This window comes from Phormidesmis sp. 146-12 (assembly GCF_052939495.1).
Map to the genome: position 1 here is coordinate 1 of NZ_JBJPHS010000046.1, position 54,016 is coordinate 54,016.

The 54,016-nt window shown below is 50.1% G+C and carries 51 protein-coding genes and 1 pseudogene; 28 read left to right on the forward strand and 24 right to left on the reverse strand.

The genetic code is table 11. From position 1 onward, the window contains the following. Window positions 1-31: 31 nt before the first annotated feature. The 7 genes from ACKFKF_RS18975 to ACKFKF_RS19005 all read right to left on the reverse strand — a co-directional run bounded on the left by ACKFKF_RS18975 (window position 32) and on the right by ACKFKF_RS19005 (window position 6,530). Window positions 32-1,375 carry an NACHT domain-containing protein gene (locus ACKFKF_RS18975; RefSeq protein WP_446869138.1) on the reverse strand — a complete coding sequence of 448 codons (1,344 nt, stop codon included), beginning with the start codon at window positions 1,373-1,375 and terminating at the stop codon, window positions 32-34. A gap of 564 nt (window positions 1,376-1,939) precedes the next feature. Continuing rightward, window positions 1,940-2,434, reverse strand: a complete 495-nt coding sequence (locus ACKFKF_RS18980) for a DUF3368 domain-containing protein (RefSeq protein ID WP_446869139.1) — start codon at window positions 2,432-2,434, stop codon at window positions 1,940-1,942. Further along, the gene (locus tag ACKFKF_RS18985) at window positions 2,431-2,670 is read right to left on the reverse strand and encodes a UPF0175 family protein (protein WP_446856876.1); all 240 of its coding nucleotides are present in this window, start codon (window positions 2,668-2,670) and stop codon (window positions 2,431-2,433) included. Before ACKFKF_RS18985 ends, ACKFKF_RS18980 begins: the two co-directional genes overlap by 4 nt. Before the next feature lie 3 nt (window positions 2,671-2,673). After that, entirely contained in the window at window positions 2,674-3,078 is a 405-nt protein-coding gene (locus ACKFKF_RS18990; protein WP_446856877.1) for a hypothetical protein, read from the reverse strand. A gap of 11 nt (window positions 3,079-3,089) precedes the next feature. Continuing rightward, window positions 3,090-3,491, reverse strand: a complete 402-nt coding sequence (locus ACKFKF_RS18995; RefSeq protein ID WP_446869141.1) for a type II toxin-antitoxin system RelE/ParE family toxin — start codon at window positions 3,489-3,491, stop codon at window positions 3,090-3,092. Next, window positions 3,481-3,723 carry a type II toxin-antitoxin system RelN family antitoxin gene (locus tag ACKFKF_RS19000; RefSeq protein WP_446869142.1) on the reverse strand — a complete coding sequence of 81 codons (243 nt, stop codon included), beginning with the start codon at window positions 3,721-3,723 and terminating at the stop codon, window positions 3,481-3,483. Before ACKFKF_RS19000 ends, ACKFKF_RS18995 begins: the two co-directional genes overlap by 11 nt. A gap of 50 nt (window positions 3,724-3,773) precedes the next feature. Then, entirely contained in the window at window positions 3,774-6,530 is a 2,757-nt protein-coding gene (locus tag ACKFKF_RS19005; protein WP_446869143.1) for an NACHT domain-containing protein, read from the reverse strand. Between the two features lie 424 nt (window positions 6,531-6,954). Between ACKFKF_RS19005 and ACKFKF_RS19010 the strand changes: the two genes are divergently transcribed. Together ACKFKF_RS19010 and ACKFKF_RS19015 are read left to right on the forward strand one after the other, a co-directional pair. Continuing rightward, window positions 6,955-7,317: a hypothetical protein gene (locus tag ACKFKF_RS19010; RefSeq protein ID WP_446869144.1), complete on the forward strand. Its 363-nt coding sequence runs from the start codon at window positions 6,955-6,957 to the stop codon at window positions 7,315-7,317. A 225-nt stretch (window positions 7,318-7,542) separates the two neighbouring features. After that, window positions 7,543-8,880 (forward strand): hemolysin family protein, encoded by a 1,338-nt coding sequence (locus ACKFKF_RS19015; protein WP_446869145.1) that lies wholly within the window; start codon window positions 7,543-7,545, stop codon window positions 8,878-8,880. Window positions 8,881-9,051: 171 nt separating this feature from the next. On the opposite strand, the gene ACKFKF_RS19020 is transcribed toward ACKFKF_RS19015, so the two are convergent. From ACKFKF_RS19020 to ACKFKF_RS19035, 4 genes are all read right to left on the reverse strand, one after another. Then, window positions 9,052-10,701 carry an AMIN domain-containing protein gene (locus tag ACKFKF_RS19020; protein WP_446869146.1) on the reverse strand — a complete coding sequence of 550 codons (1,650 nt, stop codon included), beginning with the start codon at window positions 10,699-10,701 and terminating at the stop codon, window positions 9,052-9,054. 79 nt (window positions 10,702-10,780) lie between these two features. Then, a complete protein-coding gene (locus tag ACKFKF_RS19025; RefSeq protein ID WP_446869147.1) occupies window positions 10,781-11,362 on the reverse strand; it encodes a DUF1802 family protein in 582 nt (193 codons plus the stop codon). Next, on the reverse strand, window positions 11,359-11,709 hold the full coding sequence (locus ACKFKF_RS19030; protein WP_446856885.1) for a hypothetical protein: 351 nt from the start codon (window positions 11,707-11,709) through the stop codon (window positions 11,359-11,361). The genes ACKFKF_RS19025 and ACKFKF_RS19030 overlap by 4 nt, the downstream gene beginning before the upstream one ends. 754 nt (window positions 11,710-12,463) lie before the next feature. Continuing rightward, entirely contained in the window at window positions 12,464-13,423 is a 960-nt protein-coding gene (locus ACKFKF_RS19035; RefSeq protein ID WP_446869148.1) for an isopenicillin N synthase family dioxygenase, read from the reverse strand. 21 nt (window positions 13,424-13,444) lie between these two features. Between ACKFKF_RS19035 and ACKFKF_RS19040 the strand changes: the two genes are divergently transcribed. Further along, window positions 13,445-13,795, forward strand: coding sequence for a TMEM14 family protein (locus ACKFKF_RS19040; RefSeq protein WP_446869149.1), 351 nt, complete (start codon window positions 13,445-13,447; stop codon window positions 13,793-13,795). A gap of 197 nt (window positions 13,796-13,992) precedes the next feature. Here ACKFKF_RS19040 and ACKFKF_RS19045 read toward each other — a convergent pair whose 3' ends face one another. Beyond that, window positions 13,993-15,282 (reverse strand): ABC transporter substrate-binding protein, encoded by a 1,290-nt coding sequence (locus ACKFKF_RS19045; RefSeq protein ID WP_446869150.1) that lies wholly within the window; start codon window positions 15,280-15,282, stop codon window positions 13,993-13,995. Window positions 15,283-15,575: 293 nt separating this feature from the next. Here ACKFKF_RS19045 and ACKFKF_RS19050 point away from each other — a divergent pair, with 293 nt between their 5' ends. The 5 genes from ACKFKF_RS19050 to ACKFKF_RS19070 all read left to right on the forward strand — a co-directional run bounded on the left by ACKFKF_RS19050 (window position 15,576) and on the right by ACKFKF_RS19070 (window position 22,353). Continuing rightward, entirely contained in the window at window positions 15,576-16,427 is an 852-nt protein-coding gene (locus ACKFKF_RS19050; RefSeq protein WP_446869151.1) for a hypothetical protein, read from the forward strand. Window positions 16,428-17,219: 792 nt separating this feature from the next. After that, window positions 17,220-18,332, forward strand: coding sequence for a type IV pilus assembly protein PilM (pilM, locus tag ACKFKF_RS19055; protein WP_446869152.1), 1,113 nt, complete (start codon window positions 17,220-17,222; stop codon window positions 18,330-18,332). 1 nt (window position 18,333) lies between these two features. Beyond that, window positions 18,334-19,170: a PilN domain-containing protein gene (locus tag ACKFKF_RS19060; protein ID WP_446869153.1), complete on the forward strand. Its 837-nt coding sequence runs from the start codon at window positions 18,334-18,336 to the stop codon at window positions 19,168-19,170. After that, a complete protein-coding gene (locus ACKFKF_RS19065) occupies window positions 19,167-20,072 on the forward strand; it encodes a hypothetical protein (protein ID WP_446856892.1) in 906 nt (301 codons plus the stop codon). The genes ACKFKF_RS19060 and ACKFKF_RS19065 overlap by 4 nt, the downstream gene beginning before the upstream one ends. 85 nt (window positions 20,073-20,157) lie before the next feature. Next, window positions 20,158-22,353, forward strand: a complete 2,196-nt coding sequence (locus ACKFKF_RS19070; protein WP_446869154.1) for a secretin N-terminal domain-containing protein — start codon at window positions 20,158-20,160, stop codon at window positions 22,351-22,353. Between the two features lie 332 nt (window positions 22,354-22,685). On the opposite strand, the gene ACKFKF_RS19075 is transcribed toward ACKFKF_RS19070, so the two are convergent. Together ACKFKF_RS19075 and ACKFKF_RS19080 are read right to left on the reverse strand one after the other, a co-directional pair. After that, on the reverse strand, window positions 22,686-23,471 hold the full coding sequence (locus ACKFKF_RS19075) for a metallophosphoesterase family protein (protein ID WP_446869155.1): 786 nt from the start codon (window positions 23,469-23,471) through the stop codon (window positions 22,686-22,688). Window positions 23,472-23,703: 232 nt separating this feature from the next. Beyond that, window positions 23,704-24,429, reverse strand: coding sequence for a DUF1995 family protein (locus ACKFKF_RS19080; RefSeq protein ID WP_446856895.1), 726 nt, complete (start codon window positions 24,427-24,429; stop codon window positions 23,704-23,706). Window positions 24,430-24,581: 152 nt separating this feature from the next. Between ACKFKF_RS19080 and ACKFKF_RS19085 the strand changes: the two genes are divergently transcribed. Then, window positions 24,582-25,517, forward strand: a complete 936-nt coding sequence (locus ACKFKF_RS19085; RefSeq protein WP_446869156.1) for a class II fructose-bisphosphate aldolase — start codon at window positions 24,582-24,584, stop codon at window positions 25,515-25,517. Between the two features lie 331 nt (window positions 25,518-25,848). Here ACKFKF_RS19085 and ACKFKF_RS19090 read toward each other — a convergent pair whose 3' ends face one another. Then, window positions 25,849-26,616 (reverse strand): TerC family protein, encoded by a 768-nt coding sequence (locus ACKFKF_RS19090; protein ID WP_446856897.1) that lies wholly within the window; start codon window positions 26,614-26,616, stop codon window positions 25,849-25,851. Window positions 26,617-26,923: 307 nt separating this feature from the next. On the opposite strand from ACKFKF_RS19090, the gene psaM reads away from it, so the two are divergent. Together psaM and ACKFKF_RS19100 are read left to right on the forward strand one after the other, a co-directional pair. Next, on the forward strand, window positions 26,924-27,019 hold the full coding sequence (gene psaM / locus ACKFKF_RS19095; protein WP_446856898.1) for a photosystem I reaction center subunit XII: 96 nt from the start codon (window positions 26,924-26,926) through the stop codon (window positions 27,017-27,019). A 404-nt stretch (window positions 27,020-27,423) separates the two neighbouring features. Beyond that, window positions 27,424-27,888: a slr1601 family putative cell division protein gene (locus tag ACKFKF_RS19100; RefSeq protein WP_446869157.1), complete on the forward strand. Its 465-nt coding sequence runs from the start codon at window positions 27,424-27,426 to the stop codon at window positions 27,886-27,888. 501 nt (window positions 27,889-28,389) lie between these two features. On the opposite strand, the gene ACKFKF_RS19105 is transcribed toward ACKFKF_RS19100, so the two are convergent. Beyond that, on the reverse strand, window positions 28,390-29,787 hold the full coding sequence (locus tag ACKFKF_RS19105; RefSeq protein ID WP_446869158.1) for a hypothetical protein: 1,398 nt from the start codon (window positions 29,785-29,787) through the stop codon (window positions 28,390-28,392). Window positions 29,788-30,383: 596 nt separating this feature from the next. Between ACKFKF_RS19105 and ACKFKF_RS19110 the strand changes: the two genes are divergently transcribed. The 6 genes and pseudogenes from ACKFKF_RS19110 (at window position 30,384) to ACKFKF_RS19135 (ending at window position 34,825) form a co-directional block, all read left to right on the forward strand. Next, complete coding sequence (locus tag ACKFKF_RS19110; protein WP_446869159.1) at window positions 30,384-31,160, forward strand: LmeA family phospholipid-binding protein; 777 nt, start codon at window positions 30,384-30,386, stop codon at window positions 31,158-31,160. 65 nt (window positions 31,161-31,225) lie between these two features. Next, the gene (locus ACKFKF_RS19115) at window positions 31,226-31,870 is read left to right on the forward strand and encodes a MotA/TolQ/ExbB proton channel family protein (RefSeq protein ID WP_446857106.1); all 645 of its coding nucleotides are present in this window, start codon (window positions 31,226-31,228) and stop codon (window positions 31,868-31,870) included. Then, a complete protein-coding gene (locus tag ACKFKF_RS19120) occupies window positions 31,857-32,258 on the forward strand; it encodes an ExbD/TolR family protein (RefSeq protein WP_446856902.1) in 402 nt (133 codons plus the stop codon). Before ACKFKF_RS19115 ends, ACKFKF_RS19120 begins: the two co-directional genes overlap by 14 nt. Window positions 32,259-32,457: 199 nt before the next feature. Beyond that, window positions 32,458-33,630, forward strand: coding sequence for a M20 family metallopeptidase (locus tag ACKFKF_RS19125; protein WP_446869160.1), 1,173 nt, complete (start codon window positions 32,458-32,460; stop codon window positions 33,628-33,630). Between the two features lie 189 nt (window positions 33,631-33,819). Further along, on the forward strand, window positions 33,820-34,080 hold the full coding sequence (locus tag ACKFKF_RS19130; protein WP_446856904.1) for a hypothetical protein: 261 nt from the start codon (window positions 33,820-33,822) through the stop codon (window positions 34,078-34,080). Window positions 34,081-34,134: 54 nt separating this feature from the next. Then, window positions 34,135-34,825 (forward strand): annotated as a pseudogene (locus ACKFKF_RS19135) (IS1 family transposase). A gap of 250 nt (window positions 34,826-35,075) precedes the next feature. Here ACKFKF_RS19135 and trpB read toward each other — a convergent pair. After that, window positions 35,076-36,329: a tryptophan synthase subunit beta gene (gene trpB, locus ACKFKF_RS19140; protein ID WP_446869161.1), complete on the reverse strand. Its 1,254-nt coding sequence runs from the start codon at window positions 36,327-36,329 to the stop codon at window positions 35,076-35,078. A gap of 27 nt (window positions 36,330-36,356) precedes the next feature. On the opposite strand from trpB, the gene ACKFKF_RS19145 reads away from it, so the two are divergent. Both ACKFKF_RS19145 and ACKFKF_RS19150 read left to right on the forward strand, forming a co-directional pair. Continuing rightward, window positions 36,357-36,788 (forward strand): translation initiation factor, encoded by a 432-nt coding sequence (locus ACKFKF_RS19145; RefSeq protein ID WP_446869162.1) that lies wholly within the window; start codon window positions 36,357-36,359, stop codon window positions 36,786-36,788. A 161-nt stretch (window positions 36,789-36,949) separates the two neighbouring features. Beyond that, on the forward strand, window positions 36,950-37,309 hold the full coding sequence (locus ACKFKF_RS19150) for a hypothetical protein (protein ID WP_446869163.1): 360 nt from the start codon (window positions 36,950-36,952) through the stop codon (window positions 37,307-37,309). A 103-nt stretch (window positions 37,310-37,412) separates the two neighbouring features. Here the strand turns inward: ACKFKF_RS19150 and ACKFKF_RS19155 are convergent, their stop codons facing one another. Continuing rightward, the gene (locus ACKFKF_RS19155) at window positions 37,413-38,144 is read right to left on the reverse strand and encodes a carbonic anhydrase (RefSeq protein WP_446869164.1); all 732 of its coding nucleotides are present in this window, start codon (window positions 38,142-38,144) and stop codon (window positions 37,413-37,415) included. A 256-nt stretch (window positions 38,145-38,400) separates the two neighbouring features. Here ACKFKF_RS19155 and ACKFKF_RS19160 point away from each other — a divergent pair, with 256 nt between their 5' ends. The 5 genes from ACKFKF_RS19160 to cobT all read left to right on the forward strand — a co-directional run bounded on the left by ACKFKF_RS19160 (window position 38,401) and on the right by cobT (window position 44,469). Further along, window positions 38,401-40,203, forward strand: coding sequence for a glycoside hydrolase family 10 protein (locus tag ACKFKF_RS19160; protein ID WP_446869165.1), 1,803 nt, complete (start codon window positions 38,401-38,403; stop codon window positions 40,201-40,203). A gap of 261 nt (window positions 40,204-40,464) precedes the next feature. Further along, window positions 40,465-42,045 (forward strand): FAD-dependent oxidoreductase, encoded by a 1,581-nt coding sequence (locus tag ACKFKF_RS19165; RefSeq protein WP_446869166.1) that lies wholly within the window; start codon window positions 40,465-40,467, stop codon window positions 42,043-42,045. A gap of 129 nt (window positions 42,046-42,174) precedes the next feature. Further along, entirely contained in the window at window positions 42,175-42,552 is a 378-nt protein-coding gene (locus tag ACKFKF_RS19170) for a hypothetical protein (protein WP_446869167.1), read from the forward strand. Then, entirely contained in the window at window positions 42,545-43,297 is a 753-nt protein-coding gene (locus tag ACKFKF_RS19175; protein ID WP_446856913.1) for a DUF2232 domain-containing protein, read from the forward strand. Before ACKFKF_RS19170 ends, ACKFKF_RS19175 begins: the two co-directional genes overlap by 8 nt. Beyond that, window positions 43,294-44,469: a nicotinate mononucleotide-dependent phosphoribosyltransferase CobT gene (cobT, locus tag ACKFKF_RS19180; RefSeq protein WP_446869168.1), complete on the forward strand. Its 1,176-nt coding sequence runs from the start codon at window positions 43,294-43,296 to the stop codon at window positions 44,467-44,469. Before ACKFKF_RS19175 ends, cobT begins: the two co-directional genes overlap by 4 nt. Before the next feature lie 490 nt (window positions 44,470-44,959). Here cobT and ACKFKF_RS19185 read toward each other — a convergent pair whose 3' ends face one another. Next, window positions 44,960-45,328, reverse strand: a complete 369-nt coding sequence (locus tag ACKFKF_RS19185) for a hypothetical protein (protein WP_446856915.1) — start codon at window positions 45,326-45,328, stop codon at window positions 44,960-44,962. A gap of 584 nt (window positions 45,329-45,912) precedes the next feature. Between ACKFKF_RS19185 and ACKFKF_RS19190 the strand changes: the two genes are divergently transcribed. Together ACKFKF_RS19190 and ACKFKF_RS19195 are read left to right on the forward strand one after the other, a co-directional pair. Next, entirely contained in the window at window positions 45,913-46,551 is a 639-nt protein-coding gene (locus tag ACKFKF_RS19190; protein WP_446869169.1) for a phycobiliprotein lyase, read from the forward strand. Between the two features lie 20 nt (window positions 46,552-46,571). Further along, a complete protein-coding gene (locus ACKFKF_RS19195; protein ID WP_446869170.1) occupies window positions 46,572-47,732 on the forward strand; it encodes an extracellular solute-binding protein in 1,161 nt (386 codons plus the stop codon). Here the strand turns inward: ACKFKF_RS19195 and ACKFKF_RS19200 are convergent. Both ACKFKF_RS19200 and ACKFKF_RS19205 read right to left on the reverse strand, forming a co-directional pair. After that, window positions 47,680-48,336, reverse strand: coding sequence for a hypothetical protein (locus tag ACKFKF_RS19200; protein ID WP_446869171.1), 657 nt, complete (start codon window positions 48,334-48,336; stop codon window positions 47,680-47,682). The two genes, ACKFKF_RS19195 and ACKFKF_RS19200, sit on opposite strands and share 53 nt — an antisense overlap. A gap of 54 nt (window positions 48,337-48,390) precedes the next feature. After that, window positions 48,391-48,897 (reverse strand): late competence development ComFB family protein, encoded by a 507-nt coding sequence (locus tag ACKFKF_RS19205; RefSeq protein ID WP_446869172.1) that lies wholly within the window; start codon window positions 48,895-48,897, stop codon window positions 48,391-48,393. Window positions 48,898-49,112: 215 nt separating this feature from the next. Here ACKFKF_RS19205 and ACKFKF_RS19210 point away from each other — a divergent pair, with 215 nt between their 5' ends. Next, window positions 49,113-49,529, forward strand: coding sequence for a hypothetical protein (locus ACKFKF_RS19210; RefSeq protein ID WP_446856920.1), 417 nt, complete (start codon window positions 49,113-49,115; stop codon window positions 49,527-49,529). Between the two features lie 347 nt (window positions 49,530-49,876). On the opposite strand, the gene ACKFKF_RS19215 is transcribed toward ACKFKF_RS19210, so the two are convergent. Together ACKFKF_RS19215 and ACKFKF_RS19220 are read right to left on the reverse strand one after the other, a co-directional pair. Next, on the reverse strand, window positions 49,877-51,025 hold the full coding sequence (locus ACKFKF_RS19215) for an aldo/keto reductase (protein ID WP_446869173.1): 1,149 nt from the start codon (window positions 51,023-51,025) through the stop codon (window positions 49,877-49,879). Between the two features lie 141 nt (window positions 51,026-51,166). Next, complete coding sequence (locus tag ACKFKF_RS19220) at window positions 51,167-51,673, reverse strand: bifunctional nuclease family protein (protein ID WP_446856922.1); 507 nt, start codon at window positions 51,671-51,673, stop codon at window positions 51,167-51,169. A gap of 265 nt (window positions 51,674-51,938) precedes the next feature. On the opposite strand from ACKFKF_RS19220, the gene ribE reads away from it, so the two are divergent. Continuing rightward, complete coding sequence (gene ribE, locus ACKFKF_RS19225; RefSeq protein ID WP_446869174.1) at window positions 51,939-52,619, forward strand: riboflavin synthase; 681 nt, start codon at window positions 51,939-51,941, stop codon at window positions 52,617-52,619. A gap of 137 nt (window positions 52,620-52,756) precedes the next feature. Here ribE and hemC read toward each other — a convergent pair whose 3' ends face one another. After that, window positions 52,757-53,722, reverse strand: coding sequence for a hydroxymethylbilane synthase (hemC, locus tag ACKFKF_RS19230; RefSeq protein WP_446856924.1), 966 nt, complete (start codon window positions 53,720-53,722; stop codon window positions 52,757-52,759). Between the last annotated feature and the right edge of the window lie 294 nt (window positions 53,723-54,016).

Below are 54,016 nucleotides of genomic sequence, written 5' to 3' on the forward strand. Positions count from 1 at the left end.
AGATCGATGGCTTTCTTGTCGATTCCCTCTCCTAAAAATCGTCCGGACTATTGTTGACTTGGTATTCCTGTTTAATTTCTCCTGCCATTCGTGCGCCCAGCATCAAATCCACATTCAGCGCTAGCTTCACCACTCGCACCGCCTGCGCTTCATCTTCCAATAGCGCTAACATCAACGCCACAGACTCTGTCCACTTCACAAAGTTCAAAAACTCCCGCTTCAGTTGCTCATCGCCCAACTCCGGCAACTGCTCCAACAATGCTTCTGCCGCATAATATTCCAAAAACAGTTGGTGATGAAACTCAATCTGCTTTGGGTCGTCCGCCACCTGCAACAGATGATGCTCCAGCAAATCCTCTAACCATTCCTTCGCCGCCTGTCCCGGTGCATTCACTCGCCCAGTCAGCAACGCCTCCAATCTCTGCTCTGCTTCACGTCTAGGAAGCCTCAACTGTGGCTCTAGTGCCTCTCCTGCCAACATCCCAAACGCCAAATGCTGCAATAGCTCAGACTTAAACCGCCGAAAATCTGCCGAAACAGGCACCGTTCCCTTAATTTCCTCATACTTCTGGTCAAACGTGCGAAACAATGCTCCTCGACTGCGCGGCAACTCTCCCTCAAGCCGAAACACATCGCAGAGCATTTTCAACAACAGCGGCGTTTCTGCCAACTCTTTTAAGCGATCGTTCAACCGCCCTAAAAGCGCCTCTCCCTGCTCCGGCAAATACTTCCTGACAAACTCCTTCAACTGCTCAGAAGTCAAAGGCTGCATCTTCAGTTTTTTCTCAATGCCGATCGCTCCTCCCAATTCCAAATCACGGGTCGTAAAAACCATCGACACATTGCGATTATCGTCTCGAAACTGCTGCAAATTTTGCCGTAATGTCTCTTGAGGGATCTCATTCACCCCATCTAACAACAGCAGCAGTTTGCCTTCAAACAGCAGATCATCAAGATCAGCTTCCGTCAGTCGTAATCGATGCCGCCGCACCGTCTCCCGAATCAACGACAAAATCGGACGATCGGCTTTCAACTGCACCAACACCGGAATCGACAATGCTGCATCTTGCTGTGATTTCTTCGCCAACTCCAACAGCAATTGCTCTAACGCCGTTGACTTGCCCGACCCCGGACGACCGACTAGCAAGACGTGTTTTGAGGCATACTTCTGCAATCCCGCCAGCACAGGCAACCGTTCGATCTTCTCTCGTTCCTTTGGTCGATCGCGGTCGCCCGGTCTTTCTTCTTCTGCCGTCTCCACCATCAAGTCAAAAAACTGCTCTCGACCTTCCGCATCCGTTTGCGTGTAGAAGCTCGATCGCTTTTCGTAAGCGGCACAAATCGACTCAAGATAGGGCTGAAATTGAGAAGACATTGATCGCGCAACCTTAAAAAGGCTTGTTCTTTATCCTACACGTTCAAATTCTAAACACCGGGAGGCTTGAGCATTTCTTCTGTCCAGCAAGAAACTCAATAGGAAAGACTGCCGCTCGTATCTCCCTCACGTCACATTCGATCTCTTCTACGGAACATACGGAATCTTGCCGCGCTCATCGAATTTCCCCTGCATTCTATTTGATGTTTCTTTTGTCACATTCAATCTTTTTTGCGGAATCTACCGAATCTTGTTGCGCTAATTGAATTTTTCCTGCGTCGCATTCGATATCTCTTCCGTTCTATTCGATCTCCCCTGCGGAATTGACCTCAGTCGATCGCGTCCCTCAAATTCGTCCTGCATCTCATTCGATTTCCCTGCGGAATCTACCGAATTGCGGCGATCGAGGTGTCTCAAGATCTTCTTCCGGTTCAGCAACGAGGACGATTACACGAACTCGACTGTTGTAAGCGAGATTGAACGGTTCATCAAGGGTGAGTTGTCCTGTTTCGGTGAGGGCTGCGGTGGTTTCGATCTCTTCGAGTTACCCGCAAGGGGTCGCTTTCATGGCCGAGTTTCCTTTGCTTGTAGTAGGATTTGCGCGTAGAGTGCTGAACTGAGTCTGAAGGAGGCTTGTTGAATCAGAGCATTTAAGATGGGTTGAACTTGTGGGATCAATTGACGTTGCTTTGCAATCAATAGAACGCCAAGAATTCCGATGATTGGAATTCCTAATTTTGTGGCTTCTTGTCTGCCTCTGCGCTCATCCATCAGGAGTTCATCGGCTTGTTGTTCTAACGCCAGCACGATTGCATGAGATTCGCCTGGATCAAGTTTTTGATCTTGCTGTAGGGTGTTTGCCATTGCGAGATTGACGATCGCTTTTGTTTCAATCCATTCGAGTAATAGTACAGCTTGAATTTCAGGGCGTGAGGCGTTGCTGAGTTCTTGTGCAACAACATCGGGAATCAGAACTTTGCCATAAATGCTCTGAAGCAGCCAAAGGTGATTGACGATCGCTAAGTTTCCAATCGCGGAGGTGTCACTGACAATAATCATAGCCAACCGCGCTCTTGAAGATGCTGTATGTCTTGTTGGAATTCTTCGACATCGTAATGGATGCAGATGCCGCGATCGCTGATGAGTTTTTGAAAATCCATGACGTGTATTCCTGCGATTTTACTAGCACTACCGAGGCTGACGCGATCTTGTTGGAAAAGCGCGATCGCGAGTTCGGTGCGAAGTTCGGCTTCGGTTAAATTGAGAAAGTCGGGGATGTCGATCGTAATTTGCATAACTTAAGCTCCTTGATCAGGGGTTTCACTCAGTTTATCGAGATAGGTGACGACAGCTTTTGACCACACGCTTTCTTCGAGGTAATGTTTGGCGACTTCTGCAAAGGTAGCTTTGATGGCTTGAAGATGCCGTTCTGGATTTAGCAGTTGTTGGCGGAGGGTGACAAAGGGATGAGTTGTGGATTGCCGAATTTCGGTGAATTCTGCGTCGAGGACGGTGAGGGCTTGGGATTCGGTAGTGACTTGAGGATGTTGTGTTTGGAGTTGGGTGAGTAGAAGCGTGAGGTCAGCGATCGCTTTGCTAATTTCGGGATCTGTGGGATGGTTATTTTCGATGTAGGTGGTTACTTGCTCAAAGATTTGAACTTTTTGAGCGTTGGGGAAGTTGTATTTAGAAGAATTAGTCATCTGATTCCGGGTTATTCTTGGTCGAGGGTTTCGCGATTCTCTGAGCGATCGTCTAAAGAGTTGAATTGAGCCTCCGCACGGGTGATAATTTCTCGAACTTCATCGGCAGCAATGTCAGATTTGTCGGACTTGGAATAAATGGTCACAAGAAGAATCTGGGCTTCTGTCTTGAGGTAGTAGATGATGCGGTAGCCGCCGCTTTTTCCTCTTTGAACGTCACTGTTTTTGGCTCTGACTTTGAAGAGGGTATAGTTCATGCCAGGAATTTGATCTCCAGGCAGTTCACCAGATTCGAGTTGATCGATGATGGGTTGAATGTCAAGCCGGATACGGCGGTAGCGTTTGCCAAGTTGATAAACTTCACTTTCAAAGCGATCGCTAACTCTAACTTCGATGGGTGGATCAATCGACATCCACGTTCTCCCAAAGCTGAGTGACGGGTTTGGTTCTTCCGGCTAGGACATCTTGCCAGCCTTGATAGAGTCCTTCTCGAATTTCTTCAATTGGAGTATCTTCGAGGTCTTCTTCGGGTTCAGCGACGAGGACAATCACACGGACTCGACTGTTCTGGGCAAGGTTCAGAGGCTCGTCGAGGGTAAGTTGTCCATCTTCTGTAAGAGTTGCGGTGGTTTCGATCGCTTTCATGTGGATTCTCATAGGCTGGGTTTTCAGGAGAATGTAGGGTAAGTGTGATTCTATGATGGCGGATCTTTCAATCGGGGTGGAGTTTCGTAGTACTGATCGACGTTTTCAAAGATTTTAACTTCGGTGGCGTTGGGGAAGTTGTTGATTGTGGTGGGAGAGCGATCGCTCTCTTGGTGGGTTGAGCGATCGACGTTCTGTGCTTCCAGATAGGCTTGAAAGATTTCGTAGTTGTAGCATTCGCACTTCTTTTGGATGGCAAGCATAGCGCGGAGGGCATCTTTGCCTAATTCGGTAGAGATCAGAACGCGCAGCCTAGGCAAAGTGTGGGCTGCTGATGTGCCTTCAAACTGTCCCAGTGCATAAGCAGCTAGGTAAGAAATCTCATGGAGATCTAAACCACTGATGTTTAAATCACTCTTGAGGTTCAAATAATCCAGCATCTGAATCAGCCTTGGAACTGCTTCCTGACAACCAAATTTCCCTAAAACTAAGGCTGCACTCAATCGGGTATTATGATTTCCACTGTTTAGTTTAGGTTGAAGGAGTAAGATAACCTCTTCAGACGCAACATTCCATAGAATGAAAGCGGTATGCCAGCATATCAGTGGATCTGAATGCTCAAGCTTTGCAACTAAGGCTTGAAGGTGAGTTTCGTTGAGAAACTTCGCAATGTTTTCTTTGGCACTTAGAATACGTAGTCTACTTGCTGCCAGTCTACGTATATGTGGATCTGGATGTGAAATTATCTGGAATAGCCCACTAGCAATTGCCTCAGAATCAAACTTCTCTGAAGCTTCAACCGCCTCCCGACAGACAGGAATATGGGAATCCTGCATTGCCTTGAGTAATCCTGGAATTACCTCGATCGAATCGATCATACGTAAACTAGTAACAGCACTAAACCGCACCCCAGAGTTTGGATTCTGCTCAATGATTTGAATCAGCCTTGATATCGCTGACTTAAATCCAAGTTGTCCTATAACTACCCCTGCACTATGGCTAACCGACGATTCAGGATCTTCAATTGCTCGAAACAAAGTTGGAAGGCTCGTTTCGGATTTGAGACTACCCACTACTTCAACTACGCTCCATCGAACCTGCGGATTTGGATTTTTCAATAATGGAGCTAGTTCTAAAAGCACTTCATCAGAACTCAGTACTCCAGAAATCCAAGCATCATAGATAATTCTAATGTCAGGAACTAGATGCTCTATAACTTGTGGATGTAGTGGGGGTAACTCCTCGACTTTAGGATCTTTAGAAATACTCTCAATTACTTCTCGAACCCAACTAGAGCGCTCTCTGGGTTCACATCGTTCCGGCATAAATTCAGGAGCACGGATTAACAGGGTCAAGTATGCGTCGTCTCCAATCCTGTGGTCTGAATGATTAACCAAATCAGCCAGTTGGCGATGTGCCACTTCTGAATCCATTGTTCTCAGCGCCTTGAGTTTGAGCCAAGACGACTCAGGCGCAACCTTTTCTAATTCTTGTAAAGTGTCTGCAAGAGCATTTGACTGAAGCTTTCCTTTGACTTCACCTGCTAGCCTCGCTCCCAACATCAAATCTACTTCTAACGCCAGCTTCACCAATCGCACCGCCTGCGCCTCATCCACCAGCCCCAGCATCAACGCCACAGGCTCCGTCCACTTCAAATAGTTAAGATACTCTCGCTTCAGTACCTCACCATCCAGATGAATACGCCGATTCAGCAAAGCCTCCGCCGCATAATATTCCTGAAGCGATTGGTGGCAGAAACGCACTCGAGGATTGCCAGACTCACCATACGATTGAAGTAAATGACAATCCCGCAGAAGTCTCAATTTCCTTTCGGAGCCAAGTAGATTTTGAGCATCAGTTTCGGGAATATCTGGCTGAAAGTCTGTCGGCTCGTTCGGTTTCTGAGACTGCATCATCTCAAAAGCTAATCTCATCAGTCGAAAACGTGATTCAGTTAAATCGATCCCTTCTTTCGATCGCTCCACATACAGATTCGTGAACTTGCGATAGGCTTCTCCACGAGTCGCTGGAATCTCATTGCCAGTCCGAAAAATACAGTAAAGCATCCATACCATCAAAGGTGTTTGACCAAAATCTCGCACTCGATCGCCCAATTCTTGTAATCGAACGCGATCGGAATTCGGCAAACGTTCCTTCAAAAAATCTTTCACTTGATGTTGTGAAAGAGGTTGAAGCTCCAACTTTCGCTCAATCTCCCACCCATCTCCAGCATGGCGAGCCGTAGCGATCAAGGGAATGTTACGCCAAAAATTCTTCAAATCGGTTTGTGCTTGGGTTTGTGGTAACTCATTCAACCCATCGACCAGTAGAAGCAATGGCCGCTCTTTCTCTTTCAACAGTCTTTTCAAATCATCGCCATCTAAACCTGGATCATGGCTTTCCAAGCTGCTCAAAATCAGTCCTCGAATTCCTGAGCGATCACCTGCCATCTGATAAGCTTTCAACTCCACCAAAACCGGAATTGGAGACGTTCTATCCTGCTGTGCTTTCTCTGCGGCTTGCCAAAAGATTCGTGCTAGCAGAGTCGATTTCCCCGCTCCAGAACCGCCTACAATCAAGATTTTCTCGTTTGCGTTTGCATACTCATTAACAGCTTGAAGAACGCGCTGCGGTGGTTTGTCTGTGGGCTTTCCTCCTGGTGACTTAGGCTTGTCTTTGGTTATGCTGTTTAGCTCAAACTCAAACCAAGTCGAAGCATCGATTTCGTCCATGAAAGCATAGGCTTCCCACCACTTTTCATAAGTGGCACAAATCGACTCAAGATAGGGCTGAAATTGAGAAGACATGGATCGTGCAACCTTAAAAAGAGCTTGTTCTTTATCCTACACATTCAAATTCTAAACACCGGGAGGCTTGAGCATTTCTTCTGTCTAGCAAGAAACTCAATAGGAAAGACTGCCGATCGTATCTCCCTCACGTCGTACTCGACCTCTTCTGCGGAACATACGGAATCTTGCCGCATTTATCGAATTTTCCCTGCGTCGCATTCGATGTTTCTTTTGTCACACTCGATCTTCTCTGCGGAATATACATAACTCGATCGCGTTTATTCAATTCGCCCTGCGTCGCACTCGATTTCTCTGCGGAATTTGCTGAATTAGCGCGATCGTCCCCCATCTCAATAGAGATAATTTCAAGGCTTTTCACGGATTTAGCCACAAACAACTGCCGGGAATATTAAAAATGATCATCTAAAGACACACTTTTTTTATGCCCAGCAAACGTCTCTCCCGCGAAATCATTCAACAAGACGTAGACTCCATGAACGGACTCAATGCCGTCATCGGCTACGCCACCAGCCGCACCGAAGCCACCCCCGAAAGCCTACAGGTCGCCTACCAAACCATGTTGTCTAAACAACAGCTCGAAACCGAACAGCAAGTGATCGCCCGCGAAGCCGCCGAAGCCGCCCGCAAAGCAGAACAAACCTTCCATAGTGCCGTCCTCGCCATGAAAGAAGCCGTCAGAGGGCAATTTGGCTCAGATGGCAAAGAAGCCGTCGCCATCGGACTCAAACGCAAATCCGATCGCAAACTCCCCTCCCGCAAACTCAAAGAAACCGCCGCCAGCTAAGTCAGTCGATCGGTAGCTGCTCTAAAAAACCAGAGTAGCTACTCCCCGATAAACAGCACCATCCCACCCAAACCTTCGCCACCCTCAAAAACTTCAACCACAACTCCTCCCTCCTCCCTCCTCTCTCCTCCCTCCTCCCTCCTCCTCCCTCATCCCTCCTGACCATTCAGCGATACACTAAGACAGTTGATACCTTCCTGCCATACCAACAGGCAGTTTCAGGGAATGCCTTCCTTCAGCATTGAACTTCTGGTCATTTTGCTTTTAACGATCGCCAATGGGCTGTTTGTCATGTCAGAAATGGCGATCGTCTCCGCCCGTAAGGTTCGCCTTCAGCAGTCGGCAAATCAGGGAGACCGTAAGGCGAGGGTGGCGCTAGACCTGGCAAATGATCCGAATAACTTCTTGGCGATCGGACAAGTGGGGATCACGCTGATTGCGATCGTCTCTGGTGCTTTTGGCGAAGCCGCTTTGTCACGCAGGTTTGAGCCGTTTTTTGCCTCAATTCCGCTATTTCAGCCCTATGCTCAGGTGTTGGCATTTCTGATCTCGGTGATTTGCATTACCTATCTGACGCTGATTATTGGCGAATTGGTGCCTAAACGGTTGGCTCTGACCCATCCCGAACGGATTTCGGTAATGGTGGCGACTCCGATGAGTCTGCTGGCCAAAATTGCTGCCCCGATCGTCCTTTTGCTGGGCACCTCTACTGATATTGTCATGCGAATCTTAGGCGTTCGTCCCTCAGAAGAGCCACAGGTGACGGAAGAAGAGATTCGCGTCATGATCGAGCAGGGCACCGAAGCCGGGATGTTTGAGCAAGCAGAAGAAGACATCATGAAACGGGTGTTTCGGCTGGGCGATCGGCGCATCAGCGCGTTGATGACTCCCCGACTCGACATTATCTGGCTCGATCTAGAAGACTCCGCCGAAGAAAACCGCCGCGCCATGATGGAGAGTTCTCACTCGCGATTTCCGGTCTGTCACGGAGGCTTAGACAATTTGCTGGGGGTCGTGCAAGTTTACGATCTGCTGGTCAAAAGCTGGTCAGGGCAAGAATTGGATCTCACCAGTTCCCTGCAAACTCCTGTATTTGTCCCCGAAAGCACCCGTGCGCTCAAAGTGTTGGAACTGTTTAAACAGTCGGGAACTCAGATCGCTTTTGTCGTCGATGAGTATGGCGTGATTCAGGGATTGGTGACGTTTACGGATGTGCTGCAAGCGATCGTGGGCGATATTCCGTCAATCGAAGAACTCGAAGAACCGCAGGCTGTCCAGCGTGAAGATGGCTCCTGGCTACTGGATGGAATGTTGCCCATCTACCAATTCAAAGAAATTCTCAACCTGGAAGACGAAGAACTGCCGGGTGAGCAGCGGGGCACTTATCAAACCTTGGGCGGCTTTGTTGTCATGCACCTGGGGCGAATTCCGGCTCCGGCTGACCATTTTGAGTGGAGTACGATGCGCTTTGAAGTGATGGATATGGATGGCAATCGAGTTGATAAAGTGCTGGTGATGGTGGACGAAGAAGCCGAGCGGCGATCGCGCGATTATCGAGATTAGCGATCGAGGGTAATGACTCAAGAGCCACAAGAAATCGAGGTCTGCGAAGGCAAACTTGGCTCTTTTGAGCGCATTTCTAATCCAGATTCCCTTCTAGCAGAAAACTTGGAGACAGTTCGACTCCACACTTCAAGCGAAGAATTCTGTGAGTTCAAATTTATCGAATTCGCATTATCTCAAATCCTCAACTAGCCGCACCTCAAGCAGTTGACCCGGTTGAAGGGTCGCAGGCTTAGGAGAAGTCACATACGTCAAAGCTGCCCCCGCGGCCGCCCCGCCAAACACATTCCCGCCCGACAGACCGCCCAAAATTGCCCCCGCCAACGCCCCAATCCCTGAGTTGCGAAAGAGACGATTGTCAGAAACTTTGCGATTGCCGCCGCCGATCGGTTCAGATTGAGCGGCGATCGTCACACTTTGCCCCGGTAGCGAAATCGTCTGTGTGATAAATCGACTGCCATTGTTATCGGTTTCAAATCGTCCCAAAACGGTGGTGCCTTCGGGCGCAATCACGTTCCCATTCACATCCCGCAAATCGGCTGGCAGCACTAACGCTTCTTGACGAGGTTGACCGCCTTGTAACGACAATGGTTGAGTTCCGGGGTAGCGCAGATTAAACGCCGTCCCCGCAGGCAACAACAGCCTCAAGGCAGAACGGGTGTCGTTTGTGGGCGGAGAACCCAACTCCATGCCACCCGTGGGCAGCGGTTGACCAAATTCGATCGCACCCGATGTCCCCGATGAATTCTCGATACGCGCCGCAGGCTGCACAGGAGGAACCGTCATCGTCGCTGGATTCGGGATCTCAGCCGGAGGAAGCGGATTGGAATTAGCAGGGCGACGATCGATCGGAGGCACACTCACACTCGGAGCCGTCCCCGGACTGGGCGCACTCACCGGAGGCAAAGAGTCTGGAATACTCAAATTAGAACTCACCGCCGGAAGCTGGAGAGAAGGTTTGGCACCCATCGAACTGGCCGCTGGAGTGGTGGCACTTTCTAAAGCAGGCGTTGGATTAATCGAAGCCGTCTCTGGCACAACAGGCGCGATCCCCGGCGGAAAGCGATCGGGCGATGGCGGCACCGGGCCCGGACTGGTCGAAACCACCGTCGGAGGCTTAGTCGGAGGCAGACTGGTCGAAGCCGCAGGAGAGGGAACCCGTTGAACAGGCCGCGAAACCACGATGTCGATCGGCTTATCGGTTGGCTGATTTGTCTCAGGCTGATTCGATTGGGCAGTATCTGCGGGAGGCGCGTCGTCTTCTGAAGGAACCGGAGGCTGGGAACTGAGAGGCGGTGCGGTCTTGGCAGGCGCGATCGGGGGGCCAGCAGCAACTCTCGGCGACTCACTCACAGCGGTTGGTTTAGGAGTCGGTGCCTGCGCCAAAAGCGGCCGAAGAACCCAGCGATCGCTCGACTTTTCGGCATCTCCCACTTGTTTTAGCTGCGCTTGATCCCGCGTCAAGACTGTATCTGGCGAAAGCTCTAATACAATTCGCGTCACTCCTGGCTGAAACTGTGACACCCGAACTTGTCTGACCGCTCCGTCAAAACTCTTTTGCGTCGGCACCGTTCCTAACTCTGTTTCAGGAATTTCTAAAATGATGCGAGCAGGTTGCGCCATCAAAAAATAGCGGGGCTTGACCCCATCTTTGACAGTAACTTCTAGCTGATTTGCGGCAGGGTCATATTGCCAGTTTTGTAGCGGGGCCGCCCATGCCGAGGAGCTTGCCAAACAAACCGCAAACGGCAAAAGGTGAATGCCTTGACCAAACCCATTCGATGTCCGTCTCGATCGCTGGTTAAACTGCTTTTTAAACATGAGGTTGCCGCAAATTTTCAACCGACTTGGCTTTCTAGGATAGTCGCAAGTGTTGATTTTGCAGCAAAAGTTTCGACTTTTAAGACGACTGAGATTCGACCAGGTTCAATCGGTTAGAAATCTGCTCAACTTGCTGTAAATAAGCAGTGTCGTCGAAAACAGGGGTTACGTCCGTAACGTCAAATGGAGTCTCTAAATCAATCCACGATCGACAGCCTCCATACGCTTCTCGATAAGGAATCATTTGGGCTTTGGGCAGTCGAGAAACCCTTAGTAAAAGCACATAGAGCGGCGATTTTGGCTTCCATTGAAAGCGTTCTTCTGCGAAGTCAGCCGTCCAGATGTGAAAGGGCAACAAAGACTCTAAAACCGCTGCTTCAGTGACTTGAAAAATGTGAGTCATGTCAGCGAGCGAGCCAATTCTCACCGTTTCAGGATGCCACCCGGATGTAACAGGCTCAACCGATCGAGACTTGTCTTTCAACAAATGGGGCTGCTGATGTTCGTAAGTGGGATAGAGCAACACCTGATTTTGAGAGACGGTAAAGCGGCCGCCCTGTTCTCGAATGCCGCCTTTGCGAAGCAGCACGATCGTTTCACCCTGTTCGAGAGCTTGGACGGCGATCGCCCATTCTTTAAGCGCATGTCTGAGACTAGTCATCCAAATTCTAAGTTTGAGAAAAATTCAACACAAACCGTAAACAGAGGAAATAAAATGCCCGCTAACCCAATCCAGCCGCCAAATTGTCCCAAAAAGCTGTAGAGCAATCGATTGTTGTTGGCTCGTTCGTGAGTCATCGCCATAAATCGCGAACTGCTGCTGATCAAAAGCGCTCCCCCGATTCCCAGCGGAAGGCTCATCGTAAACCATGTTCTCAGTCTAGCGCCCGGATTAATCAGCCCCAACGAAGGAAAAAACACAAAGCTCACAAACTCGACCACGAGCCACAAACCTAATGCGATAAACAGGTCTTTTCTCTGTAACTCATCAAAGGAGAAGTTATTCATGGGGGAGAGAATTGGTAGAGTGCGGTTGGTGTTTGGTTGGCAGGTGCTGACCCAGGGTCTACCTGACAATCTTCAGGTTTTCTCAATCTCGAAAAAGCAAAAAATCGCTCTCTATTTAACTAGCATGGAATGAGGGACAAGTAACCGTGTTGGCTGACACCAGATTCAAATTCTTGTCGTGACGAAATCGTAACCTTCTAGAGAGAATACTCCATGACTACTCATGATCTGCTAATGCTCGTTTTGATGCTCTCTCCTGGCATTCTATTGTCGGTCTTTGTGATGGTCACATTTGCCGCAGGAGGTTGAGGAGGAGGGAGGAGGGATGAGTTTAAGATTTCTGGCTGGTGATGCAGAACGTAGGTTAACGCAAATTCAGTAAACCCCTTGACTTCGATCGCCACTCCAGAACGCCTCCCAAATCCCTCGCCCCTGAGAAACGTTGACCTAAAATCACGTGAATTCGATGAAATCCTTCGCTGCCGTTACAAATCCGGGCAGCCCCCTAAATCCTCCACGAGTGAGGGACTTTGAACGAAAAATATGATCTAAAAGTCCCCCAGATTGGGGGGGTGGGGGGCAGAAGCGCTGAAGACCGAAGCGAAAAACTTCCATCGAATTCACGTTAAAATCTCGTCTCAAAGTCCCCCAGAATTGGGGGCAGAAGCACTGAACACCGAAGCGAAAGAACTTCATCAGACTGACATTGGATTAAAACGCAAAAACGCTCTCATTTCTATCCAAGCCTCAGAACTCAGAACGCAAAATCTCTTTCATCCCTCCTCCCTCCTCCCTTTTTAAGTCCGATCTCTCGAAGACGTTGCTGTAAGTATTCGCCTGCGGTGATAGGCGGAAATTTTGCGACTCCTCCCGTTTGCTCAACGCAGCTAGGGAGCGGTGTCAGATCGATCGCTCCGCTCGGATGGACAAAAAATGGCATCGAGAACCGACGATCGCGATCGTTGTCCGGTTTTGTGACGCGATGGGTTGTACTTTTGAGTCGCCCGTTGGTCAGTTGTTGGAGCATGTCACCACTATCGACAATAATTTGACCCGTGACCGCGTGAATTGGTTGCCAGGTGCCGTCTCGCTGCAATAGTTCTAGACCTTCGGCGGTGGCTTCACAGAGTAGCGTGATCAGATTGATGTCTTCGTGGGGTGCTGATCGCAAGCTATTTGGATGGACACGATCGGGAATGGGCGGATAGTGAATCACGCGCAAAATGGTATCGCTGTTTTCGGCCATCTCACTCAAAAAATCTCTGGGCTGCTCCAGATACAGCGCACAGGCTTCGAGCAGTTTGGCAGCGCACTGATCTAACTGAGCATATAGCTCGTTCAGGGTGGGATGAAATTGAGGAATTTCTTGAGGTCGCAGATTGGGCAAGATTGCATCGCGTCCGACGTGCCAAAATTCTTTTAGATCAGGAACAGGATGATCTTTGGCGTGTTCTTGCCCAAAGCGAGTAAAGCCCCTCTGTCCGTTGAGTTTTGGGTCTTCGTAGCGCAGCTTGATCGAGTCGGGCAACGTAAAAAAATCTTGAGCAACTTGATACGCAGACTGAATTAAGCTTGCATCAACCTCGTGATTGACGATCGCAAAAAAGCCAATTTCCTCCAGTGCTCTCCCCATCGTTGATACAAAACTTTGTTGTTGCTGTGGCGAATCAGAGAGAAAATCCTGTAGATCGACGACGGGAATCGTTTGCAGCATTATCACAAGCAGGATGAAATTATGGATTTATTGTTGCCGCTTCTGGGCATCTGGTCAATTTTGGGATACGGAATCCTGGTGGCGATCGGGGGCATCATCGGCTATGTCAATTCTAGAAGTAAGGTATCGCTGATTTCGGGGTTGGCTAGTGGAGGGGTGCTGGCGATCGCGTGTTATCTCTGCTGGCGGGATCTCTTGCTCGGATTTGGTCTAGCCAGCCTGGTTGCCCTTTTGCTGTTGGGGGTGTTTGCCGTTCGGTTTTCCAAAACGCGCACCTTTATGCCTGCGGGTCTGATGGCGATTCTCAGCTTTTTAGCAACGGTTGGCTACGGGCTGCCTACGCTGTCAATGCTCAGTAGCAGACGTTTTTAACGTGAATTCGACGAACTTCTTCGCTACGGCTACGAACGCGGGAGAGCTAACTAAATCCCCTACAAGTGAGCAGCTTTGAGCCGGAAATCTTCTCTAAAAGTCCCCCAAAATGGGGAGTTGGGGGGCAGAAGAACCTGAGAGCGAAGCGAAAGAACTCCATGGAATTGACGTTAAATCGGAGTCAAGGCTTAAAGGAATTAGGATCGTCCATTCCAGCCTTGGGCAGCATCATTCACCGCCTGATCAACAGTCTTCTGTCCCAGCATCGCAGCTTGCAGATTTTGATAGACGACTTTTTGCAATTCCTTGACATCTTTCATCGCTGGAATCAACACTTCAGCCGTTTTTAATTGGCTGGCACTGACCATTCTGGCCTTGTCTACCGGAGTTGCATCAGCAGGAATGTTGGTGAAATAGCGATCTTCTGAAGCCTTGATCGTCGAAGGCAACACATTGGCCGCTTTGGCAAACGACAACTGATTTTGATCATTCGTAACAAACAGCGCAAACTTAAGAGCCGCATCGGGCTGATCGGTGTCTCTAGGAATCACTAAATTCATGACGGCAACGTTCTTTTTGCCCGTATCTCCGGTGATCTGTGGCGCAGAGGCAGACACCTTAGAAATCGAAGGCGCATTCTTTTCGATCGTCTTCAAAAACTCCGCGCCCGATGCCAAAATTGCGGTTTGTCCTTGCTGATAAAGGTCGATCGCATGGCGGTGTCCCTCAGTCAGCACTTCTTTGGGCATCAGACCATTTTTGTACAAATTCACCCAATATTGAAACGCAGCTTTCCCTTGGGGCGTATTGAAGGCAGCTTTTCCCTGTCCGTCTACTAACTGCACCCCCATTTGCACAAACGATTCGAGAACCTCACCAGAATCTTCAGGAACTAAGGTCGCAAAAAAGGCATATTTTCCCGTTTTGTCTTTGATCTGTTTGGCGGCTTGGGCCAATTCTGCATAGGTTGTCGGAGGTTTAGTCAGACCCGCTTGCTTAAGTAGATCATTGTTATAGATAGCTACTCGCGTCGTCAGATACCAGGGCAACCCAAAACTTTTGCCATCCAACGTACTCGACTGCCAAATGTTAGAAAAATACTGCTGTTTGACCTCGGCGGGCACTTTGCTATCGAGTTCGAGCCAGGCGTTTCGGGTGGCTAACTGAGAGGCAAAATTGGGATTGAGATTCACCACATCGGGCGCACTTTTAGCGGCAACTGCTGTGAGAATTTTGCGCTCCATCTCCGCCCAAGGCACATCGACCCAACGGATTTTGGTGCCCGGATTTTCGGTTTCAAAGGTAGCAATCAGTTGGTTAAAGTAATCGGTGAACTGAGGCTGTAGTTGCATCGTCCAAAACTCAACCTCCCTCGAACTGGATGCCTGCTGCCTGACTGCGGGCGCGCCACAACTCACCAACCAACTCAACACAATGCCCAACAGCGCAAGCACTCCAAATTTTTTCCAGGCTCTCATTTGACGCATCTTAATTTGATTCTTAACTTGATTTGATTCTTAACTTAAACAGCGATCGGTAGCTTAGTCTACCTGATCCTCTAAAGATTCAGTTTTGAGTTTTGCGGCTTGAAGTTCAAGATTTTCTAGCGGCAAAATGATCTAAAAGTTGGTTTTTTTAAGGTTCATACTGTTTAACCTGACCTATCAAAGTTCAAAACTCAGAACTGAGATATTAGCGTTCTCCTTTCTTTTGGTAGAGGTAATGGTCTCGGTTTTCGATCCAATCTGAAAACAGCAAACTTCCAAGGAGAGAAGACGACATGATCAGGGTTTCAAAACTGAGCGCGATCGCGAAACATTCTTCTGTCGGCCTTGCGTCTCTGGCGTTGGCTTCACTGTTTCCCGATGCTGGGTTGACTCAATCGACGACCGCAGGCTTTCCGCTTTTAATCGCACAGTCTTCGAGGGATCAACCTGTGACCAATCCAGGGATTTCTGGAGGAAACACACCTGCGTCAACGATTCCCTCGACGAGTGCGCCCTCAGTGCCGACGGGTGATCAGCCTGTATCTAATCCTGGTGTTTCGGGGGGAAATGCTCCCGCATCAACGATTCCCTCGACAAGTTCTCCCTCAGTGCCGACGGGTGATCAGCCTGTATCCAATCCTGGCGTTTCGGGGGGAAATGCTCCCGCATCAACGATTCCGTCTACCACTCCCGCAACAGGCTCTCCAACGGATGACCCCGCAAACCCGCCCAATGTCATCGAGCGGAGGATTATTCAAGGAGATGACGTGATCATTCCCAATAATCAGACCCCAAGACAGCCCAGAGTCAGAACGGCTCCAGCCCAAACGCCCAGTCAATCAACCACCCCGGCTCCAGTTTCTCCCACATCTCAGCCTCTTCCTCAAACCACAGGCTTTATCAGAACGGCGATCGCCAGTCAGCTAAACAACTCGACTCCCGGATTGGATGCTCAACTGCTCCAGGCGACCTGCAACCAAAACTGGCGAGGAGCCATTGCTATCGTGGATCGGGCCCTTGCGGCGGCTCCTGCCAGTCAGGGACTTTATCGATCGCAGCTTCGTCAATATCGGGGTCGATTGGAGTCTTTAGCCGCCGCCGGAACCGCCATCCCTAACTGGACTCAACGCTGCACAGGAAGCTAACACAGTTCGTTTTGCTCAGAGTTTTACTCAAAACAACCTAACCCAAACTTCTCCCATCTTTTTGCAGAGGCCGTGTTGCGATAGCGACATGGTTTTCCTGTGTTCATCTGTATTTATATAGAAGAAACTCTTTCACGCCTGACTTTTGTTATGTAGAGGATATCAAAGCAAACTTTACCCTTCCATACTCTGATTTTTAGCTACCAATATTTCAATTAGGCGATCGTGAATCGTCTGAGTTCTTAACCGATCGCTCTTGATTCCTAAACCCGCGATCGTTCAAAGCTCGATCGTATAATCCTGTTCTCCCTCTTTCCTCCTCGCCCCTCACCCCCCACTCCTCACCCCTCACGCCTCCACCCCACTTATCACAGCTTAAAAGAATTATTCGTCTGTTTTCTGAAATAGCGTGTACTATTCACTGAAGAGTGGTCAACGCTATCAAAATCGGTGAATTTTAAGCAAACAAATTCTCGATCGAAGCGTCTGCCAACTATCAGGTCAGTGCGTTTTACCCTGGAGAAATCAAAACCTTTTAGGTCTGAGATTCCTTTAGAATGACCTGGTTTGTTCACTGCTCAGTTTGGGGTAGTTTAAAGTCGTCAATCAAAATTTATTGCGTGAATGTACAATAAATTCCTTACATGATTCTGATGGGTTCGCAAGTTTGTATCCAAACGAGTCATTGTGAATTAAATTGTGTACTATGCACTAGCACCTGACTGTGTTGTGATGAATTCTGTCGGTAAACCGGGTTCCTAAACTATTTCTTAGTGGGCTAACAAATCTGTGGTGAACGGTCTAAAAGGTCTCTTTTCAAGAAAGTCGAAAGGGGTTGGCATAGAGTTAGCCCCCGATCGCATCAACATTGCCCAGTTACGCAAGCAGGGTCAGGGGTTTAAACTGACCAGCTTCATAACCGTTCCCGTGCCTGACGGGGTGTTTGAAGAAGGGCAAATTGTCGATCCGCCAGCGATGTCTGAACTGATTCAAACCGCTTTGGCTGATAACAAAATCAAAGTTAAACAAGCCGCGACGGCCGTTCCGGGAGGGCGCGATACCGTCACTCGAATCATTCCTGTCCCCGCCGAGCTAGACGATCGCGAGCTGCGAGAAATGGTTCTTAACCAGGAAGCCGGCCTCTACCTGCCGTTCCCGCGCGAAGAAGCCGACGTAGACTATCAAAAACTCGGCTTATTTATTGACGAAGACGGCATCGAAAAAGTCCAGGTTTTGCTCGTCGCCACCCGCAAAGAAATTACCGACGTTTATATCAACACCTTTCGCCAGGCGGGCCTGCAAGTAGACGTACTAGAGATTAGCAGCTTTTCGCTGATTCGCACGATTCGCGACCAACTGCGGCAATTTGCCCCCCAAGAAGCGGTCGCCCTCGTCGATATCGAGTTTGAAAGCACCGAAATCTCGATCACAGTGGATGGCGTTCCCCAATTTTCGCGCACCGTGCCGATCGGGTCGTTTCAGATCCAGAGTGCTTTGTCTCGCGCGATGAATCTGCCTCCGTCTCGCAGCATCGATTTGCTCCAGGGCATGACCATTCCCTCTAACCCGATGGATACAATGGGCAGTCCGCGAATGAGCAGTGGCACCAATCCCGGCACCGCCGCCATGCTGAGAGTTTTAGGAGAACTGGCTGACGAATTGCGCCGATCGATCGACTTTTACCTCAACCAGGGCGAAAACCTGGAGGTGGCCCAACTGCTTTTGGCTGGGCCAGGCGCGTCGATCGGACAACTGGACGAATTTTTTACCCAACGGCTGAGTCTGCCCTGCAATCAAGTCGATCCGGTGGCAGCCCTCTCGCTAGAAACGCCGCAAGAAATTCCCCTGACCGCGAGACCAGGATTGGGCGTTGTATTGGGCTTAGGACTGAGGGAGGCATGGTGAAATGTATAGTTTAGACATCAATTTTCTCAACGATCGCCCTGAATATAAGCCCGATGGGGCGAGGCGAGGCACCCGTCCTAGAACGGCTACGTTTGCGTCAAGCGATCGTCGTCCCCTTTACTGGGGTCTAGCCGCAGGCGTGTTTTTCCCGGTCGTGATGCTGGCGCTGTGGGGCATTCTTCAGGCAGAAAGTTCCAAACTCACCACTGAGCAGGCCGAGTTAGACAGTCAGCTTGGCAACTTGGAACAGCAGAAGAAAGAACTCGCCGCCGTCAACGAGCAAATCAAGCAGACCACCGACGAAACGCAAGCGCTGGCAACAGTGTTTAACCAGATCAAACCCTGGTCAGCGATGGCTCAAGATATTCGCGATCGCTTGCCACCGGGGGTACAAGTCACCGCCATCAAACAAGTGGCTCCTCCAACGACGGGGGCCGCTGCCCAGCCTGCGCCTTCTCCCGCTGCCGGGGGCGCTCAACCCGCTCCACCTGTTTCAGGCGTGATTCAAATCACAGGGCTTGCCAATTCTTTTAATGATGTCAATGACTTTATCTTGACTCTACAGCGCTCTAACTTTATGCAGAGCGACAAAACACGGCTTTTGGCAGCAAAACTAGGGACTCCTGGAACTCTACAAAGCCTCAATTTTCCGGGGTCAACTCCAGGTGGAGGGTCTAGAGAAACGCCAAAATTGCCGCCCCAAGTCGAATTTTCCATTGAGACTGCTTTGAATGAGGTTCCTGCTTCTGAGTTAATTCGTGAACTCGAACGCAAAGGAGCCGTTGGACTGGTGACTCGCATTGATGCGCTCAAAGATAAGGGAGTGATTAAACCATGACGGCAGGTGGAGATTTTATTCCTCAAGACTCTGACTTTGATCAGGGCCCAAGCTACCCCACGGTTTTTGGGGTCACGATCACGCCCGTCGTCAGTGGGGTTTTGTTGGCGACCGCAGGGGTAATTGGTGCGGCGGCTCTTTGGGCCTATGTGGTCAGCCCTGCCTGGGAAAGTTATCAGACCCTCAAAGCAGATGTAGAAGCCAAGCGCGAACAGGTCAACCAGATTGCAGCCGTTAAAAAACAGGTGGCAGACGCGAAAACAAAACTGACGCAGGTTAATCAGCAACGCGATCAGGTGTATGCACTATTTGCCAACGAAAAAACGCTGGATACCCTGCTATATGATCTCAACCAGTTAATCGAGAAAAACAATGCTGGGCGAGTGGTTGCGACTCAGAGCAAGTTGAATAATTGCCCCTCCTGGGTGAGAGATCAGTATGCCAACATCCTCACTTACCAGAAGTTTGAAGACCAAGCCGGGGCGCTGATTGCCGAAGCCAAGCTAAATCGGTTTGAACCCAATCCCAAGGGAGCCGAAGTGATTACTGACAGTTCTTTAGGGCCAGCCATCAACAACAAGCTTAAGCGTCAAAGTGTGAGCGTTGACTTTAAGGGCAACTTTAACCAAACGCAGTCGATTTTTAGAACGATCGAGCGACTTCAACCCTTGCTTCTGGTAAAAAATCTCAGTGTGCAGGTCGGCACTGGCACAGGAAATAAGCCGGGTACCGTTCTCTATGAAACCGGGCCGGGGGGATCTGTGCGATTTTTGACGAATTGCCAGCCGGATGCGGTGCTAACGACAAGCTTTCAAATGGAGGCGCTATTGCCTTTGAGCGCGGCAGATAGAAAAGCATTGGCTCCCAGCCCTGTGGTCAGCCCGGTGGCTTCACCTAAATAGATGGACAAATTCTGCGAGGTCGTCCATTTGTCTAACGTCTCGAACGCTTTAACTAATTATCTTTGTTGAGGGAGGAGTGAATTCAGTGAAAGAACTTTATGGAATCAGTGGCATGGCCGCTACGACGATCGCTTTGATCGCTAACTTGCCAGCGGTGGCGGCTCCATCTCAGATTACCAATGTCAAGCTCAATCCAACTCGCGCTGGCGTGGATGTGGTAATCGAAACTCAAGCGGGCGATCGCCCTCCCCAGGTGTTTAATGTCAATCGAGGCAACACTTGGACAGCCTACGTGTTTAACACTCAGATCCGCGCTCCTTTTCAGCAGAGCAATCCTGCCCCTGGGATCTCGTCGATCGCAGTTACGCCAGTTGCGGGGAATGGAGTACAAGTGACCGTGGTTGGTCAGGGTGGCACTCCCACAGGGCAAGTTTCTAGCCGCAATGCTCAAGGGGTAATTTTGAGCGTCAACAGTACAGGGGGCCCGATCGCTCAAGCGACTCCTGCAACTCCCACGGCTCCCACGCCCTCAGCCTCGCCTTCTCCGACCGTTCCTGTTGCGCCGCTAACGCCCAACCCGGCTATTTCGCCGAGTGCGCCGAGTGTTCCTACATCTCCAGTGCCACCGTTTCAGAGAAGGGCTGTCCCGCCGCCTGTCGGAGATATTTCGGTTTCACAGACGGATACGAGTGCTGCGTCGATCGACCTGGGCACCGCCGAACGGATTCCCCGGTTGGTGTTGAGAGATGCTCCGGTACGAGAAGTGTTGTCTCTGCTGGCACGGGCAGCCAATTTGAACCTGGCTTACAGTGAAGGATCGCCTGCTGGAGCGCCCGGAGCGGCTGGACGAACGTCTGGTGGCCCAACGATTTCTCTCGATATTGAGAATGAGTCGGTGCAGGATGTCTTTAACTATGTGCTGCGGATTGCTTGTGTCCCGGCGGCAGGGGGCGCTCAGGGCGGTGGGAGCGCTCAATGTGGCAGCTTGGATGCTAACCGGAGCGGACGGACGATCTTTGTCGGCCCAAGATTGCCCAATGCAGCTCGCAATTTGGCTTCTCGCAGTTTGCGGCTCAATCAGATTCCGGTGACCAGTGCGGTCAATTTTTTGGTGGGCTTGGGCGCAGAAAGTGCGGTCACTCGCGAACGTCAAGTTAGAACGGTGGTGGCTCAGTCAGCCGCGCAGCTAGAAGGTGCCCAGACAGGTGGAGGGGGCAACCAGCCTCAGACGCAAACCGAAACAACTACTGAGTCTAGAGTTGAAGTTCAGCGAGCCAATTTCCAAGATTCTACGCCGCTGTTGCGGGGGTTGCAGGTGTCGGGGGATGAGCGAACCAACTCGATCACGCTGATTGGGAGTCCCAAACAAATCGAGTTGGCGACGAGTCAGTTGGTGCAGCTTGATTCGAGACGGCGGTTGGTGGCTGTCAATGTCAAAGTAGTGGATATCAATCTGCTTGCCCTCAACCGAGCAGGTGTGAGTTTCTCCTTTGGGGTCGGCAATTCACAGTTTGTCAACTCAAACGGGGTCGCCCTGCTCAACTTTGGCACCAGAACTCCCGGCTCAACCGGATTGACAGGACAACCTGGTCTTGTAACCAGTGTTCCTGGAACTGGCACCGCTGTTAATTTCGCCCGTGCTTTCTTTGCTCAGTTGCAAGCTGCGGTAACGAACGGCAATGCCAAAATATTAACCGACCCAACGCTGGTTGTTCAGGAGGGTCAGACAGCGACGGTAAACCTGACTCAGGAGGTCGTTACCAACTTCACCCAGCAGATCACATCGGTTGGTACGAGTGGCGCTCAATCTACAGTAACGGTTGAAAAGAAGCCTGCTGGACTCATTTTGCCCGTTAAGATCGATCGCATCGACGACAACGGTTATGTCTCTCTATCGGTTGCTCCTTCTATCTCGCAGCCAGACGGCACCGCCGAAATCGTTTTGACTGCGGGCAGCAGCAACAGAATCACGCTCTTGTCAGAACGAAAAGTGGAGTCAGGTCAGATCCGTCTGCGCGATGGTCAAACGCTCGTGCTCTCAGGCATCATTCAGGAACAGGATCGCGTCGATTCCACTAAGGTTCCGATTTTAGGAGACATTCCTCTGTTGGGTGCTCTATTTCGCAGCACTCAGCGGACGAGTCAACGGCGGGAGGTAATTGTACTGTTGACTCCCCAGATCATTGATGATTCTGATCGTTCTGCTTATGGGTATGGCTACACGCCTGGAGCCGATGTTCGCCAATTCTTGCAGCAGCAACAACAGAATGGAAACCGCTAACTCATAAACCTGTTTCTAGAATGGTGAATAACTCAAACAGTTGTTCATCATTCACCCACTAAAAAGCCAGAATTCGGGAATGGTTCCTGAGTCCTGGCTTTTTGAGTAGAGAGACAACTAATTGAACCTGACCTTTAACGTGAATTCGATGAAATCTTTCGCTGTGGTTGTTAATCCAGGCAGCCCCCTAAATCCCCCATGAGTGAGGGACTTTGAACCCAAAATCTTGTCTGAAAGTCCCCCAAAATTGGGGGGTTGGGGGCAGAAGCGCTGAACAACGCAGCAAAAAAACTTCATCGAATTCGCGCGACCTTTAGAAGAACGATCGCGCTCTACCGATGCAAGGCCTGTTTGCGTGAGACTCGACCCAGTTCAACTCTGGTGGTAGCTTCTTCGAGCATCAACGTCCGCACCGTCTGATTGTAAACATTTACCTGGACAACCTTACCGTGATCAACATCTAGCGCCGTCAGCCAACCGCTCTTAGGATGATAAGCGCCCGTATCAATGTCGAGCCAGCCTTGTCCTTGAGCGATCGCCCCTGGGGTCACGCCCGGAAACGTAAAGGTGATCGTGTGTCCAGTAATAATCGTCTTGTTGGCAAAATAAGGGCGCGGACAGCCGTGAAACTCTTCGCGAATCCAGCAAAATTCTTGAGAAGTCTGATGCTCGATCGGCAAGTCAGGATGCACCCCTGCATGAACTAACCACAAATCACCCAGATCTAGATGCGTTGGCAATGTTCGTATCCAGTCAACGTGTTCGAGCAAGATTCCAGAATCGCCATAGCTAGCTACCGTCGCCCGTCCGCCACTTTGTAACCAAGCCTGGAGCGCAGGCGCAAACACTTGCCCGTTAGGAAACGATTCGAGCAGAAGCTGTTCATGGTTGCCTAGCAGCGATTGATAAGGGCTACTTTTGACAAATTCGACCACCTGAGCACTCTGCGGGCCGCGATCGATCAAATCCCCCAAAAAGTAAACTTGATCTTCTGCGCCAGGAGCTAGCGCGTCTAAAAGCGTCATTAGCCCAGCGTAGTGACCATGCACATCACCAATGATAATTCGACGGGGGGAGTTTGAGGTCATGCGATCGCCTTTCTCGAAAAGTCTAAACACAAGTTTGGAGGAAATATGAAAACGCGAACTTTATGCAGATACCCCTTGTCTGGACTAATTTCTGGGAAGTAAGAAATTAATTTTCTACCCATTGCATCCAGAGTCTCTGCAAGAAGTGTCCAAGGTGGAAAAGTCGTGAATAATCGACCTGCTTACTAACTGCAATTATGCCCCTTCGCTTTCCGGATCTCACGAGACAGGTATTAATCATCACAGGATCTCTTCAAAAACTTTATCTTCCTAAAGCTCTCAAAAACTGCTGCAAGCCTGAAAGTAGCCCCTGTCTTGATTGTTGGCTTCCAGTCACCGACGCAAATAGCTCATCTAGCTTTTCAGAATCAGGCTTTTCGGCAACTTCGGCGATCGCTTGATAAACGCCATCCGTTTCGAGCCAGACTTGCCAGGGGTCAGGGTAGCAGCGCAAAATCGCCGAGTGGTCATCCAAAGGGCGCAAGTGATAGCAGGGTTCGATCGTATCCAAAAAACGCTGTCGAAGCTGACGACCTGCATAGCCAATGCCGATCGTAGATACGTCTTCTAGTCGGGCATTGAACAACACAATTGGACGATCGCCCGCCACACTGCAAATCTGCTCAACTGGGGCAACCTCGACAGCACTGGGAGCCACAAAAATATAAAGCTGATCTTCAGGATCAACCTGCTCCTCAGCCGATGTAGTTTGTCGTGCGCCTGCGACATCTAAACTGCGAATCTGAAAGGGAACTTCTCCCCAATCCCGTTTTGCCAGAGCCGCCATGCCCGCATCTGTAAAGAAAACTTTTAGCCCGCTTCCCCACTCTGTAAAGGCTGTGAGAAACGTTCCTGCGATCGGTAGAGGTTTGAGTTCGGGAAACAAAATCTCGACCTGAAGACGTGTATAGCCCGCAGCGATCGCCGCCTGAATTGCAGTTTGAGCCTGAGCGATCGCGTCATCTAGCGTGGTAGGAAGTTCAGCCATAAGGCAATCAATTAGAAAGCAGTTAGAAAGCGTCACGTCCGTCTGCAAAGATAGAGATAATTTCACTACCTACTCTGGGACGACTCAAGTCTAGACCAACACTTTACCAAGTTTTTCCAATTTTTATCGACTCACTCCCCTACTCCCTACCTATGCTGACTTCTACAAGAGAACTGCTAGAGACGGCCCGACGAAACGTTTATGCGATCGGCGCTTTCAATATCTACAACTTAGAAGGCGTAAAGGCTGTGGTCATGGCAGCCGAGGCAGAAAACAGTCCCGCGATGCTACAACTTCATCCCAGCGCCTTGAGCTATGGCGGATTTCCCTTGGTGGCGCTCTGTTTGGAGGCGGCCCGATCGTCTACTGTCCCCATCTCCGTTCATCTAGATCACAGCACGTCCGCTGACGATATTCACACAGCACTGACGTTTGGAATGGCTTCGATTATGGCAGATGGCTCTCACTTGCCCTACCAGCAAAACTTAGAATTTACGCGAGAAATAACGCAATTGGCGCATCGAAAAGGAGCCGTCGTCGAAGCAGAAATCGGCAGAATCAGCGGCACTGAAGATGGTTTAACGGTGGCCGAAAAAGAAGCCAAAATGACCGATCCGACCCAAGCAGTCGAGTTTGTCAAAGCAACAAAAGTAGATGCGCTTGCGGTGACAATCGGCAATGTCCACGGAGAATATCGCAGTGAACCAAAGCTCGATTTTGCTCGCCTCGAAAAAATTCGCCATCTTTTGGGAGACTTGCCGCTAGTGCTACATGGGGCTTCAGGGTTGCCAGAGTCGATGATTAGTCGCTCGATCGAACTAGGGGTTTGCAAATTTAATGTCAATACCGAAGTGCGGGCGGCCTACATGAAAACGCTCAAACAGGGATTGTGTTCTTCATCGCTCAAGGATTTGGTGGACTCGATGGGGGCAACGATCGAATCCATGCAGTCTGTCATCGTCGAGAAGCTGCGGCTGTTTGGTTCTTCTGGCAAAGCTCACCTGCATGAAGGACCCTACGCAGATATGCTGCGATTTAACGGTCAGTTCCCCGAATCTGAGATTCTTGAATTTATTATGAAAAATTAACGTGAATTCGATGAGAGTTTTTTCGCTTCGTTGTTCACGGCTTCTGCCCCCCAACCCCCAATTTTGGGGGACTTTCAGAGAGGAATTCTGGTTTAAAGTCCCTCACTCGTGGGGGATTTAGCGGGCGTTCCTGGATCTAAAAGCGAAGCGAAACGTTCATCGAACTGACGTAAAATTAGGCTTCCAGCGCCGTTGAAAATTCGCCTCACAATTTGCCTCACAAACAAAGATCCCCAACCTCTTGAAGAAATCGGGGATCTTGAACGTTTTGGGACTCTTTTTGGGACTCTAAAATAGAAGTTTTTAAGGCATCGTTTTGGGTCTGAGCCGCTCAAACCTCAATCTTTTCTTCGTTGGGATCGACTATCTTTTGGTCGATCGCTTCCTTGATATCCTGAGACTCTGCACCAGAAGGCACTTCTACAGAAAGCTTACGCTGTGAGAAACCCCATGCAAAAATCCCTGCGATGAATGCGACCATTACCCACTCAGGCGGCACAAAGTCAGGATTGACCACTCGTAGCAGCAAGCGCACCCCAACTAACGCAACCGTGAGATAGCCTGCATCTTCTAAATGCTCATACTCGGTCAACCAGCGAATAAATAGACCCGCCATAAAGCGCAACGCCACGATCCCAATCGTCCCGCCAACCAAAATCAGCCAGGTATCTTGAGAAACTGCGATCGCCGTCGTTACACTATCTAACGAAAACGCTAAGTCGGTTACCGCAATTACGGGGATCGCCTGCCACAGTGACGCAAATCGCGGCCCATGATGCGCCGACCCTTCTTCTGGCTGAGACGTGAAGTATTGAAATACAAGCCACAACAGATAGGCCGCACCCGCCAACTCAAATTGCCAATACTTCATCACCCACGATGCTGTCAATATCAGCGTCATCCGTAGAACATAGGCAAACACCAGCCCAATGTTGAGTGCGCGTTTTTCGAGTTCGGGGTCTTCTAATCCCTGGGTCAGGGCAGCAAGTGCGATCGCGTTATCCGCCGACAGCACAGCTTCTAATGCCACCAAAACAGGTAGGAGCAAAAGGGTTTGAGTGTTAAACTCGCTCGGCAAATTCAAAAACTGGTCTAGCATCAATCGTTTTAATCTAAGTGTGACAAACCACTCTTGACAATTTTACTTCTCAAAGCGAGGTAGACACTGTACCTACCTATCAGCCTACCCTCATCAAGGTGATTCTGGACGAGCCAGATTAATTCGCAGCTTAGAAAAAATTAGAGCCTTGATTCTTCAAATCAAAATCTTCTTTAACTCAAAAATCTTCTTTAACTCAAAAATCAATGCTGCTGCTCTGTTGCATCTTGTTACAAAGTCTTCCGCAGTGGCGCGTTTTCGTTCACATTGGGGGACTATAAACCCTGAGATAAGGAGTTTTCAAACAATGCCTTTATCGGATACTCAAATTCTGGTTGCCCTAGTCGTTGCCCTCATTCCTGGAGTGTTGGCGTTTCGGTTAGCGACAGAGTTGTATAAGTAGGTTCTGGTGACTTGGCGAGAAATGTGAACGGTTGGCCGCTAGCAAGCGATCGAGCGATCCCCAAAATTTGGATGATCGTTTTTAAGCAAGCGAGTTAAACTAACAGGACAGATTTCTCGCCTGTCTGATGAAAAATAACTTCTTAGACAGGGAAGCTGGAAAGCTGCTTAGTTCAAACATACTTCTTGATTTTGACAGTTAGATTTGCGATTTTAGGTTAGCTCGATCGACTGATTCAGATAACTAATTTGGGGCGCGGTTTTGCTAGAAGTTTGACTTCTCAAATTTTATCCCTTCATTAGAAAAGCTTCTAGATTTGTGGTTTTGCCTCTTAGGGGCGAGAGATTTAGTCTAAAATTCAAACTCCGAAATTCAAAATTGCTTCTGGCAGTTACTCTTCAGGCATGGCTTTTAGTGCCTTAAATTCTGCCTTTGTTCTCGCACCGTATGAACTGATGAACGCACTCCAAACGCCCCCTCCTGTCCGTCCGGCTCGATCTCCTCAATATACCCATAAGGGGTCGCCCCGATCCAATCCTCGTCCCATACAGCGCCACCATCATCGCGCGATCGCCGTAGAAACTTCGATCAAGCTGACGGTAAATCTAGTGATTTCGGGAGCAGCGATCGCGGCGTTAACGCAGCTATTGCCCTACAGCATTGCTCAACAATCCAAACTTCAAGAAGTGAGAGCAGAGGTCAAAACGACTCAGGCGCGGGTTGGTCGCCTCAAGTCAGAATTTAATCGCTACTTTGATCCCCGTCAAGCTAGGAGCATCATGCAGGAAGAAACCAACCGGGCTGACCCCAATCAGCGAGTTGTGGTTTTAGAAGAACCTGTGCCTGACACGGCTGCTCAGTTGCCTTAACCTTTGTCAAAGTCTCACTTGCCGAAGCGTTCCCAAAAGGGGCGCTTTTTGGTGTTTGTGGCTAAGTTTGCATTACTGTGGTCAGTTCGACTACGGTTTTTCGCTTCGGTGTTCTGAAGGTGTTCTGAACTTTTGCCCTCCAAGCCGTTAATTCTGGGGGTCTTTCAGTCCAGACTTTCAGTTCAAAGCCCCTCGCACATGAAATCTGGCAGGCATCTCCGGAGTAAGATTTTTGCGGCGGCAATTCGATACAGCTTTTTCGCTTCGTTGTGAATCGCTTCTGCCCCCAACCTTCCAATTCTGAGGGGCTTTTGGATAAGATTTTCAGTTCAAAGTCCCCAAAAATGGGGGATTTAGTGGGGGCGAAAAGATGGACACTTCCCACAGATTCATCCCCCCAATCAGCAACGCCTAAAAAAACTCCACAACGGTCTTGCTGCGGAGCTTCTGCACTGGAGAGATTAAGTCGCCAAGTTAGCGTTTGTTTTTACCGGGGTTGCTTCAGTCTTCGTCATTGCTGCCACCGCGGGGACGAGAATTTCCAGGATCGCAACCTTCCGCACCGTTGCCAATCCCTTGATTACAGCGCCGCTTTCTGCCTTTCTTATCGTCGTCATCGTCGTCGTCATCGTCATCTGAGTCGATCATCTGATCAGTGGTCAATAGCCGATCTGCTTCATATACCGAAACATTTGTGCTGCTGACCTCGATCGTTTGCACCACTCGCCCCGGAGCCGACACAAACACCGAACTGAGGTTGGACTGAAACACCTCGATCGACTGGTTGACCAGCGAAAACGCCCCACTTGTGAAAGAAATTGGGTAGACACAATTAGAGCGCGGCATCGGCAGCCCAGACAGCGCAAAGGAACTCAAATTCTTCAGACTCCGAACGCTGCGAAAAAACGTCACTCGTGCATTTTGATAGCTTTGACGAGTCACTTGAGAAACCTGGGTGAAATAGTCGTAAATTTGCGTGTTGGAGTCGATCGCCCCATTTTGATCGGTGTCAATGCCATAAACGGTGCGGACGATGCGATCGGAGGAGCGATCAGGCAAAACTAAAGTCACGGCAGCATTTTCAGACAGCAGTTCAAATTCGCTGTAGCCGATGAATTGATTTTCCTGGTTAAAAAGTCGCACAATCACCCGATCGCCCGATTTCAAGCCCTTCATAAATTTGGCTTTTTTGTTGACCTTGTAGCGAAAATCTCCTAGAAATCGCTCACTTGAAAAGCCCTGTGACGTTCTGTTGCGAACTGAAACCCGCGCCACTACTTTTTTGGAAGACGCTTGCTTTTGAGCGATCGCCAGACTAAAACTGCCTTGATTGACTCCATATTGGCTACTAATCTGCTGTGTGATCAACTGAGAACTGGTGGTTTGAGCGATCGTCTGATAAGACTGGGTTTGCTCAAAAAAGACGGATCTGTCGCGCACACTCCCCCGAACGTCATAGCGCAGTTGAGCCGTGACCCGCAGTTCGACATTGTTCAGGTTTATGTCACCTAGTTGTCGGCGCAAATCATTCAGCGAAATCACTTCGGGTGCCAGGATGGTTTGTCCTGCGTTATTGCTAATCAGCCGTGCCCCTGTCGAGGTAAAAATCTGCACCCATTGGTCATTTCGTCGCGCAAACACTTGATAAACCGCATTGGCATAGCTCGTTTGAGGCTTGTCGAGAATGCCCAGTTGCACCACCAGTGAGGTATCTTGTCGTGTTTGCACCAGTCGAGCCACCTTGAGAACAGCGTTCCAGCTTCGCTGTTGACTGATCTGTAAGGGAGCCGCGATCGCCATCTGCCCATAACTTCCCATCAGCAGCGTTGAAGACAGGAGGGCGATCGTCGCTTTTCTCCAAAGTGACTTGCGAGTATAACCAGGCACAGAGTTTTTCATGAGTTCCGTTAGTGAATGTGAGTGTGAATTTGCTCAAAATGACTTGAGTAGACACAGCAAAACCTTCCCTCACAGGCTCATTGAGCGATCCCCGCAAGCCAGTGAAGTTGGGTCATCCTGGCTTAAGTGACCTGTTGGAAATATGACGAGTTCCATACGGATGTAAAGCTTTTATCAAGAAATTTGCTCACTGTATGAATTTCAGTCCTTCACCTTCCGTTAGAATGAATGAGATTCCTGACCCGCTTTGAAAGAGGCGATTCACAACGATATTCGCGGCTCACCATATTGAAGGCTCTGTGTTGAGTACTCGCCCAGTTTATGGAAAGCTAGGCACCGCGCATCTTTTAGCGGATCGTGGCTGAAAGTCCTGTACAGTGGTTAGTCTGAGTACACTTTCTCTGGGAAGGTACTTTCTCTGGGAAGGTCATGAAGGACAGGCTGCTCATCTCTCCAGATTTTTTAAGCAGATATAGTGTTTTCTTAATTCATTTAGTTGATTTTCTGTTTGATTGAAAATTGACGCATCTTTACAATGTGTTACACAATGGGAGATACCGTTGCAGATAGAAACGATGTTCAATGGATTCACAAACGTGAAAAATTCTCCTGGAACTGACTTTGGGGAGCGGATGCTCAATGCAGCAGCAAGTGAATCTATCCGTCACCTATTTACCAAAAGTGAGTCAGTCGAAGTTTCTATTCGCTGCTTTCCGTCGAGCAAGCTCTTGCAGGGAAGCATTGACAACTTTAAGATGAGCGGACGCGGGCTAGTGATTCGCCGTGATTTTTGGGTGGAGGAGATGCGGTTTGAGACTGATGCAGTGGCGATCGACTTTGGGTCTGTCCTGGGGGGAAAAATTCGTCTTAAGCAGCCGACTCAAGCGATCGCTCAGGTGACCTTAACCGAATCGGGGATCAACGATGCCTTTAAATCAGAACTGGTCGTCAAGCGGCTGCAAAACATTACCGAACCCGCGCTGATGAATCTGTCTGGCGGCGAGCCTGTCTCGTTTGACGATGTGCAACTCAAGCTCTTACCAAACAACAAAATTCAGATCTTTGCCAAGGCGGTTTTGCCCAATAACACGGTGCCGATTAGTCTGACGGCGAGTGTGGCGATCGAGCGACGGCGACGAGTGGCGTTTCAAGACCCCAAGTTTGAGCCAGAAGCCGTTCCTGAAGCGCTACGCGGCATTTCTGAAATTCTCACAATGGCGTTTGCTGAGATTCTAGACAATATGGTGGATCTCGATCGCTTTGACCTCGATGGTGTTTTGCTGCGAATCAATCGTCTGGAAACGGAAGGCGACAAGCTAATTTTTAGCGGCTACGCCCAGATTGAGCGATTTCCGAACACGGGACGCAAATAACCTGTGCCAAGTGAGCAACTGAGGGATTAGAATAAACCCTGCTTCTACAAGTGGCTCGACGCGACATGCAGGCGACGAATTGGTTTACATCCGGTGGGATTGTCATGGTGCCTCTGTTGGGATTTTCGATCCTGGCGGTGGCGCTGATTTTTGAGCGGATTTCTTTTTGGGCAAAGGTGACAAAACGCCACGATCGCATCATCCGCGAAGTGTTGACGCTTTATCGGCGCAGTCCCAGAGCCGCCTTTTTGATGCTAGAACAAAACACGGATCTGCCGATCGCCCGCATCTTTCTAGCGGCTTTAGAACTCGAAGAGGCCACTCCCGAAGAGTTTCGTCTGGCGTTAGAAAGTGCGGCTCAAGCTGAAATTCCCCTTCTCAAGCGCTTCAACACTGTCTTTGAAACAATTATCAGTCTGGCTCCGCTGCTGGGACTATTGGGCACCATTTTGGGATTGATTGCTTCATTTGCCAATCTGCGTCTGGGCGACTTGGGCGGCACTAATACGACGAATGTGACAGGCGGGATCAGTGAAGCACTGATTTCAACGGCATCGGGACTGGTGGTGGCGATCGTCACGCTGGTGTTTTCCAACACGTTTCGAGGGCTATACATCCGTCAAATTGCGCTGATTCAAGAATACGGGGGACAGCTTGAATTGCTCTATCGTCGCCGCCACGAAAAAGGAGGGTCTTATGCGTCTACCTGAAGAACCGGATTTGCCGCCTCAAATTTATATCGTGCCGATGATCGACGTGATTTTTGCCCTGCTCACGTTTTTCATCATGTCCACGCTGTTTTTGACGCGCTCTCAAGGGTTGCCTGTCAGTCTGCCGACGGCCGTCAGTGCCCAATCTCAACAAGCCGCTCCCGCAACGGTGACGATCGACCAAAACGGCAAACTCGCCCTCAACCGCAAGGCCATTCAACTTAAAGATCTACAAGCTCAAGTTCAGGGATTAAAAGGGAAGAAAAATCAGATCCAGGTGATCGTCAATGCCGATCGCCGCGTCAGTCATGGGCTAGTGATTACAGTAATGGATCGATTGAGAACAATTCCGGGGGTGAGGCTGGCGATCGCAACCCAGCAGCCCTGATCCGTAGGGGTGACTTCCTTCACTGCGCTGCTTGAATCTTTTGCCCTCCAAGTTGCCAATTCTGAGAGACTTTGAACCAGGAGCTAGTGTTCGAGTGGGGACGCTAAGAAGGGGGAGAATGTATTTTAGAAAACCTCTGGCTGACGCTGATTTCTTCACAAGTCTTATCATTGGAAGGAAGCCCGATCGCAGGATTCCTATGAAAGACCGCATCAAAGAACTCGCTACTGCCCTTGCGCCTCGTTTGATTGAGATTCGTCGCCATTTGCATAGTCACCCCGAACTGAGCGGACAAGAACAGCAAACGGCCGCTTATGTGGCTGGAGTCCTCTCTTCCTGTGGGTTACAGGTGCGGGAGTCGGTAGGAAAAGTGGGCGTAGTTGGGGAATTGGCGGGAGGGAGCGATCGCCGTCTCTTGGCCATTCGCACAGATATGGATGCGTTGCCGATTCAGGAGCGCACGGGGCTAGAATTTTCGTCTCGCAAGTCAGGAATTATGCACGCCTGCGGTCACGATGTCCATACGACGGTGGGCTTGGGGACGGCCATGGTGCTGTCTCAGTTAGGTATTCAACTACCGGGTAATGTGCGGTTTTTGTTTCAACCTGCCGAGGAGATCGCACAAGGGGCGGAATGGATGATCCAGGATGGAGCGATCGAGCAGGTCAATGCGATTCTCTCAGTCCATGTGTTTCCGTCGATTCCGGCTGGGAAGGTGGGCATTCGCTATGGGGCACTAACGGCGGCGGCGGATGATCTGGAGATTACGATCGTCGGTGAGTCGGGACATGGCGCAAGACCTCATGAGGCAGTGGATGCGATCTGGATTGCGGCTCAGGTAATCACGGCATTGCAACAGGCGATCGCTCGCACTCAAAATCCATTGCGGCCGGTAGTGCTGACGATCGGCAAGATTCAAGGGGGACGGGCCCCGAATGTGATTGCGGATCAGGTGCAGATGATGGGAACGGTGCGATCGCTCCATCCTGAAACCAGTGAAGCGTTGCCGACCTGGGTTGAGAATATTGTGTCCAGTGTGTGTCAAACCTATGGGGCAAAATGTCAGGTCAATTACCGTCGAGGAACGCCTTCGGTACAAAACGATCTGAAGTTGACGAGTCTGTTGGAGTCTTCGGCCAAGGAAATCTGGGGCAGCGACAGTATTCAAATTATCCAAGAGCCATCGCTGGGTGCAGAAGATTTTTCTTGTTACCTGAAACACGCACCTGGCAGTATGTTCCGTTTGGGGGTTGGCTTTAAGGACAGGCGAAACTATCCCTTACACCATCCTCAATTTGAAGTGGACGAAACGGCAATCTTGACGGGCGTGGTGACGATGGCGAATGCGGCTTGTCGGTATTGGCAGGGATGAGGGATGAGGGATGAGGGATGAGGGATGAGGGATGAAAGAATTGATCTGTTTGGGTCAGCGTCTTTCATCTTTTCTTTCATCTTTAAGTGTGAGTGGCTTTGAGGCAAAAATCATAACTCTGGAGAGATTTGCGATCGACTCGTCTGGCTGCACAGTGGAAGGCGATGCAATAAAATTTTGGAGCAACTGATGGCATCCTCTACCCCACTGCAAGGTTTGGATTTGGTTGATTGTGCGCGGGCAAACGCGAAGCAAGGGGTCGAAACGGCGGCTGATTTGTGCGGCTATGGCTCAGATCTCAATCGCTTTCGACAAGAGTTGGCGGCGGCTTGTCAGCATATGGGCGTTCAGTTTCACGAGTTGAGTGATTTGATCGCAGATGAAGCGCCTTTGCTGCAAATGGATGGAGAAGTCATTGCACCGGATGAATCTTCTGAACTTCTTAAATAATTCTTTGGAATAATGGGCGTTGCATAATGGAGGGATGAATGAGGGTGTTGTACTATGCAGTGTCGATACTGTGGGTCTACTGAGGTTCGCCAGAACGGGAAACGACGAGGCAAGCAAAATCATATCTGTCGCGCCTGCGGTCGCCAATTTATTGAAGGCTATGACCCACCCAAAGGCTACAGCGCAGCAACCAAGCAGGATTGCTTGATGCGTTACGTCAACGGCATGGGATTTCGCGCGATTGAGCGCTGTACTGGCGTGCATCATACAACCGTGATTCATTGGGTCAAGCAACTCGGACAGCAACTGCCGGATGCCCCACAGGAGTCGGAGATTCCAGAGGTGGGAGAACTCGACGAACTAGAAACCTTTGTCGGGTCAAAAAAAACAAAATTTGGATCTGGACAGCCGTGAACCATTTCCGGGCGGGCATTCTCGCTTGGGTGGGGGGAGTCACAGCGCAGAGACGTTCAAACCCTTGTGGCAGATTGTCTGTTGCTGGCATTGCTACTTCTATGTCACCGATGGCTGGAAGGTTTATCCCGGTTTTATTGAGGAAGGCGACCACCTTGTGAGCAAGACGTACATGACGAGAGTCGAAGGCGAGAATACCCGCTTACGTCACGACTTAGCTCGATTGCATCGCCAGACCTTGTGTTACTCCAAGTCGGTCGAAATGCTAAAGCATTCGCTGCGATTGCTCCTCCATTACCTAAAGTATTGGTCAATACCCGTACTCACTTGATTCATCCCTTTGTTCAGCAACGCCGAATAATGCTTTGGAATTGGGCGTTGCTGAATCAGGGGGTGTGCCCCAAAGCGGCGGGAACCCCAAGGTTCAAAGTCCCCCATTTTTGGGGGATTTAGGGGACGAAAAGATGGACACTTCCCACAGATTCATCCCTCCAATCAGCAACGCCTGATAATTGGTCGTTAAACAAAAATTGCCCTCTACCAGTTTTGGATAAAGGGCAAACAACAGAATTTTTGAGACTTTACGGATTCAGAATGGCGGACACGGTGAGAACGTCTTTGTCGCCACGACCTGAACAATTGATCACGATGCGAGGGCTGCCCGTGAGTTGGGGACAGAGGGTGTCAAGGTAGGCGATCGCATGAGCCGTCTCCAACGCAGGAATAATTCCCTCTAGTTGAGAAAGCTTCTGAAACGCTCCCAACGCTTGCTCATCGGTGACGGCGTAGTACTCAGCCCGTGCTGTTTCCATCAGATAGCTGTGTTCTGGCCCGACACCCGGATAGTCTAATCCAGCGCTAACGGAATGCGGCTCGATCACCTGACCATCGTCGTCTTGCAGCAGATAACTCATCGCCCCGTGGAGAACGCCAACTCGTCCCTTGGTCAAAGTCGCGGCATGTTTGTCGGTTTCTACGCCATGACCCGCTGCTTCTACACCGATCATTCTCACGCTAGATTCGTCGATAAATTCGTGAAAAAGTCCCATCGCATTAGAGCCACCGCCCACACAGGCTAGCAGAATGTCCGGTAAACCTCCCCACTTTTCTTGGGACTGAGCGCGAGTCTCCTGACCGATCACCGCATGAAAATCACGCACCATCATCGGATAAGGATGCGGGCCAGCGACAGAACCTAGGATGTAATGGGTGGTTTCTACATTCGTCACCCAATCCCGAATCGCTTCCGAAGTGGCATCTTTGAGGGTTCCCGTTCCCGATGAGACGGGGCGAACTTCGGCTCCCATCAGGCGCATTCTGAAGACGTTGAGCGACTGCCGCTCCATATCTTGCACGCCCATATAGATGATGCACTCTAGCCCAAATCGAGCGCAAACTGTGGCAGTTGCGACTCCGTGTTGACCTGCTCCCGTTTCGGCAATGATGCGCTGTTTGCCCATGCGTTTCGCCAAAAGTGCTTGAGCGAGGGCGTTGTTGATTTTGTGGGCCCCGGTGTGGTTGAGGTCTTCGCGCTTGAGATAAATCTGCGGCCCCGTGCCGTCGGGTCTGGCGTAGTGAGTCGTCAACCGTTCGGCAAAATATAAGGGACTGGGGCGGCCCACATAGTCTTTTAACAGTCCTTGAAGCTCTTGTTGAAAGTCAGGGTCTTGGCTGTATTGATGGTAGGCTGCCTCTAGCTCAAACAAAGCGGGCATCAGAGTTTCAGGGACATACTTGCCGCCAAACTGACCAAATCTCCCCAACGAATCAGGGCGACTTTGAGGAGAAAGAGCGGAGGCTGGCTGGAGATTTTTGGGAAGTGGGGTTGTCGTCACGATTCCTGAATCTTATAGGTGCAATTGATGCCTAATTATAAGCTTGAGGAAAGCTGCGTTACACTGGCCCTTGCTGCTGATTTGGCACTGATTTTTATGGCGAATTCTAAGAAAGCGAAGTCGGGCACCTCTGCGGGCGATCGCATCGTCTATTCCGAATTTGGTAACGCGAATCATTCAGACGCATTGGAACGGGGAGTTCCTGACCTGCCGCCCAATCAGCAAAACATTCGAGTTCAAGTGTCGCGCAAGGGACGAGGCGGAAAAACCGTAACGGTGATCAGTGGATTTCAGTCCAAGGCTGAGACGTTGACAGATCTGCTCAAAAAGCTGAAAGCTCAATGTGGAACGGGCGGCACCGTTAGAGAAGAGACGCTAGAGATTCAGGGCGACCATGCTCAGAAGTTACTTCAGATTTTGGTGCAGTTGGGCTACAAAGCGAAAATTAGCGGCGGTTAAAACGGGCAATTTTTCTCCTTTGCGATCGCGTCTTTTGGAATAGTGACGCATCAATGATCTCTCTCCAAAGCACGAGGGAGATTTGTGCGGCGATTGTCATGCTTATTTAGCGCTCAATAATTATCTAAAACAAAATCTAAAATAAATATTGGAGAATCACTATGGTAGAAGGAACTTCGAGAGACGTGAAGAAGATTGATGTAGGCGATCGTTCCTTAGTGCAGAACGATCCACTGGATTCGGCCAATCTAGATTCGGCAAATGACTCCTATGGAGTGGGCTACGATGGCGGAACTCCGCTCGACCAGGATCAAGATGGCGATCCAATCAATCAAGCGCATGGGGTGGGATACGACGGGACGAGTGCGATCGCGCCAAACGGTAACTCGGTTGATGAGTCCTACGGTGTAGGGTATGACGGCGGTACTCCTGCTGACCAAGATTCAGATCGCAACCCGGTGGATCAAGCGCATGGCGTGGGATATGACGGGCTGGATACAGATGCCTCAAAGCACCATTAAGGTTTCAGTGCGCTGAATTTTCTAAAAGATGGGCGAGGGCACAAACACCCTGCCTTTACCCATCTCTTTGCAATTCCTGGCAGATTGAAGCGATTTAACGAACCTAAGTGACGATCGTGAACTTGCCAGTTGTCAGGTCGTAGCGCCCCCCCACAATCTTGAGCTTACCCTTCTGGATCAAGTCAGCCAAGATAGTCGAACTCTCTGCTAACTTTTGCGCCTGATACTGCACATTGGCGATGATCGAGTTTTGTTCTAAGTCTCCCGTTTTAGCCCTGACACGAGCGACAGCAGGCTTAATTTCTTCGACAAATATACCAATTCGGCCGGGTAGGGGATCTCCTTTTACGGCTGCTATGACTGCCCCACAGCGACTGTGCCCAACCACCACAATTAGTTGAGAACCCAGCACGGCTGTAGAAAATTCTAAACTACCGATCGCCGTTTGACTGGCGACATTTCCGGCAACTCGAACGACAAATAAGTCACCCAAGCCCTGATCAAACACGATCTCGGAAGGCACTCTAGAATCTGCACAGCCCAAAATCGACGCAAATGGATATTGAGCGACGGCAGTTTCTTGAAGACGTAAGCGAGATTGCTCAGGGTTTTGGCGCTTATCATCCACAAATCGCGTATTGCCGTCTAGGAGAAGCTTTAAGGCTGCATCCGGGCTAACAGGTTGAGGTTTTTTAGAAGTCGCGGGGCTTTGTGCGAGAGCTTCTTCTGGATGCCAGATCGATCCACTTCCTGCGGCCGCCGCAATGCCCAGTCCTCCCATTCCTGCCAGATGCAGAAACGATCGCCGTCCAATAAAGCCGTCTATTCGAGTCATATGGTCAATCTCAAGCTATTTCTAATCAATGCAATAAATTTCAATCAATAGCATCGCTACGAGTGATGAGGAGAAATATATCAGAATCCCTGTTCATCTATTCTGGGAACTTGGATTTGCTGACAGGATATTTGAAAAAGTTTTGTTACGAGTGGTATAGGCGGGATTACCTTTTGGAGAACGAATTACGGAACTGATTGGAGTTGATGCGAAAGTAGAAATCATGACAACATTTCTCCTGCATCAGGGGTGAATTATGGCGACGCGGCGTTGGCGGTTTCTCTGGATTTGTTTGATCATGGGCTTGCTGACCTTGACTGGAGTTTTCTCTAGTCGGTTAGAACCTGCCTCGGCTCAAGTTCGCTTTAACGATATTCAAAATTATTGGGCAAAAGCCTGTATCGAGTCGCTGGCTCAGAAAAAGATTCTTAACGGCTACCCGGATGGGAATTTTCGCCCGAATGCGTCGGTAACTCGTGCAGAATACGCTTCGCTGATGGTGACGGCGTTTCCAGGAATTGTGAATGCAACGCTGCCTGCACGATCGCTTCAATTCAAGGACGTTCCCAGTAAGTTTTGGGCGGCCAGCGCGATCGGACAAGCCACTAACGCCAACTTTTTTTCGGGCTACCCAGACGGCACCTTTCGCCCCAATCAAAGCATTTTACGAGTCCATGCGATCGCCGTTCTCGCCAGTGCTGCGGCGGGTTCCACTTCGACGGCTCCGCTGGATCAAACGCTGGCGGTTTTTCAAGATGCTCAAGCGATTCCTGACTATGCGAAAAAGGCGATCGCAGCGGCCACAGATAAACGCATCGTCGTCAACTATCCCAATGTCAAGCAGCTAAATCCTGATGCGGCGGCCAGTCGAGGAGAAATTGCGGCTCTGATCTGTCGGGCACTGCCAGAAACCGCTTCGTTGATTCCGGATCAGTACGTTGCGGGTAAGCCAGCGGTTCGCAGTGAGATTCGCGCCGTTTGGTTGACGAATATTGACAGTGACGCAATGTTTAGCCGCGATCGTCTCAATGCGGCTGTTCAAGATCTCGCTCAACTCAATTTCAATACCATTTATCCCGCCGTTTGGAATTGGGGCTACACGCTATATCCGAGTCAGGTCGCCAAACAAGCGATCGGGCTGTCCGTTGATCCGCGACCCGAAGCGATCGGTTTAAAAGATCGTGACATGCTCAAAGAACTGATCGAACAGGGACACCAACGCAAATTAACGATCATTCCCTGGTTTGAGTTTGGCTTTATGGCACCCGCCGATTCAGAACTGGCCAGTATGCATCCTGATTGGTTAACGCGACGACGAGACGGCACTCAAGTCTGGCAAGAAGGCAAGTATCCCCGTGTCTGGTTAAATCCGTTTAAGCCAGAGGTTCAGAAATTCATTGCTGATTTGGTTCTCGAACTCGTTGACAATTATGATCTCGATGGCATTCAGTTTGATGATCATTTCGGGTTGCCTTATGATTTTGGCTACGATGAGTTTACTGTTGCCCTTTACAAGCAAGAAAATCAAGGGAAACAGCCGCCGATCGACCCCAAAGATCCCAATTGGATTCGCTGGAGAGCTAACAAAATCACTGCTTTCACGGCTCAGATCTTCCAGGCGATTAAAGCCAAAAAACAAAACGTTCTGGTCTCGTTGTCACCCAACAATTACAATTTCTCCTACAATCATTCGCTGCAAGATTGGCGCACCTGGGATCAACAAGGACTGATCGAAGAACTGGTGCTGCAAGTTTATCGAGACAGCCGTCAGGGGTTTATCGACGAGTTAAATCAGCCCGAAGTGCAAGCGGCTAAAAGTCATATTCCAACAGGGGTTGGCGTGTTGACGGGACTCAAAGATCGTCCAGTTGGCATTCGGCAGATTCGAGATCAGGTGCAACTCGTTCGAGATCAAGGATTTGCTGGGGTTTCGTTCTTTTTTTATGAAACGATGTGGAACCTGTCTAATGAATCGGTGAGCGATCGCAAAGCTGTCTTTAACACGCTGTTCTCTTCTGCTTTGCCCCGTCCTAATATTGCTAAAAAAGCTGCAAGTTGAGAAATGGAGCAATCGGATATGAAGTTTGTTCGCTTTGTCACTTCCTAAGTCCTTCTGCCCTCAAGCTGCCAATTCTAGGGGACTGCCGGAGTCTGTGAGTGAAGTGGGATCGATAGAATTCGCGTTGACTTGAGGAATGAACGATCGCTTTACCTCTATCCCAGGGGCGAATATCCTACAAAAATCCAATAATTTGTGAAATTTGGCGTTCTCTAACGGAATCTGTACTTAAAATCGATTCAGTAGTTGGGGCACCCTTTCATGACAGCAGCCACACCGTCCACGACACGCACTTACGACATTATTGGGTTTGGTGACGAAGTTCCGGGTATTCTCGCGATCGTTGCAGCCGCCAGAGAATATCGTCGCAGAATTGGCAAATTTCCCAAATCCCTGATCATGTTTAAGGGCAACTCTCAAGAAGGCGTGGGCGGCCATCTGGTACGAGGCGGATTGGCGTATCTCGATCGCACCCACGTTCCTTCGGATATCCGACAAGCAACGGGTGTAGGGTTGTTTGGCGATCCGTCTCGGTTATATACCGAATTTTTGCAGCGATCGGGCGTTCCTCAAATTGCGCTTGATCCCCGTAAGGCAAACACCGCACTGCGTCAGATGTTGAGCGAAATCAGTGCAGACATCATCAGTCGGGTGCAGATTCAAGCCATTCTCAAACAGGGCGCAAAAATCTCTGGCATTCAGTTGATGAATGGAGAAACTTATCTTGCCAAACAGTTTATCGACTCGACCGTCAACGCCGAACTTGCTCAATACGCGGGAGCCGATAAGCTGCAAGGATTTGGCACTTTTGGACTCCCCGAATCAGAACTGCCCGTGACGCTGGTGTTTGAGACCGAGGGACTGACGATCGCCGAACTCAAATCCGTCGAAATGGCTTACCTCAAACGCTTCACCAACCCCAGAGACACCGAAGCACAAAGATTTATGCAGCTTGCCGCCGGGGGCGACGCGAGAATTATAGAGCGCTTCAAAAAAGAAATGTTTGACAGCAAAGGCGCTCTGGCAGATATGAACGTCGGCTCTGATCACATCGATATTTGCAGCAAAGCGTTGTCGATCGCCTATCACGCCTACCGGGGCACAAAATTTTCGCTCAATAGCAACAGTTGTGCCTTTGACTCCGGCAATATCGCCATTCTTCCAGGGGGGCGGCTTTCCTGGAATGCGCTGCTGTGTCATGTGTCCGGTTCTCAAGCCGAAGCGCTGGCTCGAAACGCCGCCAAACCCACGCCCGCCATGCTAGAAGAAATCAAATTTCTCGATCGCTTCTTCAAAAGTCTCGGTGCCACCGCCGTCCGCCCCATGCCAGAACTCTACATTCGTCATGCCGGAAATGTGACGGGTGTGGTCGAACCCCTGAGCGGAGCCAGAATGCTCGAAGGCGGCGTGTCTAGAGAAGAAGCGATCGCCACCTTTGGCTACCCCTTAGACGTGCGCGGCGGCATCGAAGGTCTGGGACTCAAAGCCCTAGAAAGAGGCATCACCAGCATCTCATTTCTCAAACCGCCCCTCTTCAACGTCGGCATTCGTCACGCCCTTCTCAGATCCGTCCCTAATCTTGCTGTCATCAGCCCCGCATCCGGCTTTGATGGATACGCCTGTGCCGCAGGTCGCATTGTCGAATTTAACGTCGCCGTCGGTCAAGGAGTCGGAATCGCCGCCGCCCTAGCCATCACCACCAATCGTGACCTAATGAACATTTCCAACACCGAAGTTCGACAAGTCCTGTCCCAAACCAAGCAACTCCCCATCATCTACGGCAAAAACTACTCGATCGAAGCCTCCCGCCTCCAACAGTTCGAGAAAATGATGATCGCCTAATTCACTCCTCACTCCTCACTCCTCACTCCTCACTCCTCACTCCTCACTTTGTAATGCTTTGTTGTAATTTCGTGCAAACCTGCTCATCTTGACGTAACCTACCGTTAACAATCGCTTTCAACCGACTGCATGATCGATTACAACGCGCTGTTTGATTTTTCGCGATCGCACTGCATTGCTATCTGCGCTTTTCTCGTCCCGGCTAATCTGCTGACGACCTCCCAAACCCTGATATTGACAGGAATGCGTCGTCCTCCGATCCAAGTTTTATTAGCCGCAGGAGTCGCTTCTCTGTTTTCGGGCATTATGGTGCTGCATGTTCTCACCTGGTTTTTAATCGGCGTGGTGATGCCGCCCACGTTTATTTTGCTGTGGCTAGGAACGGTCTGTCTGGGAACTAACTTGTGGGCAGTTTTGGCGAGAGAAAGCTTGGCTCGATTACTCGGTGCGATCTATAAAATTTGCACTAAAGTAGATCTGCCTGCATTCCGCCATTTGCATGAGTGATTCTCAAAACGCCAGCCCAAATTCGCCCAGTTCTAACCAGCCTTCCGACGAGGAAAACTGGCTCGACGACATCGTACCCGAAGTTCAGGAAGCCTCTGATCGACCGCGCTACGTTCGCAAGGTTGATCCCGCAAGTCCGATCGTCATGGTTGAGACGGCGTTTTTAGCCAGTGCGGCCAGTCTGATCTATCTGGTGAATTCCTACTTTCCGATGGGGCCGCTGTTGCAGATTTTTTTCCCGATTCCGATCGCGCTCGTCTATCAGCGATGGGGAAGTCGGGCTGCCTGGATGGCGGCGTTGGTATCGGGGCTATTGCTGTCGGTGCTAATTGGCCCCACTCGCAGCATTCAGTTTGTGGTGCCCTTTGGGTTACTCGGCGTGTTGTTAGGAGCGTTGTGGTATCGTCGCGCTAAGTGGGCCGTTTCGATTCCCCTTGCCAGTTTACTGAATGTAACGGGCGCTTTTTTTCGCATCTGGCTACTGTCTATTTTGACGGGTGAAGATCTCTGGCTATATGGCACCAATCAAATCATTAACCTGTTGGAGTGGGTGTTTCTCAAACTGGGATTATTGATGCAACCGTCGTTAGTGCTGGTGCAGTTTGCAGTGCTGGCGATGATTGTCACCCACAGCGTTGTTTATTTGTTTGTGGTACATGTCGTGGCGTGGTTTTTGTTTGATCGCCTCAACAATCCCATTCCCAATCCGCCAAACTGGGTGCAAGTGTTGCTTAATTCAGAATGATTTCGATTTATACTCAGCCTCAACAAGCGCAGCAGTGGCTTCATCAGTATCAAGGACGATCGCCACTTTTTGCCTGTGTTTTGGGCTTTACCGAGACGGGACTGATTCCTGGAATTTCGGCTGCTGGTGCGACTCCGACCGATCGACAGTACACAGCGATCGCGGATGCAGAATTTCTAATCAATGGGGTGCAAAAATCGCCTCGTTACCCGTTGCCTCCTCTGCATGTGGGCGCGTCTCCCGTCTTAATTTCTCGTGCCATTCTCGCTGCCCAAAACATTCCCATTTATCTATTTAATGCAGGGTTGCCCAATCCGCCTGCTGTCTCTGCGATCGATCTGCAAGGAATGCCCGCCCGCTGTCTAAGTACAGGTCAAGCGATGGAGCGAGCGATCGTCGAACACCTATTTCAACAAGGACTCATCTGGGGAGAAAAACTAGCCGCTCAAGTTCCTGAGAGTTACTTAATTTTGAGTGAATGTGTGGTGGGAGGTACGACGACTGCATTAGCAATTCTCACAGGTTTGGGAATTGATGCCGCTCAAAAAGTTAACAGCAGCCATCCCGTCTGCAATCACGCCCAAAAGTGGCAGCTAGTCCAAGACGGGTTACAGAATTTCTCAAGCTTAAATTCTCACGCACCACGCCCATTACAGAAGTCTGATCAAAACCTCACGCCTCACGCCTCAGACCCGATCGCCCTCGTTGCCGCTGTCGGAGATCCGATGCAAATTGTGGTTGCTGGCATGACGATCGCCGCCAGTCAAACCTGTGGAGTTCTATTGGCCGGAGGCACACAAATGTTGGCCGTGTCTGCCTTGACACAAGCCATTTCCTCAACCCATTCTCTTCCCTGGCACCCTCAAAGAATTGTTGTCGGAACCACTCGCTGGGTAGCCGAAGATCCCACAGGCGATACGGTAGGGTTAGGCAATCAAATCGGAACCATTCCTCTCCTCGCCACACAGTTAAGCTTCGCAAAATCGCGCCATTCCCAACTGCGATCGTACGAACAAGGCTACGTCAAAGAAGGTGTGGGCGCTGGAGGATGCGCGATCGCAGGCCACCTCTTTCAAAACTGGGGACAACCCGAACTTCTTGAAGCGATCGAAACTTTGGCAGATCATCGTTTAAAGAGCGATCAACCACCAGAAACAAAGGACAAGGAATAAACGACTATCCGATTCATCCCTCATCCCTCATCCCTCCTCGCGAAGCGGATTACCCCCAAAGGGGGAACAGATCATCGAAGTTCTCCCTCATCCCTTTCTTAGGAATGAGAATTAAATAACTTCGACAATTGTAGAGTCTCGGATCGCCATCCTCACAAAGTGGGGCAAAGCCCTCGCCAACCCTTCTTCCTAAGAAGGAGGCTAAAGTCTGGTTCCCTCTCTTTGGGGCTACCGTGTACACACAAGTTGATTGATCCGTCATTGCCGAGACCCTTCGCCCCCTAAATCCCCCACAAGTGAGGGACTTTGAGCTGTCGTCATGGCTTTGAACTTTGGAAATCTTTCCTTTGTCAAAGTCCCCCAGAATGGGGGATTTAGGGGGCTGAAGCCGATTGAAACGAAGCGATTCCGGACTTGTGTGTACACGGTAGCTCTTTGAGGAGAGGGTTAGGGTTAGGGTGAAATTTCGGAGTTATTTAATCCACGATCCTTAGTGAACTCTCTGCGCCAACAACTGTTCTTCAAGCGCTGCAATCCGGTTGTAGGCGGCGGTCAGTTGTGCGGTCAGTCGCTGAATCTGAATTTCGGGTGAGAGGGGCTTTTCTCCACCTTGAATCGAGGCCTCGCTGCCCTGATTGTCTACCAAAACATCTTTGTGTTCCATCGACGGATCGCTGTAGCGATGACTCTGATAATAGCGCCCGTTGCTGGTGCCTGATAGGGTGTAGCCCATTCCCTGATTAGGGGTCTTGATCTCGGTGACGACTTGAGAAAGATTGTGAGTTAGCTGCTCGATAAGCTGATACAGGGTATCAATCTTGCTATCCATTGTGCCGATTTGCTGTTGAAGCGTGTCCATTTACTGCCCTACTTCCCCTACTTTTGTTATGGTTCATCTTAGTGAAAAAACCTGCGATCGCACGGTTACTCCCGAATCATTTAACTTTTCATGCAAAAACAAAATGTAGCTCAGGAAACGATTGAGCAACTGCTTTAAGAAAGGCTACAAACTGTTCGCAAAGTTCAGAAAATGTTGAACGAATTTCGTTAAAATAAGTGTTCAAAATGCTTGTAAAACGCTGAAAGCGGGACGCTGTAAAGATCAAGCACTTATCTGCTTCTAGAGTGAAATGAAAGAGCCTGGTTACGATAGTTGAGGATTACAAAGAAAGTTTAGATCAAAGGAAAAAGATCTGCCTTTAAGCCATTTTTTCTGTTCTGAGAAACGAGCTATCACGCCTCACAAAAGCTTGTAACCTCTCCAGAAAAAGTGAGCCGTGCGTTAACCCTTCTACTGGTGCAAAAAAGTACGATCGGTCGTCTAGCTCCAAAGTGAGATGCTGTCTAAGATTTGGAGCAAGTGCTATGCTTTCAGAGAGCCGCTTGATTCAAGTGTTTTTGTGCTGAGTATTTTTGTTAAACGCCGTTCTACTAGAGAGAAAAATGCTGAGTTTTCAAGAATTCTTTGCTGTTTGTGCGGGCACTTGGACTACTGAACGCACCTACCACTACATTGAGCAGAAAGAAATTGAGCGCTCTTACACCGAGTTTAAAGTAGACGCGCTGACGGAAACCGAGAAACAGCGTATTCTCATTCCCTCTGACGAGTCTGCAACGGGGCACTTTCAAGTAGACACCGCTAAAGTGACTCAACCGGACACCTGCCCAGGGTTTGCGATCGCCTTCAATACCGTTTCTGAAAAAGGTGAAGAGGTGGCGATGAGCCTTAAAGCTTTGTTTGTGCCCGATGCCTACATGATTCAAAAAGTCACTCCGGAGGCGCTTTTACCCCTGGCGGCCCAGGTTCCTACAGACTTCAATGGCGACATCATTCAAGGCTTTTACCTGCGAGATCAAGGCTACTCAGAGGCAGGCACGATCGCTGGACGCTTTACCTACCAGACGACTCGCCAAACCCTGGAAATGACGACCCACTACAAGCGATCGGTCGCTGTCGATCAGATGCGGCTCTTATCGCCTACCACCCGCCTGAGAACGATCGTCACTTACCAGCGCCCCCAATCCGGAGAAGTGCCCTCGGTCATGACCCTGATCGGCTTTGGGGTAGAACATAAGCAGTAGACTTAACTTTTTCCTTCATGATGGATCGTCGATCGTTTCTCACAGCCGCCAGCACCTTTGCCCTCAGTACGACGCTGACAGGTTGCAATTCTCAAGGTCAAGCCGCGCTCAAAATTCGGCTGTTAAAGAACTCTATTCCGGCTCAGTTGCCCGGTCAGTTTCGCAAAAGTTTGAACGATCGCCAGGTAGGACTCGACTTTAAGCCAGAAAATCAACTCCAAACGCTGTTCTCACTGCTGCAAGCCTGGAAACAACAGGAAGGCTCCCCTCAAAAATCCCCCTTTTCTCTCCCGTTTTTGGCAAATGATTCGGCAACACCCGACCTCGTGACCCTGGGCGACTATTGGCTAGAAACGGCCATTCGTCAGGGACTGATTCAACCCCTCAATCCTGATAATTGGCAACAGTGGAAGCAACTACCGGATAGATGGCGAGATATTGTGACTCGCAACGATCGCGGCATTCCAGACCCCAAGGGCAAAGTCTGGGCAGCTCCTTATCGGTGGGGCAGCACGGTGATTATCTACCGCAAAGACATTTTTCGTCAAAAAGATTTGCAGCTACCAACTGACTGGAGCGATCTCTGGCGCGAAGATCTCAAAGGTCACATTTCTCTACCTGACCAGCCCCGCGAGGTCATGGGTCTAACGCTCAAACACCTGGGCAAGTCTTACAACACGGCTGATCTCAAAACCGTCCCCAATCTAGAATCTGAACTTCTCAGGCTGCACCAACAAGTCAAGTTCTATAGTTCTGATACTTACCTGCAACCATTGTTATTAGATGACATCTGGTTGGCGGTGGGGTGGTCTACTGATGTTTTACCGTTGATTCAGCGAAACCAGCCGATCGCTGCGGTTTTCCCCCCGTCTGGCACTGCTTTATGGACAGATCTCTGGGTGCGCCCTGCCCGTGTTCAAAACGCTTCAAACCTGCTGTCAGACTGGATCAACTATTGCTGGCGAACGGACGTTGCTACACAGCTTTCTCAATTTAGCTTTGCGGCCTCCCCGATTTTGACGACGTTGAATTCTACAACGCTGCCGCCGGAGGTGCAAAGCAATCCTCTTCTGATGCCCAGAGCAGAAAGCTTAGACCGCAGCGAGTTTCTCGAACCCCTCACCGATACTACGGTCGAGCAGTACCGCCGCCTGTGGGAGACCCTGCGTCGATCCCGTTAGGGCGACCCCGAAATCCTGCTTTGCCAGATGAGTCCAGCGAAAGGATGCAGGCAGCGGGTTGAGGGTTAGAGGCTTTTTCGACGGCTTGCTGAAAAGCACAGGTATAGGCTGCTAATAGCGTTCCCTGACGGTTAAAAATTCTCATGTTGTAGCCATAGCCACTGGACTCTGTTCCTAACTCCTGGACAAATTTGTAGCGCTCTAAATAGTCTAACAAGCTCCAGACCTGCTGGTTGACCACAAAATCTGCCTGACCGGGAGTTGTACGTTGACCAGGGCAGGCCAGCCATTTGTCAAGTAACCTGCTCCCAAACTGAGGCTGGGCGGCGATTTGATCACGAGTCCACCAAAAACTAGGGATGGTCAGATTGGTTTGAGAAATCGAAGTTTCGGTGATTCCTAAAGTGTCATCTGCACAGCGCCCTTGTTGCAGTTTCTCAAAGTCTAGGGGAGCTAAAGAAGGCTGTAGGGCAGAGAGTAAGACTTCTTGTGGGTCGCTCGAAACGGCCGAGTCGGCAATGGCGCTTTGATTTCCCCAGACTAGCATCACCCCAATCAGCGTCTGAAATAAAAAAGCTGTTCTCTGAAGTGCTGAAACCTGCATGGACTGGCCCTTGTCTTGCTCAACTAAATCGTATTCTCAAACTAAGTCGTACGGTCACAAATTGTAGCGATTGTCGTCCCAATCATAGGTAGGTGATTCTGAGGTCGCTGGAATGAGCTGTTTTTGCTCACCTTTGCCTTCTCGCTTGGCTTTGCGAAGCGATCGCTCCACCACATCAACTAGCGTATCCCAGGAGAGATTTTCTTTCCCCAATAGCTGTCTGAGACCCTGTAAGGCACTATAAGGTTCCAGTTCTTCTTCCGTGATTTGTAGGGGAGCCGCAACTCGCAGGGGATCACGCTGAACGGCGACTAACGCTTGACGGACGACTGTGTTAACCTGATTTTTGAGTTCGTTTTTGCCCCGAAGTCTTTGTTGTCTCCAGCCTTTTTCACTGGTGGCGTAGAGGGCGGGTAGTCGGTTGAGCGCGTAGGCGATCACTTCGGCGGTGCTGATGTATTCGACGAGTTTGGCGGGGAGGCGTTGAAGCTGGCGATCGACCTCCTCGACGACTAGAGATTCCATTGCGTTTCGATAGCTGATGGCGCGGTTAAATTGCATGATAGATGGATAAAGTGAAGTTCACAAGGATCACAACGGCTGGCGCGTGTCAAAATTGAAGTCTGCTAGAAGGGTCACCGAGCCGCAAATTTTTTAGTCTGCTCACGCTTAGATTTTTGATCTAGTTGATTTTTGGATACCCAAAATCAGATTGCAACTATCGAATCTGAGCGATCGACGGTTGATCGGCAGAGTTTTTTACGGTTGACAAAAATATGTTTGACCCGCTACGTCGTTTAAAGTTTCTTCCCTGGACGGCGCTGCTTCAGGTAGCTCTCGTGACGGTTGCGATCGTGGCTGCTTTTGATGTGCTGATTATTCAAATCTTTGGGGCAATTCCAGCGGCGCTTGAAGTGTTGACAACGGTGCTGAGTTCTCCTTTGATTTTGCTGATCGAGTTAGCGATCGCCGTTGGCATAGGAGCGTTGAGCGTTGCCATTTTGGAGCGATGGTTTCAAAGAGTCCCGATTACGAATGCAAGTCTCTGGGCGCTGGTTCCTTGTCTGGCGCTGTGGCTGTTGTTGCTCTCATTTTTACCAATTCCAGTCGCGCTTGTGCCTCAAATCAGTATCTTTCAGATAGTCGGAACTGTGTTGGGCGTTTTTTGGAAGGGGCGATCGTACTGGAGATAGTGTGAATTTTCTCAGTGAATGTGACTGAGGCGGCAAAGACGGGAGACGTTGAGCGCTAAACATTATACCAAGGACGTTAGAAGTAGGCTGAAGCCCCGAAACCACTCTGTCCAGAGTCAGCTCGATGAACGCTTCGCTTCGCTTTTAGATCCAGGAACGCCCCCTAAATCCCCCACGAGTGAGGGACTTTGAACCAGAATTCCTCTCTGAAAGTCCCCCAAAATTGGGGGGTTGGGGGGCAGAAGCCGTGAACAACGAAGCGAAAAAACTCTCATCGAATTCACGTTGTCCAGAGTCGAACAAAGTTCAGTGTCCAAAATCCAGAGTCTCAAAGTCCCAAGTCTCCTTCATTCTTGCCACAGTCGTCGTCCTGGTTTGCCGTTTAGTCGCTGGTGGGTGTCTTTGAGCAGGGTGGGAATGTCGAGATTTTGGGGGCATCGAGGCAGACAGTCGCCACAATCATTACAGCGGTTGGCTTTGCTGCCTGGAAACCAATGTCCCGCATTTTCAAACATTCGATAGCGATACTCCCCAAAGGACTTCATGTCGTAGGCGACGGCCAGATTTCTCAACCGCAGTACTTCGGGGATGTGAATGTCGATCGGGCAGGGCAGACAAGCATAACATTGACTACATAAGTCCGTTTTGAGGGTTTCAGCCTGGTGAAGCTCAAGGCGGCTCAGGACAGCAATTTCTTCTGGAGTCAGGGGAAAGGTACGATCTCCTTGAGATACCTGCAAAGGGTCGCTCACCTGTAGAGGCAAGTCCAATTCTGTCGGGTGGGCGGCTCCGACGCTGAGGGTTGTAATCCGAGGGTCACTGAGCAGAAATCGGTAGTTTAATTCTAGGGGCGAAAAGGGGGCACACAGACGAGTCAACGTGTCTGGCGGCGTATAGAGCATTCCAGCTTTGTCGGCGGGGGAAATGATGAACACACCCATATCTTGCCGATGAGCCAGATCGATCGCTGCCGCATTGCGTTGAAAAAACAAAGAATAGTGCAGGTTGACAAACTTAAATTGTTGGGTGGCGATCGCCGCTAAAATCACGTCTAAAAATCCGTGGGTCGAAAACCCGACATGCCGAATTCTTCCATCTGCCACAGCCTGCCTGACTGCCCGCATACCGCCCTTTTCTGCCTCAACCCAGGCGAGATGTTCCCAGGTGTTTAAGCCGTGGATCGCTAAATTGTCTAAATAATCAACCTTTAGGCGCTGTAAGGATTCGTCAATGTGGCGATCGACGATCTCAGCATCGGTAGGCGAAATTTTCGTTGTAATGTAAAGCTGACTCCGCGACAGCCCATTTTGAAGAGCCGTTCCCAAAAACTTCTCACTCTGACCGTAGCCTCGCGCTGTCTCCAGGTGATTGATCCCTAGCTCAATGGCCCGTCTTACCGTCTGTTCTGCGACTTCCTGCGACGCTAGACAGCGCATTGTCCCCAGCGAGAAAACGGACAGCGGTAGATTTGTTTGACCAAAGCGACGATAGTGCATTTAAGGAGAGCAATGAGAAATCAGGACAAAAGTTCTATTCAAAGTCCCTCGCTGGTAGAGAACTTAGGGAACGTTTCCGCATCTGTCAGCGAAGTCGCTCCTACCAATTCACGTCAACCCAGTTTCATCCCTCATCCCTTCCTACTGCGCTTCTCCACTGCTAAAGCGACCTTTTTGAATCAAGTCTTCGGGGCGCAGGGTCGCCAAAAACTCGCGGAAGGCTTTGCGCTCGGCTTCGTCAGCATCGCGATCGACCGGAATCGAAGCATCCGCAATCACTTCTTCCATCACCCAAATGGGACTATTGGTACGGAGGGCAATGGCGATCGCGTCACTGGGACGAGCATCAATCTCGCGCTTTGCCTCACCTTGAGAAACAATTAAGACTGCGTAGAACGTATTATCCTGTAGAGAGTGAATAATAATCCGCTCTAGCTCCATGTCCCAGGTTTCCATGAGGTTGACAAACAAGTCATGGGTGAGCGGACGGGGCGGGGTTTGGTTTTCTAAGGCGTTGATGATCGCTTTCGCCTGATCCTGAGCAATATAGATAGGAAGTGCGCGGCGATCGGTGCCATCTTTGAGAAGCACGATCGGGCTACGAGTTGCCGCGTCCAACGCAATTCCAGCGACCTTCATTTCAATCATCGGTATAGCCTCTAGAACACCTGAAGCAAAGGAGGAACTCTTCATCGTGAAGACCCAGGAGAACCAGGCGTAAGACCTGGCACACCACGAGCAAGTTAAAGTAGATGACCTTAGTATGCCCTGATCTCTGCCCTGATCCTAAATCATCCCTCCTAGATTTTGACAAAATAAAGAAGAGTTCTCGATTTCCCCAAATACTTGAGCGAAAGATTAATCTCAGGACAAGCTGGTAAAGTTTCTTTCATCCAACTACCCCATACTACTCGTGTTTACTGGACTCATTCAAACTGTCGGCACCCTGCACCCGATCGGGGTCGAACATTTACAAATCACATGCCCAGAGCCGTCTGCCGGACTTATTTTGCAGGGATTGGCACTGGGCGACAGCGTGGCGGTCGATGGCGTTTGTCTGACGGTGACGGAGATTTCGGGAACGGGATTTGTGGCCGTGGTATCGCCGGAGACTCAGGTTCGCACGACCCTCAGCCAGACCGAGGGCGGCAGTAAGCGGGTCAATCTAGAAACGTCGCTCAAGGTCGGCAGCAAGCTAGGTGGTCACTTTGTCACAGGTCACATTGACGGGGTGGGCGTTCTCAAATCTTCGGTGCAGACGGCGAGTTCTTGGGAGATGACGTTTACGACAGCGAGCGATCGGGTGTCTCGTTATATTCTCCCTAAGGGCAGCATTGCGGTGAATGGGATCAGTCTCACGGTGGCGGATTGTGACCCGTCAGGTTCCTGGTTTAAAGTAGCAGTGATTCCCCATACGTACGCTGAGACCAATCTTTCTCAACTCCATCCGGGTAGCTGGGTCAATTTGGAGGGCGACATTTTAGGAAAGTATGTAGAGAAGTTTTTGCGATCGGGTTCCGCTTATAGCGAGATGGGCGAAGCTTCTCCTAACGGTCTCAGTCCTGACTTTCTAGCCGAACACGGATATTTGTAGAAATTGGTGTGGGGCGAGTGAGCCGAGAATCTAGCAAAGGAAGAACTCCGCTCCGGCTGCCTAGAGCCTCTGAGCAACCACTGGGAAACTGCGCCACAAATTTCATCCCTCCTCGCAAAGCGAAGTTCTCCTCATCCCTACCGAACGGCCGCAGTAATTTCGTCCAGAATCTCCTTTGCGCCCTGCTCGATCAGTTGGTGAGCCAGTTGAGTCCCCAGCGTTTCGGCATCGGCAGGAGAGCCAGAAACTTCACCTTTGACGATTTTTTGTCCATCGACGCTGGCGACGATTCCTGTGAGCGTTAGCGTGTCGTCTTTGAGAAGGGTGTTGACCCCGATCGGTACCTGACATCCGCCTTCTAAGGCTCTCAAAAAGGCTCGTTCTGCATAACAGCGATCGGCGGTGGGCTGGTGTTGCAACACGTTGAGAACGTTCAGCACTTCTGGATCGTTGGTACGGCACTCGATGCCCAAAGCGCCCTGACCGACTGCGTGGAGAGAAATTTCGGGGGGGATAACCTGGTGGACGCGATCGCCCAGATCCAATCGTTCTAGTCCGGCTACTGCCAGAATCAGCGCATCGTATTCGCCTGCATCCAGCTTTGACAGACGAGTGATCACATTGCCCCGCACATCTTTGAAGACAAAATGAGGAAAGTGATGTCGCAGTTGGGCTAGCCGTCTGAGCGATGAAGTGCCAATGACTGCGCCTGCGGGTAGCGTGTCAAGCTGTTTGTCCTGGTGTTTTTCGTGAACGACCAGCGCATCGGCAGGATTTTCGCGATCGGTGACACAGCCCAACATCAACCCTTCGGGCAAGCGAGTCGGCAAATCTTTGAGCGAGTGAACCGCAAAATCAATGTCGCCGTTGAGCATTCCGACTTCTAGCTCTTTGGTGAAGAGACCTTTGTCGCCAATTTTTGCTAACGCCACATCCAAGATTTTGTCACCCTGGGTACTCATCGTGTGAACTTCAAAGGTGCGATCGGGAAACGCCTTTTGCAACTGAGCTTGCACCCAATGAGTCTGGACAAGGGCAAGCTGACTTTTGCGAGAACCAATCCGAATGGTGCGGTTAGAAACGGGGGTTGCAGTAGGAGACATATCAACGAGTGTTTGAAACAGGCTTCGATCGTGACTCTTTCCACATTACCGCAGTGAGTCGTCCCATTTGTGAGCATTCACCCTGATGGATCGTTACAGATAGTTAAGCATTCGATCTAGGCTCTTTGCTGCCTTGTTGAGCGCTTCTGCTCTCCGACCCGACAATTCTGGGGGACTTTTAGAGAAAGTTTCTCGTTTCGTTGCTGAAATCTTCTGCCCCCCAATTCTGCTACGGTGTATACACAAGTCCATACTCACTTCGTTCTAGTCGGCTTCAGCCCCCTAAATCCCCCA

What these genes read in the sequence shown, in the direction of transcription:
- ACKFKF_RS18975 (WP_446869138.1), bottom strand. Translation starts at nt 1,375, where the DNA reads ATGTCTTCTCAATTTCAGCCCTATCTTGAGTCGATTTGTGCCGCTTAC.
- ACKFKF_RS18980 (WP_446869139.1), bottom strand. Translation starts at nt 2,434, where the DNA reads ATGATTATTGTCAGTGACACCTCCGCGATTGGAAACTTAGCGATCGTC.
- ACKFKF_RS18985 (WP_446856876.1), bottom strand. Translation starts at nt 2,670, where the DNA reads ATGCAAATTACGATCGACATCCCCGACTTTCTCAATTTAACCGAAGCC.
- ACKFKF_RS18990 (WP_446856877.1), bottom strand. Translation starts at nt 3,078, where the DNA reads ATGACTAATTCTTCTAAATACAACTTCCCCAACGCTCAAAAAGTTCAA.
- ACKFKF_RS18995 (WP_446869141.1), bottom strand. Translation starts at nt 3,491, where the DNA reads ATGTCGATTGATCCACCCATCGAAGTTAGAGTTAGCGATCGCTTTGAA.
- ACKFKF_RS19000 (WP_446869142.1), bottom strand. Translation starts at nt 3,723, where the DNA reads ATGAAAGCGATCGAAACCACCGCAACTCTTACAGAAGATGGACAACTT.
- ACKFKF_RS19005 (WP_446869143.1), bottom strand. Translation starts at nt 6,530, where the DNA reads ATGTCTTCTCAATTTCAGCCCTATCTTGAGTCGATTTGTGCCACTTAT.
- ACKFKF_RS19010 (WP_446869144.1), top strand. Translation starts at nt 6,955, where the DNA reads ATGCCCAGCAAACGTCTCTCCCGCGAAATCATTCAACAAGACGTAGAC.
- ACKFKF_RS19015 (WP_446869145.1), top strand. Translation starts at nt 7,543, where the DNA reads ATGCCTTCCTTCAGCATTGAACTTCTGGTCATTTTGCTTTTAACGATC.
- ACKFKF_RS19020 (WP_446869146.1), bottom strand. Translation starts at nt 10,701, where the DNA reads ATGTTTAAAAAGCAGTTTAACCAGCGATCGAGACGGACATCGAATGGG.
- ACKFKF_RS19025 (WP_446869147.1), bottom strand. Translation starts at nt 11,362, where the DNA reads ATGACTAGTCTCAGACATGCGCTTAAAGAATGGGCGATCGCCGTCCAA.
- ACKFKF_RS19030 (WP_446856885.1), bottom strand. Translation starts at nt 11,709, where the DNA reads ATGAATAACTTCTCCTTTGATGAGTTACAGAGAAAAGACCTGTTTATC.
- ACKFKF_RS19035 (WP_446869148.1), bottom strand. Translation starts at nt 13,423, where the DNA reads ATGCTGCAAACGATTCCCGTCGTCGATCTACAGGATTTTCTCTCTGAT.
- ACKFKF_RS19040 (WP_446869149.1), top strand. Translation starts at nt 13,445, where the DNA reads ATGGATTTATTGTTGCCGCTTCTGGGCATCTGGTCAATTTTGGGATAC.
- ACKFKF_RS19045 (WP_446869150.1), bottom strand. Translation starts at nt 15,282, where the DNA reads ATGCGTCAAATGAGAGCCTGGAAAAAATTTGGAGTGCTTGCGCTGTTG.
- ACKFKF_RS19050 (WP_446869151.1), top strand. Translation starts at nt 15,576, where the DNA reads ATGATCAGGGTTTCAAAACTGAGCGCGATCGCGAAACATTCTTCTGTC.
- ACKFKF_RS19060 (WP_446869153.1), top strand. Translation starts at nt 18,334, where the DNA reads ATGTATAGTTTAGACATCAATTTTCTCAACGATCGCCCTGAATATAAG.
- ACKFKF_RS19065 (WP_446856892.1), top strand. Translation starts at nt 19,167, where the DNA reads ATGACGGCAGGTGGAGATTTTATTCCTCAAGACTCTGACTTTGATCAG.
- ACKFKF_RS19080 (WP_446856895.1), bottom strand. Translation starts at nt 24,429, where the DNA reads ATGGCTGAACTTCCTACCACGCTAGATGACGCGATCGCTCAGGCTCAA.
- ACKFKF_RS19085 (WP_446869156.1), top strand. Translation starts at nt 24,582, where the DNA reads ATGCTGACTTCTACAAGAGAACTGCTAGAGACGGCCCGACGAAACGTT.
- ACKFKF_RS19090 (WP_446856897.1), bottom strand. Translation starts at nt 26,616, where the DNA reads ATGCTAGACCAGTTTTTGAATTTGCCGAGCGAGTTTAACACTCAAACC.
- psaM (WP_446856898.1), top strand. Translation starts at nt 26,924, where the DNA reads ATGCCTTTATCGGATACTCAAATTCTGGTTGCCCTAGTCGTTGCCCTC.
- ACKFKF_RS19100 (WP_446869157.1), top strand. Translation starts at nt 27,424, where the DNA reads ATGGCTTTTAGTGCCTTAAATTCTGCCTTTGTTCTCGCACCGTATGAA.
- ACKFKF_RS19105 (WP_446869158.1), bottom strand. Translation starts at nt 29,787, where the DNA reads ATGAAAAACTCTGTGCCTGGTTATACTCGCAAGTCACTTTGGAGAAAA.
- ACKFKF_RS19115 (WP_446857106.1), top strand. Translation starts at nt 31,226, where the DNA reads ATGCAGGCGACGAATTGGTTTACATCCGGTGGGATTGTCATGGTGCCT.
- ACKFKF_RS19120 (WP_446856902.1), top strand. Translation starts at nt 31,857, where the DNA reads ATGCGTCTACCTGAAGAACCGGATTTGCCGCCTCAAATTTATATCGTG.
- ACKFKF_RS19125 (WP_446869160.1), top strand. Translation starts at nt 32,458, where the DNA reads ATGAAAGACCGCATCAAAGAACTCGCTACTGCCCTTGCGCCTCGTTTG.
- ACKFKF_RS19130 (WP_446856904.1), top strand. Translation starts at nt 33,820, where the DNA reads ATGGCATCCTCTACCCCACTGCAAGGTTTGGATTTGGTTGATTGTGCG.
- ACKFKF_RS19145 (WP_446869162.1), top strand. Translation starts at nt 36,357, where the DNA reads ATGCCTAATTATAAGCTTGAGGAAAGCTGCGTTACACTGGCCCTTGCT.
- ACKFKF_RS19150 (WP_446869163.1), top strand. Translation starts at nt 36,950, where the DNA reads ATGGTAGAAGGAACTTCGAGAGACGTGAAGAAGATTGATGTAGGCGAT.
- ACKFKF_RS19155 (WP_446869164.1), bottom strand. Translation starts at nt 38,144, where the DNA reads ATGACTCGAATAGACGGCTTTATTGGACGGCGATCGTTTCTGCATCTG.
- ACKFKF_RS19160 (WP_446869165.1), top strand. Translation starts at nt 38,401, where the DNA reads ATGGCGACGCGGCGTTGGCGGTTTCTCTGGATTTGTTTGATCATGGGC.
- ACKFKF_RS19165 (WP_446869166.1), top strand. Translation starts at nt 40,465, where the DNA reads ATGACAGCAGCCACACCGTCCACGACACGCACTTACGACATTATTGGG.
- ACKFKF_RS19170 (WP_446869167.1), top strand. Translation starts at nt 42,175, where the DNA reads ATGATCGATTACAACGCGCTGTTTGATTTTTCGCGATCGCACTGCATT.
- ACKFKF_RS19175 (WP_446856913.1), top strand. Translation starts at nt 42,545, where the DNA reads ATGAGTGATTCTCAAAACGCCAGCCCAAATTCGCCCAGTTCTAACCAG.
- cobT (WP_446869168.1), top strand. Translation starts at nt 43,294, where the DNA reads ATGATTTCGATTTATACTCAGCCTCAACAAGCGCAGCAGTGGCTTCAT.
- ACKFKF_RS19185 (WP_446856915.1), bottom strand. Translation starts at nt 45,328, where the DNA reads ATGGACACGCTTCAACAGCAAATCGGCACAATGGATAGCAAGATTGAT.
- ACKFKF_RS19190 (WP_446869169.1), top strand. Translation starts at nt 45,913, where the DNA reads ATGCTGAGTTTTCAAGAATTCTTTGCTGTTTGTGCGGGCACTTGGACT.
- ACKFKF_RS19195 (WP_446869170.1), top strand. Translation starts at nt 46,572, where the DNA reads ATGGATCGTCGATCGTTTCTCACAGCCGCCAGCACCTTTGCCCTCAGT.
- ACKFKF_RS19200 (WP_446869171.1), bottom strand. Translation starts at nt 48,336, where the DNA reads ATGCAGGTTTCAGCACTTCAGAGAACAGCTTTTTTATTTCAGACGCTG.
- ACKFKF_RS19205 (WP_446869172.1), bottom strand. Translation starts at nt 48,897, where the DNA reads ATGCAATTTAACCGCGCCATCAGCTATCGAAACGCAATGGAATCTCTA.
- ACKFKF_RS19210 (WP_446856920.1), top strand. Translation starts at nt 49,113, where the DNA reads ATGTTTGACCCGCTACGTCGTTTAAAGTTTCTTCCCTGGACGGCGCTG.
- ACKFKF_RS19215 (WP_446869173.1), bottom strand. Translation starts at nt 51,025, where the DNA reads ATGCACTATCGTCGCTTTGGTCAAACAAATCTACCGCTGTCCGTTTTC.
- ACKFKF_RS19220 (WP_446856922.1), bottom strand. Translation starts at nt 51,673, where the DNA reads ATGATTGAAATGAAGGTCGCTGGAATTGCGTTGGACGCGGCAACTCGT.
- hemC (WP_446856924.1), bottom strand. Translation starts at nt 53,722, where the DNA reads ATGTCTCCTACTGCAACCCCCGTTTCTAACCGCACCATTCGGATTGGT.